General features: G+C 39.5%; 49 protein-coding genes and 2 riboswitches (1 of these 51 running past the window's edge). Of the genes, 5 read left to right on the top strand and 44 right to left on the bottom strand.

Annotated elements, in window-relative coordinates:
* From HT696_RS04170 to typA, 17 genes are all read right to left on the bottom strand, one after another.
* Window positions 1-417, bottom strand: the beginning of a protein-coding gene (locus HT696_RS04170; RefSeq protein ID WP_173217686.1) for an ABC transporter ATP-binding protein. It extends 969 nt beyond the left edge of the window; 417 of the gene's 1,386 nt are visible here — the first part of the coding sequence; it begins with the start codon at window positions 415-417; its stop codon lies off the left edge, out of view.
* Window positions 418-978: an ECF transporter S component gene (locus HT696_RS04165; RefSeq protein WP_173283072.1), complete on the bottom strand. Its 561-nt coding sequence runs from the start codon at window positions 976-978 to the stop codon at window positions 418-420.
* A gap of 157 nt (window positions 979-1,135) precedes the next feature.
* A riboswitch (TPP riboswitch) is annotated at window positions 1,136-1,224 on the bottom strand.
* Window positions 1,225-1,432: 208 nt separating this feature from the next.
* Entirely contained in the window at window positions 1,433-2,062 is a 630-nt protein-coding gene (thiE, locus tag HT696_RS04160; RefSeq protein ID WP_173217690.1) for a thiamine phosphate synthase, read from the bottom strand.
* A 1-nt stretch (window position 2,063) separates the two neighbouring features.
* Window positions 2,064-2,846 (bottom strand): hydroxyethylthiazole kinase, encoded by a 783-nt coding sequence (thiM, locus tag HT696_RS04155; protein ID WP_050262178.1) that lies wholly within the window; start codon window positions 2,844-2,846, stop codon window positions 2,064-2,066.
* 128 nt (window positions 2,847-2,974) lie between these two features.
* Window positions 2,975-3,643: a TenA family protein gene (locus tag HT696_RS04150; protein WP_173217691.1), complete on the bottom strand. Its 669-nt coding sequence runs from the start codon at window positions 3,641-3,643 to the stop codon at window positions 2,975-2,977.
* A 215-nt stretch (window positions 3,644-3,858) separates the two neighbouring features.
* Window positions 3,859-3,947: riboswitch (TPP riboswitch) on the bottom strand.
* A 148-nt stretch (window positions 3,948-4,095) separates the two neighbouring features.
* Window positions 4,096-5,232: an L-lactate oxidase gene (lctO, locus tag HT696_RS04145; RefSeq protein WP_088791092.1), complete on the bottom strand. Its 1,137-nt coding sequence runs from the start codon at window positions 5,230-5,232 to the stop codon at window positions 4,096-4,098.
* Between the two features lie 623 nt (window positions 5,233-5,855).
* Window positions 5,856-7,346, bottom strand: a complete 1,491-nt coding sequence (gene lysS, locus HT696_RS04140; RefSeq protein WP_173283361.1) for a lysine--tRNA ligase — start codon at window positions 7,344-7,346, stop codon at window positions 5,856-5,858.
* Between the two features lie 373 nt (window positions 7,347-7,719).
* On the bottom strand, window positions 7,720-8,352 hold the full coding sequence (gene pyrE, locus HT696_RS04135; protein ID WP_173217693.1) for an orotate phosphoribosyltransferase: 633 nt from the start codon (window positions 8,350-8,352) through the stop codon (window positions 7,720-7,722).
* Window positions 8,353-8,384: 32 nt separating this feature from the next.
* The gene (pyrF, locus tag HT696_RS04130; RefSeq protein ID WP_173217695.1) at window positions 8,385-9,086 is read right to left on the bottom strand and encodes an orotidine-5'-phosphate decarboxylase; all 702 of its coding nucleotides are present in this window, start codon (window positions 9,084-9,086) and stop codon (window positions 8,385-8,387) included.
* 232 nt (window positions 9,087-9,318) lie between these two features.
* Window positions 9,319-10,539 carry a cell division protein FtsQ/DivIB gene (locus tag HT696_RS04125; protein WP_173217697.1) on the bottom strand — a complete coding sequence of 407 codons (1,221 nt, stop codon included), beginning with the start codon at window positions 10,537-10,539 and terminating at the stop codon, window positions 9,319-9,321.
* A 9-nt stretch (window positions 10,540-10,548) separates the two neighbouring features.
* Window positions 10,549-11,607, bottom strand: coding sequence for a UDP-N-acetylglucosamine--N-acetylmuramyl-(pentapeptide) pyrophosphoryl-undecaprenol N-acetylglucosamine transferase (locus HT696_RS04120; protein ID WP_173217780.1), 1,059 nt, complete (start codon window positions 11,605-11,607; stop codon window positions 10,549-10,551).
* 1 nt (window position 11,608) lies between these two features.
* Complete coding sequence (gene murD / locus HT696_RS04115; protein WP_173283071.1) at window positions 11,609-12,961, bottom strand: UDP-N-acetylmuramoyl-L-alanine--D-glutamate ligase; 1,353 nt, start codon at window positions 12,959-12,961, stop codon at window positions 11,609-11,611.
* A gap of 25 nt (window positions 12,962-12,986) precedes the next feature.
* Complete coding sequence (locus HT696_RS10695; protein WP_049524124.1) at window positions 12,987-13,196, bottom strand: hypothetical protein; 210 nt, start codon at window positions 13,194-13,196, stop codon at window positions 12,987-12,989.
* A 20-nt stretch (window positions 13,197-13,216) separates the two neighbouring features.
* Window positions 13,217-13,858 carry an ABC transporter ATP-binding protein gene (locus HT696_RS04105; RefSeq protein WP_000571284.1) on the bottom strand — a complete coding sequence of 214 codons (642 nt, stop codon included), beginning with the start codon at window positions 13,856-13,858 and terminating at the stop codon, window positions 13,217-13,219.
* A gap of 1 nt (window position 13,859) precedes the next feature.
* Window positions 13,860-15,881, bottom strand: coding sequence for a bacteriocin-associated integral membrane family protein (locus tag HT696_RS04100; RefSeq protein WP_173217701.1), 2,022 nt, complete (start codon window positions 15,879-15,881; stop codon window positions 13,860-13,862).
* Window positions 15,882-16,320: 439 nt separating this feature from the next.
* The gene (locus HT696_RS04095; protein WP_050253188.1) at window positions 16,321-16,575 is read right to left on the bottom strand and encodes a DUF3165 family protein; all 255 of its coding nucleotides are present in this window, start codon (window positions 16,573-16,575) and stop codon (window positions 16,321-16,323) included.
* Between the two features lie 19 nt (window positions 16,576-16,594).
* Window positions 16,595-18,436 carry a translational GTPase TypA gene (gene typA / locus HT696_RS04090; protein ID WP_000164111.1) on the bottom strand — a complete coding sequence of 614 codons (1,842 nt, stop codon included), beginning with the start codon at window positions 18,434-18,436 and terminating at the stop codon, window positions 16,595-16,597.
* 161 nt (window positions 18,437-18,597) lie between these two features.
* Here typA and HT696_RS04085 point away from each other — a divergent pair, with 161 nt between their 5' ends.
* The gene (locus HT696_RS04085) at window positions 18,598-19,323 is read left to right on the top strand and encodes a pseudouridine synthase (RefSeq protein WP_101514390.1); all 726 of its coding nucleotides are present in this window, start codon (window positions 18,598-18,600) and stop codon (window positions 19,321-19,323) included.
* Window positions 19,324-19,364: 41 nt separating this feature from the next.
* Here HT696_RS04085 and HT696_RS04080 read toward each other — a convergent pair whose 3' ends face one another.
* The 3 genes from HT696_RS04080 to HT696_RS04070 all read right to left on the bottom strand — a co-directional run bounded on the left by HT696_RS04080 (window position 19,365) and on the right by HT696_RS04070 (window position 20,334).
* The gene (locus tag HT696_RS04080) at window positions 19,365-19,598 is read right to left on the bottom strand and encodes a hypothetical protein (protein ID WP_001088017.1); all 234 of its coding nucleotides are present in this window, start codon (window positions 19,596-19,598) and stop codon (window positions 19,365-19,367) included.
* An 86-nt stretch (window positions 19,599-19,684) separates the two neighbouring features.
* Window positions 19,685-20,065 (bottom strand): rhodanese-like domain-containing protein, encoded by a 381-nt coding sequence (locus HT696_RS04075; protein ID WP_000259256.1) that lies wholly within the window; start codon window positions 20,063-20,065, stop codon window positions 19,685-19,687.
* On the bottom strand, window positions 20,065-20,334 hold the full coding sequence (locus tag HT696_RS04070; RefSeq protein WP_033689072.1) for a YqgQ family protein: 270 nt from the start codon (window positions 20,332-20,334) through the stop codon (window positions 20,065-20,067). Before HT696_RS04070 ends, HT696_RS04075 begins: the two co-directional genes overlap by 1 nt.
* A 62-nt stretch (window positions 20,335-20,396) precedes the next feature.
* Here HT696_RS04070 and HT696_RS04065 point away from each other — a divergent pair, with 62 nt between their 5' ends.
* Window positions 20,397-21,305: a LysR family transcriptional regulator gene (locus HT696_RS04065; protein WP_001222592.1), complete on the top strand. Its 909-nt coding sequence runs from the start codon at window positions 20,397-20,399 to the stop codon at window positions 21,303-21,305.
* A 53-nt stretch (window positions 21,306-21,358) separates the two neighbouring features.
* Here HT696_RS04065 and HT696_RS04060 read toward each other — a convergent pair whose 3' ends face one another.
* From HT696_RS04060 to miaA, 5 genes are read right to left on the bottom strand one after another with little or no spacing between them, the layout of a single operon-like run.
* Entirely contained in the window at window positions 21,359-22,114 is a 756-nt protein-coding gene (locus HT696_RS04060; protein ID WP_173213807.1) for an SDR family oxidoreductase, read from the bottom strand.
* Between the two features lie 20 nt (window positions 22,115-22,134).
* Complete coding sequence (rnz, locus tag HT696_RS04055) at window positions 22,135-23,064, bottom strand: ribonuclease Z (protein WP_173213809.1); 930 nt, start codon at window positions 23,062-23,064, stop codon at window positions 22,135-22,137.
* Window positions 23,065-23,078: 14 nt separating this feature from the next.
* Entirely contained in the window at window positions 23,079-23,702 is a 624-nt protein-coding gene (locus tag HT696_RS04050) for a cystathionine beta-lyase (protein WP_173283360.1), read from the bottom strand.
* Window positions 23,695-24,933, bottom strand: a complete 1,239-nt coding sequence (hflX, locus tag HT696_RS04045; RefSeq protein ID WP_173213813.1) for a GTPase HflX — start codon at window positions 24,931-24,933, stop codon at window positions 23,695-23,697. Before hflX ends, HT696_RS04050 begins: the two co-directional genes overlap by 8 nt.
* Window positions 24,926-25,810, bottom strand: a complete 885-nt coding sequence (gene miaA / locus HT696_RS04040; protein ID WP_173213816.1) for a tRNA (adenosine(37)-N6)-dimethylallyltransferase MiaA — start codon at window positions 25,808-25,810, stop codon at window positions 24,926-24,928. The genes hflX and miaA overlap by 8 nt, the downstream gene beginning before the upstream one ends.
* Before the next feature lie 120 nt (window positions 25,811-25,930).
* On the opposite strand from miaA, the gene HT696_RS04035 reads away from it, so the two are divergent.
* Window positions 25,931-26,101 (top strand): DUF3042 family protein, encoded by a 171-nt coding sequence (locus HT696_RS04035; protein ID WP_173213818.1) that lies wholly within the window; start codon window positions 25,931-25,933, stop codon window positions 26,099-26,101.
* A gap of 59 nt (window positions 26,102-26,160) precedes the next feature.
* The gene (locus HT696_RS10690) at window positions 26,161-26,319 is read left to right on the top strand and encodes a chlorohydrolase (protein WP_240149583.1); all 159 of its coding nucleotides are present in this window, start codon (window positions 26,161-26,163) and stop codon (window positions 26,317-26,319) included.
* Here HT696_RS10690 and HT696_RS04030 read toward each other — a convergent pair.
* From HT696_RS04030 to HT696_RS03950, 17 genes are all read right to left on the bottom strand, one after another.
* Complete coding sequence (locus HT696_RS04030; protein WP_173229551.1) at window positions 26,316-27,155, bottom strand: thymidylate synthase; 840 nt, start codon at window positions 27,153-27,155, stop codon at window positions 26,316-26,318. The two genes, HT696_RS10690 and HT696_RS04030, sit on opposite strands and share 4 nt — an antisense overlap.
* 97 nt (window positions 27,156-27,252) lie before the next feature.
* On the bottom strand, window positions 27,253-28,212 hold the full coding sequence (locus tag HT696_RS04025; protein WP_033684051.1) for an ROK family glucokinase: 960 nt from the start codon (window positions 28,210-28,212) through the stop codon (window positions 27,253-27,255).
* Between the two features lie 110 nt (window positions 28,213-28,322).
* The gene (locus tag HT696_RS04020) at window positions 28,323-29,015 is read right to left on the bottom strand and encodes an excalibur calcium-binding domain-containing protein (RefSeq protein WP_173213822.1); all 693 of its coding nucleotides are present in this window, start codon (window positions 29,013-29,015) and stop codon (window positions 28,323-28,325) included.
* 49 nt (window positions 29,016-29,064) lie between these two features.
* Window positions 29,065-29,682 (bottom strand): alpha/beta hydrolase, encoded by a 618-nt coding sequence (locus tag HT696_RS04015; RefSeq protein ID WP_164226712.1) that lies wholly within the window; start codon window positions 29,680-29,682, stop codon window positions 29,065-29,067.
* Window positions 29,683-31,404: an aminodeoxychorismate synthase component I gene (gene pabB, locus HT696_RS04010; protein ID WP_173213824.1), complete on the bottom strand. Its 1,722-nt coding sequence runs from the start codon at window positions 31,402-31,404 to the stop codon at window positions 29,683-29,685.
* A gap of 69 nt (window positions 31,405-31,473) precedes the next feature.
* On the bottom strand, window positions 31,474-38,352 hold the full coding sequence (locus HT696_RS04005) for a ZmpA/ZmpB/ZmpC family metallo-endopeptidase (RefSeq protein ID WP_173282919.1): 6,879 nt from the start codon (window positions 38,350-38,352) through the stop codon (window positions 31,474-31,476).
* Window positions 38,353-38,373: 21 nt separating this feature from the next.
* Entirely contained in the window at window positions 38,374-38,937 is a 564-nt protein-coding gene (locus tag HT696_RS04000) for a TIGR01440 family protein (protein ID WP_050390108.1), read from the bottom strand.
* 115 nt (window positions 38,938-39,052) lie between these two features.
* The gene (locus HT696_RS03995; protein ID WP_173213828.1) at window positions 39,053-40,744 is read right to left on the bottom strand and encodes a sensor histidine kinase; all 1,692 of its coding nucleotides are present in this window, start codon (window positions 40,742-40,744) and stop codon (window positions 39,053-39,055) included.
* Window positions 40,741-41,478, bottom strand: coding sequence for a response regulator transcription factor (locus HT696_RS03990; RefSeq protein ID WP_173213831.1), 738 nt, complete (start codon window positions 41,476-41,478; stop codon window positions 40,741-40,743). Before HT696_RS03990 ends, HT696_RS03995 begins: the two co-directional genes overlap by 4 nt.
* 70 nt (window positions 41,479-41,548) lie before the next feature.
* Window positions 41,549-42,661 (bottom strand): peptide-methionine (R)-S-oxide reductase MsrB, encoded by a 1,113-nt coding sequence (msrB, locus tag HT696_RS03985; RefSeq protein WP_173283359.1) that lies wholly within the window; start codon window positions 42,659-42,661, stop codon window positions 41,549-41,551.
* A gap of 10 nt (window positions 42,662-42,671) precedes the next feature.
* Window positions 42,672-43,238 (bottom strand): TlpA disulfide reductase family protein, encoded by a 567-nt coding sequence (locus HT696_RS03980; protein ID WP_050390111.1) that lies wholly within the window; start codon window positions 43,236-43,238, stop codon window positions 42,672-42,674.
* Window positions 43,239-43,257: 19 nt separating this feature from the next.
* Window positions 43,258-43,968, bottom strand: coding sequence for a thiol-disulfide oxidoreductase-associated membrane protein CcdA2 (ccdA2, locus tag HT696_RS03975; protein ID WP_173283358.1), 711 nt, complete (start codon window positions 43,966-43,968; stop codon window positions 43,258-43,260).
* Between the two features lie 209 nt (window positions 43,969-44,177).
* A complete protein-coding gene (locus tag HT696_RS03970) occupies window positions 44,178-45,038 on the bottom strand; it encodes a YihY/virulence factor BrkB family protein (RefSeq protein ID WP_173283357.1) in 861 nt (286 codons plus the stop codon).
* A 172-nt stretch (window positions 45,039-45,210) separates the two neighbouring features.
* Window positions 45,211-47,265, bottom strand: a complete 2,055-nt coding sequence (locus HT696_RS03965; protein ID WP_173283356.1) for a cation:proton antiporter — start codon at window positions 47,263-47,265, stop codon at window positions 45,211-45,213.
* Window positions 47,266-47,276: 11 nt separating this feature from the next.
* Window positions 47,277-47,531, bottom strand: coding sequence for a hypothetical protein (locus HT696_RS03960; RefSeq protein ID WP_000361085.1), 255 nt, complete (start codon window positions 47,529-47,531; stop codon window positions 47,277-47,279).
* Window positions 47,524-48,081: a class I SAM-dependent methyltransferase gene (locus HT696_RS03955; RefSeq protein WP_173283355.1), complete on the bottom strand. Its 558-nt coding sequence runs from the start codon at window positions 48,079-48,081 to the stop codon at window positions 47,524-47,526. The genes HT696_RS03960 and HT696_RS03955 overlap by 8 nt, the downstream gene beginning before the upstream one ends.
* A complete protein-coding gene (locus tag HT696_RS03950) occupies window positions 48,065-49,021 on the bottom strand; it encodes a TIGR01212 family radical SAM protein (RefSeq protein ID WP_173283354.1) in 957 nt (318 codons plus the stop codon). The genes HT696_RS03955 and HT696_RS03950 overlap by 17 nt, the downstream gene beginning before the upstream one ends.
* A gap of 91 nt (window positions 49,022-49,112) precedes the next feature.
* On the opposite strand from HT696_RS03950, the gene HT696_RS03945 reads away from it, so the two are divergent.
* Window positions 49,113-49,472: a DUF3397 family protein gene (locus tag HT696_RS03945; RefSeq protein WP_004242853.1), complete on the top strand. Its 360-nt coding sequence runs from the start codon at window positions 49,113-49,115 to the stop codon at window positions 49,470-49,472.
* Window positions 49,473-49,688: 216 nt separating this feature from the next.
* Here the strand turns inward: HT696_RS03945 and HT696_RS03940 are convergent, their stop codons facing one another.
* Window positions 49,689-49,997, bottom strand: coding sequence for a hypothetical protein (locus tag HT696_RS03940; RefSeq protein ID WP_173283043.1), 309 nt, complete (start codon window positions 49,995-49,997; stop codon window positions 49,689-49,691).
* 492 nt (window positions 49,998-50,489) lie between these two features.
* Window positions 50,490-57,155 (bottom strand): S8 family serine peptidase, encoded by a 6,666-nt coding sequence (locus HT696_RS03935; protein WP_173283041.1) that lies wholly within the window; start codon window positions 57,153-57,155, stop codon window positions 50,490-50,492.
* Window positions 57,156-57,671 lie beyond the last annotated feature (516 nt).

Below are 57,671 nucleotides of genomic sequence, written 5' to 3'. Positions count from 1 at the left end.
TTGCTTTTCTCCACCTGATAAGTGATGGATGGGACGGTGCAAGATGTCCTTGCAACGACATTGCTGGACAACCTCTGCTATTTTAGAATCAATTTCCTGAACGGGATAGCCGATATTCTCCAAGGTAAAAATCAGCTCCTCAAACAAGTTCTCCATGGTAAATTGATGATTGGGATTTTGAAAGAGAATACCAACCGTTTGGACACGTTCGATGATAGAAAGCTGACTGACCTCGCTCTCATCTATCAGGACTTGACCGCTATAGGGAAGAGAACTAACTTGGGCAATAACTTGAAAGAGGCTCGATTTTCCAGACCCACTACTCCCAACTAACAAGGTAAAAGCTTGCTCATGAAAAGTAAAATCAAGCGGTTCCGAAAAAATTGGGGCCTGAATCTCCCGTAATTCCAGCCCCATCTATGCCTTTCCTCCAGTTGCAAACTGATGATAGAGTTTGACAATGGCACGAACCAAAATGGTACAGAAGAAATAAACAGAAATAAAACGCACCACAAGCAAGGAAAGGACAAAAGGAAGAGAGAAGGCGTAGTAACCTAACTTAATGTATTCATAGACAAAGCTAACAAGCGTAATCCCAATACTACTAACAGTTAGAGAGAGCCAACTTTCATAGCGATTCTTGGTTACGATAAAACCAAGTTCACTTCCCAAACCTTGAACCAAGCCAGACAAAAGGGCACCTAGACCGAATTGGCTACCATAAAGGACTTCAGCAAGCGCAGCTAGCACTTCTCCAATCGTTGCACTTCCGACTCTCGGAACAAAGATGGCAGCAATGGGCGCAGCCATACACCAGAGTCCAAAGAGGATTTCATTGGCAAAAGCCTGTAAACCAAGAGGTGTTAAGAGTAGGCTGAGAATATTATACACATATCCTGAACCAACGAAAACGCCACCAAAAAAGATAGACAAGAAAGCAAGCAAAATAACATCTTTTAACTGCCATTTTTTCAACATAAAAAACTCCTTTTTTTAAAGAAAATTGGGGCACTCAAGGTGAGCTACCAAAAGGATTTATATCACCTTCATCCAGTTTCGTAAAAGAAAAAACTCTAATTACAGATACGAATTAGAGTTCAGCTTACAAGATTAGACCGTTCTTTTCGACATACGAAAAAAACATTTCACATTTCCCTTCGCCAGTATTAACTGTATCAGGTTCAATGGGTATCATCTCAGCCTAAAGCACCCCAAATGTCTTTATTATTTAATTATGTGATTATTATAACACACATTTTATACTAGTTCAAGAAATTGAACTGGAAATACAGCCTTGCACTCATAAATACAGCAGATCTTTCTTTTGCAAAAAACAAATGACCTGTTTGATGAATTAGCCATTCAAGCTGAATCTGAACATAGCTTTTTAAAAAAGGAAAATCCTACTCAGAATCCAAGGATAGATTGATACCTATTGTTCACTCATTTCTCGAACAGTTTTTTCTATATTTTTTGCATACGATATTGCTGAAATGATTGAAACACCATCTATATTGGTCTGTATAATGTCTTTAATATGTTGCGTCTGTATCCCACCAATTGCAACTAAGGGCATTTGTGGCAATAGTTTTCTTATCAATTTAAGACCTTCATAACCTATAGCACCACCAGCATCATCCTTTGACTGGGTATCAAATACAGGACCAACACCGACATAATCTACATATTCAACTTTTGATTGTTGAAATTCTTCCTCATTTTTTATAGAAAGACCAATTATTTTATCTGGCATCAATTTTCTAATTTCATCAACTCCAAGGTCATCTTGTCCTACATGTACGCCATCAGCATCTATTTCCAATGCTAACTCAATATCATCATTAACGATAAATGGAACATTGTATTTTTTACAAAGATCCTGTAGTTTAATTGCTAATTCGACTTTTTCTTTACCTTCTAAGGCTCCCTCCCCTTTTTCACGAAATTGAAATAAGGTTATACCACCTTTTAAGGCTTCCTCAACGACTCTATATAGATCTTTTCCTTGGCAAGTAGTCGTTCCACAAATAAAATATAGTTTTAGTAATTCTTTATGAAACATTTTACTTCACTCTTTTGAATTCCTTTACATCTTCATCTGAAATCTCGTATAAGGCATTCATAAATTCAACTTTAAATGTTCCAGGAAGATGTCCATTTGGACGTTTTTCTGCCATTTCTCCAGCGATATTGTAAACCAACATTGCTGTTTCTAATGATTTCAATTCTTGACCTTTTTCTAGTCCGATAAAGCTTGCTACCACTGCCCCTAATAAACATCCTGTCCCAATGACTTTTGGCATCATGGCACTACCATTATGAATCGTTACCACTTCTCCATTAACAGCAATCGCATCAACTTCTCCAGTCACTACTATTGGAATATGAAACTTAGCGTTGGCTGCTAGAGCAATCTCATCAATATTATCCACACCAGCACTATCTACTCCTTTAGATGCCACATTTATACCTACTAAAGAAGCAATCTCTCCAGCATTCCCCCTAATCGCAGCTAGTTTGTAATTGTTGATTAAATCATCTGCTACTTTTTTTCTATATTCTCCTGCTCCACAGGCTACAGGATCTAAAACTGCTGGGACATTATATTTCTCTGCAATTTTCAGAGCAGCTTGGTATAATTTCCAATTATCATCCGTTAAAGTCCCAATGTTAATCAATAATCCTCCAGCATATTTTAATAAATCTTCTAAGTCTGCTGGGTACTCGCTCATAGCTGGTGAGGCACCCAGTGCTACTAATCCATTTGCTGTGAAATTTTTTACTACATCATTGGTTATGCAAATGACCAAAGGTGCTTTTTCTTTTAATAATTTTAAACTTGTCATATTGAATTCCTTTCTTTTCACTTTATACGATCTATTGATTTCGATTTATCTCTATCTTTAGTTGAGAATTTTTTTCAGTTACATTGAATGATTTACCTCGTCAAATTTGTCAGTATCCTGAACTTTCTCTAGGCATCATAACCAATATCAAAAAAGGCTAATTCTAAAGCGACCGCTTGATTCCAGCGTTGCTGAAGTTCTGTCAAATCTTCTCGACCTTTTCCGACACGATTGAGTTCGTCAACCAGAAATTGAACCCACTCTGCAAAGAAAGGACCTCTGTGGAGATTGATCCATTCCGAATGAATGTAGGCTTCAGGTAGAGCCAAATCTTTAGAACCCCAGTCTAAATAGAGTCCTTCTGCAATGACCAGCATGACCAAAAGATGGGCATAGTCTGATGAAGCCACTGCCGAATACATCAGATCCTGAAAGGCTTTTGTTACAGGGTGCAAGGTCACTTCCAGATAGTCATTCTCAGATACTTTTAAGTCTTTGAAAGCCTTTTGGAAATAACCATCTTCATCTGCTTCAAGAAAGCCTAGTTGCTTGGCAAAACGGAGCTTGGATTCAAGCTGGTCTGCGTGGGCTACGCAAGCACCTAGCATGGATAAGAAGGCATCAAAGAAGTGATAATCTTGAATCAAGTAATCCTTTAAGACCTTATTCTCAATTGTCCCCGTAAAAAGTTCCTTGACAAAACGATGATTGATTGCAGCCTGCCAATCCTTCTGACTATTTTTTAATAATTCTCCAACAATCAAACCTGGCTGAAATGCATAAACCTGTGTTTCCATATTTATTTTTCCTCCTTTTACTCGTTCGTAATCAACAAAACACCAAGAAAATCCTAGTTTTACTTGACCTTTTTAAAGAAAATCAAGGGCGTTCAAGAAGAGCTACCTAAATGCTTTGTATCACCTTCATCCAGCTTATATAAACAAAAAAACTCCAATTACAATCAAGAATTAGAGTTTAGCTTACAAGATTAGACCGTTCATTTCGACATACGAAAAAACGTTTCACATTTCCCTTCGACAGTCTTAACTGTATCAGGTTCAATGGGTATCATCTCAGCCTAAAGCACCCCAAATGTCTTTATTATTTAATTACTGCACCAGTATAGCAAAAAATGAAAGCCCTAGCAAGATATTTGATTAGAAAATATATTTATATTGTTTTTAATGGTGATTTATTCTTCCAATACACGAAGAAAAACCTCCACATTCAGTGGAGGCAATCTCTTTTATCAATACAATTTTAAGTCACGTGGGTCAACTGGGAAGGTTGGGTTGTATGGGTTGTGACGGAGTTTGAAATGTTTGACATCTTCAATGGTCTGAGTTCCAGACAACTGCATAACTGTCTTCAATTCCGCATTCAAGTGTTCAAAGACTTGACGCACACCAACACTACCGCCGAGAGCCAAGCCATAGATAACAGGGCGACCAATAGCTACCAAGTCTGCTCCTGAAGCCAAGGCTTTAAAGACATGTTGACCACGACGAACACCTGAGTCAAAGACAATTGGTACGCGTTTGTCGACTGCTTCTGCTACTTCTTGAAGTGAATCAAATGCAGCTGGTCCACCGTCGATTTGACGACCACCGTGGTTGGTTACCCAGATACCAGAAGCTCCTGCAGCAAGCGAACGTTCAACGTCCTCACGGCATTGTGGTCCCTTGACATACACAGGAAGTCCTGAGTATTCAGCGATAAATTCTACATCACGTGGAGACAAGCGTTGTTTAGCTGATTTGTAAACAAAGTCCATTGATTTACCAGCACCTTCTGGCAGGTATTCTTCAACAATCGGCATGCCAACTGGGAAGACAAAACCATTACGCTTATCCACTTCACGATTACCCCCTACAGTAGCATCTGCCGTCAAGACAATCGCTTTATAACCTTCAGCCTTCACACGGTCCATGATATGGCGGTTGATACCGTCATCCTTACTAAAGTAAAATTGGAACCAGTGAGGTGTCCCTTGAAGGGCTTCAGAAATCTCTGGAAGGTCAACAGTAGAGTATGAGCTAGTTGTATAAAGAGAACCAAACTCATGCACACCACGCGCAGTCGCCACTTCACCCTGTTCATTAGCTAATTTATGAGCCGCAACAGGCGCCATAATGATTGGTGAAGACAGTTTTTCACCTGCAAATTCAATCTCTGTACTTGGATTTTCTACATTGCAAAGCGTATGCGGAACGATGAGTTTGTGGTTAAAAGCACGGATGTTCTCCCGTAAAGTAAAAGTATCCTCTGCTCCACTGGCGATATAACCAAAGGCTGCTTTAGGGATCACTTTTTGCGCCATGGGCTCCAAATCATAGGTATTGATGAAATCTACATGACCTTCTGCATTGCTTGTTTTGTATGACATAAACTGTCCTCCTTGATTAAGTAAGCGTTTGCTTTTTACTATACAACTATAATAACTCTTTTTTCAATCATTTTCAAGAGTTTTGCTTAAAAACCATCTTATTTTTTCATACAATATACTATCCCTACTTTCCTTAAACTCTAAACTTTAGTCTATATTAAGTGAATCGTTGAGATTTTTTGCTGCCAGGCATTTGAACTACTTTTTTATTTGCTGATTCTATCTACTAATGCTATAAAAAACAAGTGAATAAGACACCAGAACATCCTCTAATAGAGCCTATGGACTTATATCAGTCCCATAATACTGTTTAAGCAAGATACTATCCTAGTTGACGCTAACTTCCTATCCCTCTTATTAATTTTTTATTTATAGTGAATCTGAACAAATCAATTGGGGAGTCCAAGTCAATTTCTAGTACTTTTTGAAAAGTTTCAGCGTACTATCGTAAAATGAAATAAAACATGCGCAAATTGATTAGGGAATTTAAACCAATTTCTAACAATGTCTTAGAAATCAAAGTGTACTATTTCAACTTCAATACACTATACTTCATTTTCTCCTTAAATTCAGTCTCTTTTTGCATCAAAAAAATCCCCTGGCAAGTACCAGAGGATAAGAGCTTATTTCATTGTTGGGAAGAGCAATATATCACGGATAGTAGTTGTATCAGTGAGGAGCATGCAGAGACGGTCGATACCGATTCCCAAACCACCTGTTGGTGGCATACCGTATTCAAGAGCCTCGATGTAGTCATAGTCGATTCCTGTCGCTTCATCATCACCAAGTTCTTTGGCTTTAGCTTGGGCTTCAAAACGGCTAAGTTGGTCGATTGGGTCGTTGAGCTCAGTAAAGGCATTACCGTACTCCTTAGTCATGATGAAGAGCTCGAAACGGTCAGTAAAGCGTTGGTCTTCAGGATTTTTCTTCGCGAGTGGAGATACAGCTACTGGATGTCCATAGACAAAGGTTGGTTGGATCAAGGTTTCTTCAACAAACTCTTCAAAGAAGGCATTGATGATGTGACCAACTTCAGTGTAGTGTTTCTCAACTGGAACTTTCTTCTCAGCAGCGATAGCTTTAGCTTCTTCCAAAGTCATGTCTTGCCAGAAATCGACACCAGTAATTTCTTTGATAGCATCCACCATGTGAACACGTTTAAATGGTTCGTTGATCTTGATTTCAGTACCTTGATAGTTGACTGGACCATCACCTTTAACAGCTTTAGCAGCATGTTGGATAATGCCTTCCGTCAAGTCCATGATGTCTTGGAAGTCTGCATAAGCTTGGTAAACTTCGATAGAAGTAAATTCAGGGTTGTGAGTAGCATCCATTCCTTCGTTACGGAAGATACGGCCAATTTCATAGACGCGTTCCATACCACCCACGATAAGGCGTTTCAAGTGAAGCTCAGTCGCGATACGAAGTACCATGTCAATGTTTTGGGCATTGTGGTGGGTGATAAATGGACGGGCAGAAGCACCACCGGCTTCGTTATGAAGAACAGGTGTTTCCACTTCAAGGAAACCTTTTTGGTCAAGGTAACGACGGATTTCAGAGATGATTTTTGAACGAGTGACAAAGCGTTCAAAGCTTTCACGGTTAGAAATCAAGTCAAGGTAACGTTTACGGTAAATTGTTTCAACGTCTGTCAAACCATGGAATTTCTCTGGTAGAGGACGAAGAGCCTTAGACAAGTGTGTGATGTGAGTAGCCTTGATAGAGAGTTCTCCCATATCCGTACGCATCACTTCACCTTCGACACCAAGGAAGTCACCAAGGTCTGCTTTTTTGAAGATTTCGTAGTTTTCTTCACCGACAGCATCCTTACGAACGTAGATCTGGATTTGACCTTCACGGTCTTGAAGGTGGGCAAAACCTACTTTACCTTTACCACGTTTGGTTACCAAGCGTCCTGCGATAGTAGCTGTTTCGTTTTTATCATGTAATTGTTCTTTATCGAGGTCAGCAAATTTATCTTTTAATTCTTGTGAATTTGCAGTACGTTCAAAGCGTTTTCCAAAGGGATCGATTCCTTGTTCACGGAGCGCAGCCATTTTTTCACGGCGAACGATCTGCTGGTCATTTAGTTCTTCCATATGTTCTGTAGACATGGGATCCTCCTAGTTTTACTCAAAATTGAATACGATGAGTCATTTTTTGCGATACTCCCATTTTATCATAAATAACCAAGAAATTCACGGATAATCTTTCAAAACTAAAAAGAACTTGGCGCTAAAATCACTGAAAAGACTGGGATAAGCAAGAAATTCCAAAATCTCAGAAAAGGAAATCTGACCATGTTTATGGATTATACTTTAATCCTTGTAACTTTCATGACGTGTGCTACTTTTTATATAAGAGCAAGCTAAGCAAATCTAAAACTGAAACAATTGACGTAAAAAACATTAACAACTTGAATCTTGTCATCCATATACCTGATATGACAGAATAGTATAATTTTTAACCTTTTAGTCTTTTGATTTTTTACACCTCTTGCCAAGTTTCTTGGTCTTCTTTAAAGCGTTTTAGAAGATCGAGTCCTTCTGGTGTGATATAGCCTTCTTCTTGGGCTAGATGGATGAGTTCACTGTAGTTAGAAAGCGTCACAAGTTTGACACCTGCATCTGAGAAGTTCTGATCTGCTTTTGGCAATTGGTAACTAAAAATCGCTACAACTCCAAGTACATCTGCTCCTTCTCGCTTGGCTGCTGCTACTGCTTCAAGAACAGAACCACCTGTTGAAATAAGGTCTTCAACTACTACCATTTTTTGACCTTGAGCTATGCGACCTTCGATTTGATTACCAGCACCGTGGTCTTTTGGTTTGCTACGGATGTAGGCAAATGGCAGATTCATCTTGTCAGCAATAATAGCTCCGTGTGGAATCCCTGCTGTTGCAGTTCCTGCAATGACTTCTACCTCTGGAAAGGCTTCTTTGATAGCTTCCACAAAGCCATTTTCAATTAGGGTACGAGTTTCTGGATAGGCAAGACTTACACGGTTATCTGTGTAAATCGGCGACTTGATACCAGATGCCCAAGTGAAAGGCTCCTCTGGTTTGAGGTAAACGGCTTGAATTTTCAAGAGGTGGCTAGCGATATCTTTAGCAAGTGTCATGGTATTCTCCTTTTATTTTTATAATCTATTCTTTAATTCCAGTCCTGTGTCCATTCATCCTTGATGGCATGATAAGCTGCAACAGGATCCTCAGCTTGGGTAATGGGACGTCCCACTACGATATAGTCACTACCGATTTGATAGGCATTAGCAGGTGTCATGACTCGTTTTTGATCTCCAACTGCAACACCAGCTGGACGAATCCCTGGTGTCAGACAGATAAAATCTGGATTGGTAGCCTGCTTGATGACTTCCACTTCCTGAGCCGAGCAAACGACACCATCTAATCCCGCTTCAGCTGTCTTCTTAGCATAATGAATGACAGACTCTTGCAGACTGGTTTGGATATTTTGAAACTCCTGCATCTGGGCTTCTGACGTTGATGTGAGCTGCGTTACAGCTATCAATTTTGCTTGACTTCCAAGACCTTCACGCGCAGCCTTCATCATCTCTACACCGCCAGCAGCATGAACATTGGTCATATCCACACCAAGCTGAGACAAGACCTTCATAGCTGACTTGACTGTATTGGGAATGTCATGAAGCTTGAGATCCAAAAAGACACTATGACCCAGACCTTTCAAGTAAGATACAATCTCAGGACCCGTTGCGTAATAAAGCTCCATCCCTACCTTGAGATAAAGGCTTTCTTCTGCTGGGAAAAGAGCTAAAAATTCCTTGACCGCCTCAAAACTAGGAAAATCAAGAGCAATGACTGGACGATGTTCTCGCATAGGTTTCTCCTTTTACCTTTGCTAGTGAGAGAGTCTGGCCACAAGAAGCCACGAAAAAAGGAACCTGCCAACAGCAAGGTTCCACGAAAAATGGGTAGTCTCCACCCTTTCACCGTCTAACCTTAGCTGCCTCTCTGGACTGCTTTAAAGGTTTTTTACTATTCTATTATTTCTACTAGCACTTGTCAAGTAAAAACATGGCAACTAAAGAGCTATGAAAGAAAAGGTAAACCTAGCGACGCGATGAGCGCTGGGTCGTTTGGTTTCGATTGCTCTCTTCCTCTTGTTTTTTCTGTTCTTCTTCTAAACGTTTACGTTCTTCTTCCTGTTTTTTCTCGGCTTCCTTAGCCTCTTGTTTGGCCTTTTCCTCAGCTTCCATAATTAATTTATCCGCTACAGTGTAGCTGTAAATTCCAGCTTCCATGTCAATCACACTCGGTTCTGACAATTGTGGCTTAATCTTGCTGTAATAAGGCAATTTCTTGCTCATTTCAGACAAGGGAACCAAGACTTCGTCCGAATCATTCATGGTCAATCGAATTAAATCGGAAGTCACCTTGCTGGGAGCTAGTTCCACCTTTTGGATAGCTGCCTTGAGTTCTGGGCTAATTTGAGCAAGTTCTGAGACAAAAGCCTTGATTTGTTCGCTATCATTAAAGAGAACTGATATATAAGTTTCTGGCAAACTGACCAAGCTCACAGAACTAGTCTCAAGCTGACCGCTGGAAAGAATAGGATAATGATTTTCACCAGAAACATAGTAGGCCACAATATCGTATTCTTTAACCTTGATAGTAAACTTGGTTGGAAATTGATAGACAAGTTGAGCTGATTCAACCCAATAATTAGACTTGATCCGCTCTTCATATTTTGCCTTGTCTAGCAGAAGGTTAATCGTATAATCCGAATCCTGAATGCCTGAAGCCTGTCGGATATCATCAGCCGTAGTGTGCATCGTTCCCTCAACACGGATATCCTTCATGGTCGCATAAGGACTTAGTAGGTAGGCAGAGACAATCAATAAAAGCAGACTTGGAAATAAAATCGTTAGAGCTCGCAAGATATGGAGGCCAGGAATCTTTGCTTTGGCTGCTTTTTCCTTTGGAGCCTTTTTAGCAAGATTTTTATCCTGTTCCTCCTTCTCTTTAGACCCTGATTCTTCTATCTCTTCTTCCTTTTTGTCACCCTCTGGGGCTTCTACTTTTTCTTCAGACTTTTCCTTAGCTGATTCTTCATCTTCTGGGTCCGCTTCACTCTCCGAGCCCTCCTTGTCCTCTGACTTCTCGGATTTTTCTCCCATTCGAGCTTGTCTTTCCTTTTCTTTCTCCTCAGCTAGAGCCGCCTCTTCTTCAGCCTTCTTTTTTAGATATTCTTGGTTTCGTTTCTGCCATTCTGATAACTCTTTAAATTCTTCGAGGATTTCTTTGCCCTCATTTTTCTTATCTTTTGACATTTACTTTCCTTATGATAAATCTTTTTTCAACAATTGATAAAAATCTGCTAGAGATTTCAATTCCTTAGAAGCCTTCATCTTAGCTTGGTAGTCTTCCTTGTGGCTTAGTAAGTGAGACAGCTTCTCTTCCAAACTATCCAAGGTCAAATCACTTTCTTGAAGCTCTTCTGCATAGCCTTTCTTAACAAAGTAAGCTGCGTTCTCAATCTGGTCTCCACGACTAGCTTCACGACCAAGCGGCACAATAACATGCAATTTTGCCATGGCCAAGAGCTCAAAAATCGTATTGGCACCACCTCGTGTCACAACAATATCAGCCAATTCCATCAAAGGTTGATAGAGATTGGTCACATAGTCAACACGAAAAAGATTTTGGCTCAACTCGTTCAGGCTAGAATCTCCAGTTAGATTGATAATATTGTAGCGCTCTGTCAGCTCTTTCTTATGGTCTGTCACCAATTGGTTAAAGACACGAGCGCCTGCAGAACCACCGACAAACAATACAGTTGGCAATTTTTGATTAAAGTGGGTTTGGATATCCACCAATTCATCTGGTTCTGGATTTTTTTGGTCTGAAACCTTGGTCACTGCTCCCACATGCTCAACCTTAGACAAACTTGAAGCTTGCTCAAAGGTTGAATACATCTTGGTCGCAAATTTATAAGCGATTTTATTGGCCAAGCCCATAGACAGGTCAGATTCGTGAATAAAGACAGGCACTCCTGACACACGCGCAGCGATAACAGGCGGTACTGAGACAAAGCCCCCCTTTGAAAAAAGAGCCTGTGGACGAATTCGTAACATGATAAAGAGCGATTGGACAATTCCCCACCCAACTTTAAAGATATCCAGCATATTTTGCCAAGAGAAATAACGACGCAATTTCCCAGTCGCAATGGAATGGAAGGTGACATCTAGACCCGACTTGAGGATTTCTTGGTGTTCGATGCCACGTTTATCTCCGATATAGTGGACTTCCCATCCATCTTCGATGAACTTGGGCATCAACAAAAGGTTGAGAGTAACGTGTCCCACCGTCCCCCCACCTGTAAAGACAATTTTTTTCATATTATTCATTTAACTCCGCTACTGTGTCGATAAAGAGGTCGCCACGTACTTCAAAGTTAGCATACATATCCCAGCTGGCATTGGCAGGACTGAGAAGAACCACATCTCCTTGAGTCGCAAGTTCATAGGATTTGCGGGTCGCATCTGCAATGTCAGTCGCATCCACATATGCCACACCAGCCTTGTCTGCTGCCCGTTTAACACGTTCTGCAGACTGACCGAGAATGACCATCTTCTTGAGTCCAGTAATGTCTGGAACCAATTCGTCAAACTCATTGCCACGGTCCAAACCACCTGCAATCAAGATGACCTTGCTGTTGTCAAATCCTGACAAGGCTTTTTGGGTAGCCAAGATATTGGTTGATTTACTATCATTATAGAATTTGACACCCTTGATTTCATCCACAAATTGGAGACGGTGTTTGACACCACCAAAGGCTGAAAGAGTTTCTTTGATGATCTGGTTATCTACACCACGAAGCTTAGCTACAGCAATAGTCGCAAGGGCATTTTCCACATTGTGACTACCTGGAACTCCGATTTCATTCGCTGCCATGACCACTTCCCCACGGAAGTAGAGTTGACCATCTTCCAAATAAGCTCCATCAACCTTTTCAAGTGTTGAGAATGGTACAACTGTAGCTTGTGTTTTTCTTGCCAATTCTTTTGCCAAGTCTTGGTTAAAGTTCAAAACAAGGAAATCAGCTGCTGTCATCTTGTTCTGGATATTCCACTTGGCTGCTACATATTCCTCAAAAGAACCGTGGTAGTCGATATGAGTTGGCATGAGGTTGGTAATAACCGCAATCTCAGGATGGAATTCTTGAACGCCCATGAGTTGGAAAGAAGAAAGTTCCATAACAAGAGTGTCCTTGTCTGTCGCTGTTTGAGCAACCTGACTGGCAGGATAGCCGATATTTCCTGATAAAAGACCATGTTGCCCAGCAGCAGTCAAAACGTCCCCAATCATAGTCGTTGTGGTCGTTTTTCCATTTGAACCTGTGATACCGATAATGGGCGCTTCTGAAATCAAGTAAGCCAATTCCACCTCAGTCAAAACAGGGATACCTTTGGCCAAAGCCTTTTCAATCATGGGATTGCTGTAGGGAATACCTGGATTTTTCACCATAAGGGCAAACTCTTCATCCAAAAGTTCCAAAGGATGGCCACCTGTGATAACCTTGATTCCTTCTTCCAACAAACTTTGGGCAGCTGGATTGTCCTCAAAAGGCTTCCCATCATTTACCGTCACAATGGCACCTAGCTTGTCCAACAAACGAGCTGCAGATTCACCAGACTTGGCCAAACCTAAAACAAGGACTTTCTTATTTTTAAATTGATCTATTACTTTCATGTCTCAAACTCCATTTCTACTCCTACTATTTTACCATTTTTATGGAAATAAAAAAGCCACAAAGTGTGTTTGTGACTCTTTCTTCTAACTGATACTCTTCGAAAATCTCTTCAAACCACGTCAGCTTCGCCTTGCCGTATATATGGTTACTGACTTCGTCAGTTTCATCTACAACCTCAAAGCAGTGCTTTGAGCAGCCTGCGGCTAGCTTCCTAGTTTGCTTTTTGATTTTCATTGAGTATGAATCTTACCATATCATCTATTTGATAAATCGGTAACTCGAATAACTTGATCCACTTGCTCCCAAATCAGAGGATTGTGGGTCGCAATAATAATGGTTCGATTCGGATTTTTTAAAGATTCTAGGATAGAAAGTAATTCCTCAGAGTTTTTGGGGTCTAGCGAAGCGGTTGGTTCATCTGCCAGGATCAAAGGTGGATCCTTTAAAATTATCTTCGCTAGTGCAACACGTTGTGCTTCTCCTCCTGATAATTCAAAGATAGGTTGCTTTAAATCCAAATAAGAGAGGTTTACACGGTTTAGAGCTTGTTTCATCAAAGAGATTTTCTCTTTCTCTTTCAACTTTTTACCAACTAAACCCAGATTGAGATTCTCTTTGACGGTTTGGCTTTCAATTAAGCCAAAATCTTGAAATAGGTATCCTAAGTAATCTCTAAAGAAAACAGAAGGCTTGATGTCTTTAAGAGAAGTGCCATCATAGATGATTTGTCCTTTGTCATATGGCTCTAATCGTCCAATCATATTCAAGAGTGTTGTCTTACCACAGCCACTTGTACCAATTAAGGCATAAATTTTCCCACCTTCAAAATGAAGATTCGTATCTGAAAATAGCTGACGGCTTCCAAATTTTTTAGATATATTCTTTAGTTCAATCATCCTATTTTCCTTTCATAATTGTCATAGAAACACGCGATTCTTTATGAGCTTGACGGTAAAGCGTCAAAACTGCACTAGCTAGAAAGACTAATAAAGTGAGCAAGCCAATCACCAAGTCTCGACTGCTTAAAATAAAGAAACTAGCACCAAATACAAAACTGGCAAATTGGCTAACCATATACTGAGCATGTGTTTCAAAAAATCGTAAACCTGAAATTCGTTTAATCAAGATATCTCGACGGAATTGCTCGAAATATAGAAGATTGACAGAATAAAAGAGTAACAAGGAACTAGCTATCCCCACAATAGCTCCTAGGATTAAAGTTGCTGTTTCAGTTTGCACTTCATTATAACGAGTTAGATAAACACTTCTTCCTTCTTTAAGATAGGATACTTGCTCATAAATTCCAGCTTTCTTCAAGAGTTCTAGCCCACTCTCATATCCTTTGATAAAGAGTTGTTTTCCAGCATTGATAGACCAAACATATTTTGAAATGAAACTATCACCTGTAGATGTTGGAGTAAATACAACTAAAATCGGATCGGTTAAGTACTGAATGGATACTGGGCTTTCACCGTTATTATAAACAAATCGCTTTTCTCCAGTTGGAAGATAGCTAACAATCGCTCTCATTTCATACTCTAAAGGAGCACTTGCCTCCTCACTTGATTTTCCGTAATAGTTCAAACGTTCTTCAAAAACTTTCTTAAGTTCTGCTTCCTGTGAACGAAGAGATTCTGGTAATAAGAGTCCAAATTCCCCTTTTTGAAGATGAGCTAGTTTCTGTCTAGTCTCATCATTTACAGCCACATTTTCCTTGTCTAAATAACTTGGACTGACATAGAGAACATTAGCATCTGGACTATAGGTATCCAGTGTCTCTCCGTTTTCATTTTTTCCTTGAGGATTTGCAAAATGAATGAGATTATCTTTTACAAATAGAGCCTGTTCTTCTTCGATTGCTTCCTTGGCAAAGGCATACCACTTATTCTGATTTTCTGTATCATTTACTCTGTCACCTAAGCCAAAAGAAATTTGATAATAGTCTACTCTGTCATGCCATGCTTGTTTTGAAATTTCAAGTTCTTTCAATCGTTGGTAAGACGTCAAACCTGTCTTAACAGCGTAGCCCACTGTAAAGACAGCAACCAACTGACACAATAGGGTTAAAATCATCAAGCGTTTGAGGGGTAATCTTCCCTTAATAACGGGAACTAATGCTTTGTAACTCAAACTCATTAGATAAAGAAGCATTAGTAAAATTGAAATACCCAATAAAAACAACAGATAGAAACTAATCCCAAAACCATAGGTGGCTAACAAGATAGGATAAAACAAACCTTGACTAAAAAGAACGACTCCCCCACCTAGGAAGGAAAGGAGGGCTGATAGAAGGAGCCACTTAATATCAGTAGATAAAGAATGCCCCATAATGGATAAGAGAGTCTGACCAGAAAAGAGTTTTATACCTGCTGCTCTCATTTCCTTAATCCGAGTGATAATCACTAAAGCAAAGAAAGATAAGCCAAATATTGCTAAACTAATTAAAATAAGGGGATTTAGTAACATTCGAAAAGCAAGAGAATAGGGAGGTGTCTTTCGGTCAGCAATTGCTTTATAACCCAAATCTCCTAATTTATCGGCAAGCTTTTCTTTCGTCAAGGAGCCTGACAAAAGGAGATAACTATTTAGCGGATCACTACGTTCACGACTTTCTTGACTAGCTTCTTGGAATTCTTTTGGTAAAGTTCCCTGACCATAAGTTGCATAAGTAAAGTGAGTCGTCCCATCCTTACTCGGCTCTACAATTCTTCTAGCTATTAAACTCTGTTCTGAGTTTACAAAATTCTCCAATTCCTGTTCAAATACCTCACGAGTCGGTTCCTGAGCCTCTTTTTTGACACGAAGTAAGGAAACGGAATCATAGCTTGCATATAAATATTGTGGCGCACGTAAGACAATAATCCAAGCAAGGAAGAAGCTGAGAAAAAAAGTTGATAATAATATGAATAGTTTCTTCATAGTAGACTCCTTGTATAAGAGAATAACCCTATAGAAAAAGATTTTATCTTTTATAAATTCTTAGAATTATTTTCCTAGTTTAATCCATCACACCCTGAGCACCAAGACAACAATACTCTTCAAAAATCTCTTCAAACCGCGTCAACGTCGCCTTGGATTATATATGNNTTTCATTGAGTATAAATTTAATCCTTTCTTATTTTGAAATCGGTTTCTTATAACTTAAGTATATCACTTTCTATCTAATCTATCAACATATTTTACTAAGATATTATCAGTAATGAAGTTTTACAACTTCCTAAAAAATAGATGTCATTAACGAATTTTATTCCAGTTTTTCCCATTCATATTATCCAAGCAAAAGAGATGATGTTATAGTAAAAAACAATTCAAACTATTGTAAAATTCCTACCAAAAAAAGAGAGCCGAAACTCTCTTTTTATCTTCTTTTACTTTTTTTGACTGGCATGAGTGTGATGTCTCTCACACTAAAGTAAGCTAGGATTAACATGGCTATTGCTAGGAACATTTCTGTTGGTAATTGAAAAATTTTCAGAAAAGATAGAGCCAACAAAATTAAGAGTGCCACTAAAATACATACCATAGCGACGATATTGACTGTCCCTTTAATGCTTTCTGGTGTCGCAAATACATAGAGTAGGAGCAGTAAAATCCCTAGGACTAAATAGACCATCTTTCTCTCTTTCTAGCTCTTATTCAGCTGATTTTTTCTTCTTGTTAGCTTTCTCACGCTCTGCTTTGTTAAGGATTTGTTTACGCAAACGGATAGACTCAGGCGTTACTTCCATGTACTCATCGTCGTTCAAGAACTCAAGAGACTCTTCAAGTGTCAAGATACGAGGTGTCTTGATAACAGCTGTTTGGTCCTTAGTAGCTGAACGAACGTTAGTCATTTGTTTTGCCTTAGTGATGTTAACTGTCAAGTCATTTTCACGAGAGTTTTCACCGATGATCATTCCTTCATAAACCTCAGTACCTGGGTTGACAAAGATCGTACCACGTTCTTCGATAGACATGATGGAGTATGTTGTAGCCTTACCAGCATCGATAGAAACAAGGGCACCACGGTGACGACCACCAATTTCACCTGGAATCAATGGCAAGTATTGGTCAAAGGTATGGTTCATGATACCGTAACCACGAGTCATTGACAAGAACTCAGTTGAGTATCCAATCAAACCACGCGCTGGAACAAGGAAGACCAAACGAGTTTGACCATTACCAGTTGAAATCATATCCAACATTTCACCCTTACGTTCAGAAAGGCTTTGGATAACAGACCCTTGGTATTCTTCTGGAGTGTCGATTTGTACACGCTCAAATGGCTCACATTTAACACCGTCGATTTCTTTTACGATAACTTCTGGACGAGATACTTGAAGTTCATATCCCTCACGACGCATTGTTTCGATAAGGATTGACAAGTGCAATTCTCCACGTCCTGAAACAGTCCATTTATCTGGTGAATCAGTTGGGTCAACACGAAGGGAAACGTCTGTTTGCAATTCTGCCTGCAGGCGTTCTTCTACCTTACGAGAAGTTACCCATTTACCTTCTTTACCAGCAAATGGTGAGTTGTTAACCAAGAAAGTCATTTGAAGAGTTGGCTCATCGATGTGTAGGATTGGAAGAGCTTCAACTGCATCTGTCGGAGTGATAGTTTCACCGACAAAGATATCTTCCATACCAGAAACGGCAATCAAATCACCTGCTTTTGCTTCTTGGATTTCACGACGTTCCAAACCAAAGAAACCGAAGAGTTTTGTAACACGGAAGTTTTTAGTTGTGCCGTCAAGTTTAGAAAGGGTAACTTGGTCCCCAACCTTAACAGTACCACGGAAGACACGACCGATACCGATACGACCAACGAAGTCATTGTAGTCCAAAAGTGATACTTGGAACTGCAAAGGCTCATCTGAGTTATCTACTGGAGCTGGGATATGGTCGATAATCGTGTCAAAGATTGGTGCCATAGTAGCTTCCTGGTCAGCTGGATCATCTGACAATGAAGAAGTCCCGTTGATAGCTGAAGCATACACCACTGGGAAGTCAAGCTGGTCGTCATCAGCACCAAGCTCGATGAACAGTTCCAAGACTTCGTCCACTACTTCTGCTGGACGAGCTGATGGTTTGTCGATTTTGTTAACAACCACGATTGGGACAAGGTCTTGTTCCAAAGCTTTTTTCAATACGAAACGAGTCTGTGGCATTGTTCCTTCGTAGGCATCTACGACCAAAACAACACCGTCAACCATTTTCATGATACGCTCAACTTCTCCACCAAAGTCCGCGTGTCCTGGTGTGTCCATGATGTTAATACGAGTTCCGTTGTAGGCAACGGCTGTATTTTTAGCAAGGATGGTAATTCCACGCTCTTTTTCGATATCGTTTGAGTCCATAGCACGCTCTGCCAATTCAGTACGTGCATCAAGCGTTTCTGACTGTTTCAATAATTCGTCAACGAGGGTTGTTTTACCGTGGTCAACGTGGGCGATAATCGCAATGTTACGGATATCTTCTCTTAATTTTGTCATGATTTCCTCTATAATATTCAAAATTTATTTTCTAACTGAACGATTATACCATAATTTCAAGTAAATAACATAACTCAAGCAAGTGTAAATGTTTTCACTATGCTTTTCTTTTCACGTCAAGCCTTTTCAAAGCAAGCGACTTATGATAAGATAGGCACAGTATGCGTTTAGATAATTTATTAGCTCAAGAAAAAATCAGCCGAAAGGCCATGAAACAAGCCTTACTAAAAGGGGAAATTCTAGTCGATGGTTGCCCAGCCCGATCCCTAGCTCAAAATATCGATACAGGACTACAAGAACTCCTTTTTCAGGATCGAATCATTCAAGGCTATGAACACACCTATCTTATGCTTCATAAACCTGCTGGTGTCGTTACAGCCAACAAAGACAAGGAACTTCCGACCGTCATGGATCTGCTTCCATCTGACATCCAGTCTGACAAGCTCTATGCCGTTGGCCGACTGGACCGAGATACAACGGGACTCCTCCTCTTGACCGATAACGGTCCCTTGGGCTTTCAGCTCCTCCATCCCCAATATCATGTCGATAAGACTTACCAAGTCCAGGTTAATGGACTTCTAACACCTGACCATATCCAAGCCTTTCAAAAGGGAATTGTCTTTTTAGATGGTACTGTCTGTAAACCCGCAAAACTAGAGATTCTATCTGCAAGTCCCTCCCTCAGTCAAGCCTCTATCACCATTTCAGAAGGAAAATTTCATCAAATCAAGAAAATGTTCCTCTCGGTTGGTGTTAAGGTGACTAGCCTCAAGAGAATCCAATTTGGGGACTTTACATTGAACCCAGATTTAGCAGAAGGTAACTACCTCCCTTTGAACCAAAAAGAGTTACAAATCATTAAAAACTATTTAGAGATGAGTCGATAAAATAAAAAAAGCTTTAAAACTAAAGCTTTTTTGTTTTTTGCTTATCTAAAAACTACTGCGATTGTTAGAATCCAGTTAAGAACAGAAACTACAAGTCCTACGATGTTGAGAATTTTTTCTGTTTTATAGTCCAGTCCAGATTCTTTTTGGTATGAAAAAGCCAAAACCAATCCTATGATCCCCAAAATCAGACTCACTATTGGAGAAAGCAAACCAAGGACGATAGATAAGATACCTAAAATAAGTGAAGGTTTTTTCTTTTCTTGTGAATTCATATTATAAAATCTCCTTAAAATTAATATAAATGATGATACCATAAAATGCTAGCTTTATCTATCATTCGACAGATTTTTACAGAATGTTAGCTAGTCTTCACTTTCCCTTTCCAAGAATCCAAACCATAAGAAAGGATATAAATCTCAGAAAAACCTTGTTTTTTCAAGTAAAGGGCCGCATTTGTGACACGTTGCGCACGTTGGTTTTCGTAGAGAAGGACAGGTTTGTCTTTACGCAGGGCTGCAAGACTAGTCTTCAACTGACTTGAAGGAATATTACGGGCACCAAGGATATGTTTTCTGTGGAATTCTGCTGGATCACGCAAATCAATCAATTGACCTGTACGAATCAAGGCTTCAAATTCCTCATTATCCACAATTTTAGCCGCACGGCGAATACGAAGATAGTTAAAGCCCATCCACGCCAACATTGCCAGTATAAGTGCCCACAAAATCCAAGTAACCATTAGTTCTTTTCTCCATTTTTCTCAATATAATCCAATTCTACCTTGTGCTCTCTGCGAAGAACCGCTTCCGCTTCCAGATAATCCAGTTTGTCCATCAGCCCTGCATCGTAAATCCGAGAGAGTTCCAACTTCATCAGTTCAATATCATATAAGCGTTTTCCCATATAAACAATAATACCAAATCGTTTGAGGAATTGCTGCACATCATAGAATGTTTTCATAAGACTCATTCTAGCAAATTTTTGTGTTTTTTTCAAGAAGAGACTCACACAATACCTTGATTTTCCTATCTTCCTTGGCGATTCTGACGCAAGTGTGGTACAATAAAAACATGAGAATTCAACAATTACATTATATTATCAAAATCGTCGAAACTGGCTCCATGAATGAGGCAGCCAAGCAACTCTTTATCACTCAGCCGAGTCTTTCCAATGCTGTGAGAGATTTGGAAAATGAAATGGGTATTGAAATCTTTATCCGCAATCCCAAGGGCATTACCCTGACCCGTGATGGAATGGAGTTTCTCTCTTATGCCCGTCAGGTTGTCGAGCAAACTCAGCTTCTGGAGGAACGCTATAAAAATCCTGTCGCCCACCGTGAACTCTTTAGCGTTTCGTCTCAACACTATGCCTTTGTGGTCAATGCCTTTGTATCGCTACTCAAGAAAAGCGATATGGAAAAATACGAACTCTTCCTTCGTGAAACTCGTACTTGGGAAATTATCGATGACGTCAAGAACTTCCGTAGTGAGGTCGGTGTCCTATTTTTGAACAGCTACAACCGTGATGTTTTAACCAAGATGCTGGATGACAATCATCTGCTGGCTCACCATCTCTTCACAGCACAACCGCATATCTTTGTCAGCAAGACCAATCCTCTGGCAAAGAAAGACAAGGTCAAACTATCTGATTTGGAAAACTTCCCTTATCTCAGCTATGACCAAGGGACGCACAACTCCTTCTACTTTTCAGAAGAGATTCTTTCCCAAGAACACCACAAGAAATCCATCGTAGTCAGCGACCGTGCTACCCTCTTTAATCTCTTGATTGGTTTGGATGGATATACCATTGCAACAGGGATTTTGAACAGCAACCTCAACGGAGACAATATCGTTTCTATCCCACTGGATATTGATGACCCAATTGAACTGGTCTATATCCAGCATGAGAAAACCAGCCTATCTAAGATGGGCGAACGCTTTATCGACTATCTACTAGAAGAAGTCCAGTTTGATAGTTGATAAATGATAAGAACCAATATGTAGGCTAGCAACAACCTGCATATTGGTTCTTTTTACTTATAATTAAAAGTCTCCCCTGCCAACTTATCAGCTAGCTTAGGAAAGAGGGTATAAAACTTATGGGCTAGGTTCAACAACATCGGTAGATTGAGTTCTCGTTTGTTTTTTCCTATAATCTTGACAATCTTTTTAGCCACTGCATCTGACTCTAGCAGGAAGCGTTCAACCGACTTAAGATAGGTACCATCTGGGTCGGCTTGGTCAAAAAATCCTGTTCGGATTGGTCCTGGATTAACCGTCGTTACATAAACACCATAGGACATGAGTTCGAGGCGCAGAGCATTTGAAAAACCAATGGCCGCAAACTTGGTCGCTGAGTAGAGACTAGACTTGCCAGTAGCGATCAAACCTGCCATGCTAACAATATTGATGATATGGCCTTTTCGACTTTCCTTCATTCGAGCCGCAAGGCGACGAGACAGATTCATTAGGGCAAAGGTATTGACCTCGAACATCTGATGAATATCTTGGTCGGAAATCTGGTCAAATTCCTCAAAAATCCCGTAACCAGCGTTGTTAATCAAGACATCAATCTTGCCATAGCGGAGATAGAGGTCAGTTACCAGAGTTTCTAAGGCTGAATCATCGGTAATATCGATTTCAATCAATTCTGCACAGGGATGATTTCTGTAGATTTGGACTAATTTTTCCTTATTTCGACCAAGCAAGATGAGTTGGTCATTGGGCAGGAGTTTGACCATTTCTTGGGCTAGACCACCGCTAGCTCCGGTAATGAGAATAGTAGACATACTTATCCTTTCTCAAGCTTTTAGATTTCCACTTCTTCCAAGTCTTTGACCACATGGACATTTTCAAAAACACTAGCAGCGTCTTTCTTGAGTTTGCTGATATCTTTTGAGAGAAAACGGGCACTGATATGGTTGAGCAAGAGGCGTTTGGCACCTGCTTCTACCGCTACTTGTGCAGCTTGCATGTTAGTAGAGTGGCCATGGTTACGAGCAATTTTTTCATCACCCTTGCCATAAGTGGATTCATGGACAAGGACATCGGCATTAACAGCCAGACGCACACTGGCACTAGTTTTTCGGGTGTCACCAAGAATAGTGATAATCTTACCTGGACGTGGCGCTGAGATATAGTCAGCTGCCTTGATTTCAGTCCCATCTTCGAGAACAACGTTCTGACCGTTTTTGATTTTTCCAAAAAGTGGGCCAAATGGGACGCCAGCAGCCTTGAGCTTTTCAGCATCCAAGGTACCTTCTAGGTCCTTTTGCATGACACGATAGCCAACACAGAAAATAGTATGATCCAGCTCCTCTGCATACACCGTGAATTTATCGGTTTCAAGGATTTTTCCTAAAGAATCTTGGTCAAACTCATGAAAATGAATACGGTAAGGCAGGCGCGAACCGGACACACGAAGACTGGTTAAGACAAAGGACTTAATCCCTTGCGGTCCATAGATTTCCAAATCTGTCTGCTCTTCATTGGCCTGAAAGGCACGGCTAGAAAGGAAACCTGGCAGACCAAAAATGTGGTCTCCATGCAAGTGAGTGATAAAGATTTTGCTGACCTTACGTGGTCTAATTGTGGTTTCCAGAATGCGATTTTGCGTACCTTCTCCACAGTCAAAGAGCCAGACTTCGTTAATCTCGTCCAAAAGTTTCAGGGCGAGACTTGAAACGTTGCGGGCTTTAGAGGGCTGGCCAGCCCCCGTTCCTAAAAATTGAATATCCATTCGATACTTCCTAATTAATCAATATATAACATGGCTGTGCGGTTTTCCGATCGGAAATAGCGCTTGCCAGAAAAAGCAGTAGCTTCTTGTAATAGCTCCTCTTGGCTGTATCCTTTAAGACGCTTGCGACCATCAGCCAAGCTTTCCAAATCAGTCAAAGCTGTTAGACTCTCCATGCTAACAACTTCCTCATCTCCAACAGCCTTCATGTAAATCTTGCCAGACTCCTCAAAGACCAGTTGATGGGGGAAAATTTGCGCAATTTCAAAAAGCAAGTCATCTGAGATTACCTTTTCATTTTCAGAGAAAATCCGACCCAGACCCTCACTCTCATAGCAAAAACCAAAGGATTTACCAGACAGGTTAAGGCGAATAAAAGGTTTGTTTTCAAGAGTGAAACTAGGTTCAGCATTGTAGAGATTCAGTTCCTGACTGACTTCTGCAAAATAATTCATCGCAGTCTCAGGACTCTTTTTCTGGTATAGCTCTGCAAAGTAGGCATTGACCACACTTGGCGGAGGTGTGATAAGTGTCAACTGCTCCTGCTCTGTCTTGCCAGCTAGAAGCTGATCCAGATAGACCTTGTCCAGATTTGTATAGCCCCCATATTTTAGAGCCAACGTTTTAATATCAGTCATAAAATTCCTCTAACCTCCATTTATTTTTCTCAGAAATGTAGCCTGTAATCACTTCTCCATCATCTTGGTAGTCACGATCTTCAAGAATCGCAACACTTTCTAAATCATGAATCTTGTAGGACTTTGAAAAAGGCACTCGCAGGGTAAAGGGTTCGAAAATATCCTTGATTTTCTCTAAAAACAAAGCCTGCAAATTCTCACGACTATCCTCAGACTTGGCAGAAATGAGGGCATAAGGCGTTTGGGTAGGCGTGAAATCTTCCACCAAATCCGCTTTATTATAGAGGGTCAGGCGAGGAATATCTTCCATATCTAAGTCTTTCATAATAGACAGAACCGTTTTTTCATGCTCCTCATGGTAAGGATTGCTGGCATCGATAACATGAACCAGAAGGTCCACATGCTTGCTTTCTTCCAAGGTCGACTTAAAACTGGACACCAACTCTGTCGGCAAATCTTGGATAAAGCCCACGGTATCTGTCAAAGTTACTTGAAGATTGCCCCCCAGATGGATACTCTTAGTCGTCGCGTCCAGAGTCGCAAAGAGCTCGTCAGCCTCATACTGGGTTTTACTGGTCAAGGTGTTCATAATAGTTGACTTCCCAGCATTGGTGTAACCAATCAAACCAATCTTAAAGGTGCTGGACTCCAGACGTTTTTCTCTGATTGTGGCCCGATTTTTCTCAACCACCTTGAGTTGGCGCTCGATATCCGTGATTTGATTGCGAACACTACGACGGTTCAACTCCAGCTGGCTTTCACCAGGACCACGGGAACCAATTCCCCCTGCCTGACGGCTGAGCATAATTCCCTGACCAACCAAGCGAGGCAAGAGGTATTTGAGCTGGGCTAGGTGAACTTGGAGCTTCCCTTCATGGCTTCGAGCTCGCATGGCAAAGATATCCAAAATCAACTGCATACGGTCAATGACCTTAACACCCAGAACTTCTTCTAGATTGACATTTTGCCTTGGGGTCAGACGGTTGTTGACGATGACAGTGGTGATTTCTTCTGCATCCACCATGAGGGCAATTTCTTCCAACTTACCAGAGCCGACGAAGGTCTTAGAATCATACTTTTCACGTTTTTGTCTGTAGCTATCTACAACGACTGCCCCAGCTGTCTTAGCTAGACTGGCCAATTCTTCCATAGAGAGATCAAAATTGTCCATGCCCTGCAATTCTACACCAATGAGCAGGACCCGTTCCTCTTTTTTCTCCGTTTCAATCATCTAAAAACTCCTCTATCTGGCTTAAAATTCGGTCTTGCACACCAGCTTCTCCAATCTGATAAAAGGTGACCTGCATGCGATTACGGAACCAGGTCAACTGACGCTTGGCAAAACGACGGGTCGCCTGTTTGAGGCTCTCACTAGCTTCCTCCAAACTCTGCTCTCCACGGAAATAAGGAAAGAGTTCCTTGTAACCAATTCCTTTAGCAGCCTGCACATCAGGGTAATGGTCAAAAAGCCACTTGGCCTCATCCAAAAGCCCAGCCTCAAACATCAAATCCACTCGATGATTGATTCGTTCATATAATTGACTGCGCTCATCATCCAAGCAGATAATCAGCGGTTCATATAGACTCTCTTGATTTTCCAAATCCTGACCAAAATGAGCAATTTCCAAGGCACGCATAGCACGACGACGATTAAACTGGGGAATCTCAAGACCTGCTTGCGCCACCAGATGAGCTAATTCCTCATCTGTATAAGGCTCCAAACTAGCCCGATAGGTCAAAATCTCTTCATGGGGAGTCTCCCCACCCAGGTGATAACCTTCTAGCAAACTCTGGATATAAAGTCCTGTTCCACCAGCGATAATAGCAAGCTTGCCACGGCTGTGAATATCCTCAATAGCCATCTTAGCTTCTGAAACAAAATCAAAAGCCGAGTAAGACTCGGTTACCTCTCTAACATCGATTAAATGATGAGGAACAGTTGCCTGCTCTTCTAGACTAGCCTTAGCCGTTCCAATATCCAGACCTCGATAGACTTGCTGGCTATCTCCACTAACCACTTCGCCATTAAAACGCTTGGCCACTTCAATGGCTAGAGCCGTCTTTCCAACTGCAGTCGGTCCAACAATCACAATTATTTTTGTTTTCATCTTTTTTCCTTGAAAAATTCCCATTTTTTCGTTACTATTATTATAACACAAAAAGGTCAGTCAGAAAAATGTGACCTCTTGAGGAGGCTGGCTGATTAAGAAGATAAAGGAGGAAGACTCATGACTAAAGGATTCGCTAAAGGTCTTGTAACAGGTGTCGCAGGAACTGTCGCTGCCGTTGCAGGTGCAGTATACGCATTTAAAAAGAAAGTAATCGAACCAGAAGAGCAAAAAGCAGCTTTCATCGAAGAAAACCGTAAAAAAGCAGCTCGACGTCGCGTATCACGTTAAGAAACAAAAGAAGTTGGGAGTTATTTTCTCAACTTCTTTTTTCTATTCTTTTATACTCAATGAAAATCAAAGAGCAAACTAGGAAACTGGCCGCAGGTTGCTCAAAACACCGTTTTGAGGTTGTAGATAAGACTGACGTAGTAAGCTCAAAACACTGTTTTGAGGTTGTTGATGAAGCGACGCTGACGTGGTTTGAAGAGATTTTCGAAGAGTATTAAATAGCTAGATCAAACTTCAACTGTGGCTTGACAGGGTCATAATCCACCAACTCAAAATCTTCTGCTTTGATATCAAAGAAATTGGTCCCATCTGGAACATTCAAGACCAAACGTGGTTGGCAGTTTGACGGCTCACGACGAAGCAATTCCTGAGCTTGTTCAAATTGATTGTCATAGATATGGAGGTTGTTGATAAAATAGAAGAACTTCCCAACCTTCCAGCCAAAATGCTTGGCAATCATCATTTGAAGAGCCACGTACTGCATAGCGTTGATGTGGTGGGCCACCAGCATGTCATTCGAACGCTGGGTCAAGGTCGCATCCAGATAGATTTCCCCATCAACACGACGGACATCAAACATGGTCTGAAAAGCGCATGGGAGCAGCCCATCTGTTTCTTCGAAAGCTTGGTAATCCCAGAGGGAGATGATATTGCGGCGGTTCCAAGGATTGGCTTCCAACTGTTTAAGAAGCTTATTGATAATGTCGTGTTTCTTAACAACGGCACCATAGCGCTCACCGATGGTTCCTGTATTTCCCACTTCCCAATCATTCCAGTAGTGAACATTGTATTTGCTATTCAGCACTTCTAGGCTATTGGACTGGTCTTGGTAGATCCAGAGAACTTCTTTGATGGCGGATTTGATGGCAATGGGACGCAAGGTTGTGATAGGAAATTCTCCTTTTGCCAAGTCATACTCAGCAAATGCACCCGTTACATATTTAGAGTTGGCAACAGTCCCATCCTTGTACTTGGGACGGGCCTGCTCAGAAAAGACACCGTCTTTGAGGATTCGTTCAATATTCTCTTTAAAAATCGTATCTGCTTTTGTCATTTACTCTCACCTCATTTATTGTCCTAACTAGTATAGCATAAAAAAAGAAAGGAGGAAAATCACTCGCTTTTAGAAAGCAATTTTCTCCTTCTTTATCTTATTGCAATACAAGTGATGCTGCTCCGATAACTCCAGCGTCATTTCCTAGAGTTGCAAGAGCTAATTTAGTAGATGTGCGTACTTGTGGGAAACTATTTTCATCGTAGACTTTTTGAACACCTTGTAGAAGGAATTCTCCCGCAGCTGATACACCACCACCGATAACGATTGTTGATGGGTTTAGGATTGAACCAATGTTAGCACAAGCGATTCCCAAGTAACGTGAGAAGTTACGGTAAACGATTAAAGCAAGGTCGTCTCCTTCTTTTGCAAGGTCAAAGACAGTCTTAGCAGTTACTTCTTCTCCGTTATCAATCAAGCGTTTCAAAGCTGCATCGCCTTCGTATTCATCCGCATAGCGACGAGTCAAGTTGACAATCCCTGTTGCTGAAGCAACTGTCTCAAGGCAACCTTTCTTACCGCAAGTACATGCAATTGGTTGGTCAAAGTCAACAGTGATGTGGCCAAGCTCACCTGCTGCACCAGCAACACCGTGAAGCAATTTGCCTTCTGCAACGATACCGCCACCAACACCAGTACCGAGTGTCATAAAGACAACATCTGGTTGGTTATCACCAGCACCCATCCAGCGCTCACCAAGAGCTGCCACGTTGGCATCATTATCGATGAAAAATGGAATGCCCAAGGCTTTTTCAATCTTTTCTTTGATTGGTTGAAGGGTTTTCCAGTTGAGGTTGTAGGCACCGATAACAGTCCCTTTTTCACGGTCAACCACACCTGGTGATCCCATTCCGATACCTTGGAAGTCTGCTGCTGCCAATCCAAGCAAATCCAAACGATGTTGAATAGACTCAATCATATCATCAACGATATGACTTCCCTCATCCAAAATGTTAGTCTTGATAGACCATTTTTCTTGGATTTCTCCTGCTGTTGTTAAGATTGCAAATTTGATAGAAGTTCCACCAAGGTCAATCCCAATAATCTTTTGACTCATCATATTCTCCTTTTTCATTATGAATTAATTGAAAATGCTTACAGTACTAGTATAACAAAATTCACTCATTTATGCAAAGGTTTGCATTAACTTTCTAAATTTTATCTAATTTATGGTTTCCAGAGACCTGAGGCATCTACATAGTAGCGGCCTCCATCAACTCGCTCATTCTTAGCCATTTTGCCATCTGATTTCAAATAGTAGTTTCCTTGCCATGCATTGCGAGCGTATGAACCATCTGATTTCAAGTAATACCAGGCTTGATAAGAAGAGTCATAAACCCACTCACCTTGTGCCATTTTACCGTTTGACTTCAGGTAGTAAGCTCCTTGCCATGCATTGCGAGCATATGAACCATCTGATTTCAAATAATACCAAGCTTGATAAGAAGAGTCATAAATCCATTCACTCTGTGCCATTTTACCATCTGATTTCAGGTAATAGCTTCCCTGCCATGCATTTTTCACTGGATTGCCATTTCCATCAAAGTAGTACCAAGCACCATCCTGCTTAACCCAGCCACTTGTTGTTGCTGAACTTGTATCAGTTTGGGTTGTAGTCTCTTGTTTTGCTTTAAAGGCACCCTTAGGGGCATTTTTCAATTCACAAGCCACACCATCATGATCGCGGTCTAACCTGGCAGAATACCCAGGTTCTCCCTTGTGAATATCTGCGTATCCATTCGCCCAAGCTTCTTTACAACTAGAAAAATGAATATTTTCCTCTGCTAAAACTGGTTGTGAAAATAAGGCTAAAACTGACAACGTCGCCAAACTCATTTTAAAAAATAGACGTTTGTTCATTACTTTCTCCTATAGGAATGTTATCGATTTCAATATTATTTTATCAAACTTATTTCAGCAATTCAAGGAAACTTCTGGTATTTTCTACAAACTCCTTTGGTTTTTCCTTATTCAAGACATGAGAGCCGTCTGGGATAATCTGAAATTGGGATTCTGATATTAGTTTATGAAGACTTCTCATAGAACTAAGATTCGGTTTATCTTTGCTGCCACAAATTAGTAAGGTTGGATAGGGGCAAATCCCTGCTATATCCGTTAAATCAAGTGTCTTCAATTCTTTGGAAATACCTATTATAAAAGTCTTGTCTGCCCCCTGTTTTTCAAATAGTCTTTTGGGAAGTAGTTTAAAAATCAGCAACTGAAGATAAAATAGGATATTCCCTGCTAATTTAAGCGGGCATCCTGATAAAACCAAAGCTCGAAGATTTGGTAAATCGTAACTGGAAAGTTCTAGTGCCAGGGCAGCACCTAAGGACAATCCAATCAAAACAAAAGGTTCTATCTCTTGAGCTAGTTGCTGATAAACTCGCTCCTTGGCTTTTTGATAGCTGCCAACTCCAGAAGGAAATAACTCGATAGCCTCAGAAGAATAATCTGTCAGTAGATTCCGAACTTCTTTCCAACTCTCTCCGGACTGCCCTAACCCATGCAAAAATATCAGTTTCATCTAATTCTCCTCAAGTCTTAGTTCATACAAGCCTCTCACTGCATTACAGCCATATATAGCCTCAACTTGGGCTAAGTCTGTCAAGGTCAAGACTTTCTCTTCTACTTGTCCTGTTTCTAGTAAATACTGACGGTAAATTCCTGGCAAGATACCAAGTCTGATAGGCGGTGTGTAGAGTTTTCCAGCGATTTTCAGAACCAAATTTCCAATAGAGGTTTCAAGTAGCTCTCCTGACTTATTGTGGTATATCTTCTCTTGTTCCCCTAGGCTCAAATGCGGTCGGTGGCTTGTTTTAAAATAGGTAAATGCTTGTTGCAAATTGGCTTCCTGCAGGCAGAGTTGGGCATGGCAGAAGGTTGGACTGAGAGGTTCCAATACTTGACGATCGACTTCTATCTCTCCAGACTTGCTAAGGCTAATTCGCAAGCGGTAGTCTTGATCAATGTCACAATCCTGACACTCTTCCTCTATCTTTTGTTTCAAGTTTTCTGAATCAAATGGAAAGGCAAAATACCGACTAGCTTTTCTCAGTCTTTCCAGATGTTGTTCTTCAAACAGCAGTTGTTTTTGGCTGATTTTTCCAGTTGTAATTATTTGGAAAAGAGCTTGTTTCCGATAAAGCACAGCAGCCTTTTGATGAACCTCACGATATTCAGATTCCCAAGTGCTATCCCATGTAATACCTCCGCCAACTCCATAGATGGCTTGACCTTTGTGAAGTTGAATAGTACGGATAGCAACATTAAAAATCCGTCGTCCATTTGGAAGCAAGAGACCAATCGTTCCACAGTAGACTCCGCGCGGTTGTGGCTCCAAGTCCTTGATAATCTCCATAGTCGCAATTTTCGGTGCGCCCGTTATGGATCCACAAGGAAAGAGAGAGCGAAAAATTTCAACAAGGTCCACATCCTCTCGCAATTGACTCTTGATGGTCGAAGTCATCTGCCAAACCGTTGAATACTGTTCTACTTGGCAAAGACGCTCCACGTGCTCACTCCCCACCTCAGAAATACGATTCATATCGTTGCGCAAGAGGTCCACAATCATCATGTTTTCAGAGCGATTTTTGGGATCCTGCTCCAGCCAACTAGCCTGTTCAAGATCTTCTTGGTCAGTTACCCCACGCTGAGTCGTTCCCTTCATTGGGCGCGTTGTCAACTCGCGGTCATTCTGCTCAAAAAAGAGCTCTGGACTCATGGAAATCACTGCCATCTCGTCATGTTCCACATAGGCATTGTAGCCCGCCTCCTGCTCTACCACCATACGATTGTAGATAGCAAAAGGATTGGCAGACAACTCCTGCTTGAGTTGGACAGTGTAGTTGACCTGATAGGTGTCTCCCTGCCGCAAATGATAGTGAATCTGGGCAATCGCCTTTTCATAGTCTGTTGCAGACGTTACTTCCTGCCAATTTGAAGGCAAATCAACCTCATCATAAATCAGAGGAATAGGGGATGTTTCTACCCTATCATGAACGGTAAAATATAGCAGATACTCTGCCAGTAAAGGAGCTTTATGAACTGCTAATTTCTCCTCAAAAGCAGGTGCAGCCTCATAGCTGACATAACCCACCACATAGTAGCCCTGCTCTTGGTAGCTTTCCACTTGTGCCAGCAAGGCTGTTACTTCCGCTAAATCTCTCGTTTTTAACTCTTTGATAGGCTGGGTAAAGATGTATCTCTCCCCCAAAGCCCTAAAATCAATCACTGTTTTTCTATGCATAGCTTAAGTATAGCATAAAAAGGCAGATACAGACAAAGCTGATCTACCTTTTTACGATTTTATTCATCCCTATGCTTGTGGTGCAGTAAATAGATCACCAGAGAAACCGTCTGTGTTTTTAAGTAATGCTTTGTACACTTTAGCTTTAAGATTTACAGTATTTGTATATTTGTCTTTAATTTTAGGGTCATTTAACTCCTGTAAATCTTTAGTCACAGCTGCATTGAATAATGCTTGTAGTCTACTATATGAAGAGATGTTTTCACCGTCAATATTAATTTCTGTGAATCCTCTTTGAGCTTTTGTAAGAACTTCCTCATACCAAGTTTTTTTCCAGTCTTCAAGAGTTTTAAATTTACCACCAGAAACTTTATCAATAATAAATTTATCACTTAGAGTTTGACTTGCTTTATTGGCTTCGGATTTATATTTATTAGAAACATATCCGATGAATCCATTTTCGTATCCGAAATATCCCCACATACGAAATGCATTATGTTTAAATGATGCAGCCCCAGGAGCACCATCACTGGTATTACCACCATAGATACCAGTCATCATATTTATATTCACATAAGCAGTTCTAAAATCAGATGGATCGTATGTGTTATTTCCAGGAGCACCATGTTTGGTAATGAAATTATTATCAATTAAATCATTAATGTTATTTAATTGAAGTGCTTTCTCAGTGTCATTTAAATCGCGAATTTTGTCAAACTGGTGAGGTTGTCCGTCCTTACGCATTTGTTTATCCATTTTCTTGAACCAGCTATCATTGTTACCTTGTAATTTTGGTAAGACAGCTTCAGCTTCAAGAGAATCTAACATCATCAGAGCTTCATTATAGTTCTTCATATATTTATCAATAGCTTCTCGTGATTGAAGCTTATTAGGGTTATAGTTGTACCATTGATTACCATCATTTGAACGTTCAAATGCCATATTTAATCCAAGTGCGCCGTATTCACCTTGGTGTCCATGTTCTGCTGGGGACTGTAACATGCCTTGAGCAAAGGCTTCTAAGAATGTTCCTTCACGATGCGTGTATCCTCCATAGTAAGCTACGCGGTCATTTATATGAGTAGTCTCATGCGTAAATGCAGACGCACCATATTCACTAATCATATCAGACATAACAAATACAACTTTAGCTCGAGTATCATTCTTGTCATCATAATATGTAGCATATGCCCCAGCAACAGCTCCATTAGGACCGTAATGCTCACCGACAGGACCATAAAGCTCACGAGTAGGTGGATAAATGCCTGTTCCATCTTCGAACTTACCATATTTATCCATCCATTGCCCCCATTTATGACCCCAAACTTGGTAACCTTCCCATACTGGAGTTACAATATCTTTGACAAGCTTATTTTTTACCGCATCTGTTGCTAAACGATACCAGAAATCAAGATAGTTAATTTGTCTGTCTGCAGCCAAATTAATATTATCCTTCCACTTATCCAGTGTGGTATTGTATTTATTAGCAGTCCCAAATGATATAGTATTGTAGGTCGATATCAAGAATGCTTGGGTTTGTTTAAGGTTAAGGAGAGGTAAAATCATCTTTTGATGGTATCCGCGAGATAAATTGTCAAAAGCACGATACTTAGCAGTTTTAATAGCCTCTTCACGTGACTGACGTTCTGCTACATAAACCTTACCTTCAGTGGAGTGAATAAACCAATCATTCAAATTTGTGTCGGCTGTCAATAACTTCATATTATATCGTAAGAAGTCAATAAGATTTCCAGACACCGTGTTCTTAGCCAATACCTCTCTAAATGCATCATGTGTACGATGACCTTTTAAAGTATTTTCTTTTGAACCAATTTCAATCAGTCTATCTAAGACATCTACATTTTTACCATAAAAATCTGGTTTAAACATCATTAAGTCTTTAATGGTTTTACCATCAAAATTGATACCATAATATCGATTTAGGTAAGCAAGACCTAACATAATTTTTGCGCTATTGTCTTGAACTTTCTTAACAAGAGCTCTTTGAGTTGCGTCTGATATGTTTAATTGATGATCTTCTGATTCCACAAGATGTTTGACAATCGTATCCATATTAGACTTCAATTCTTGGAAATGTTCCTCAAAATAGAAGTCACGAATATATCCATTTTGGCGTTGCTCTGTGTTTGCACTCTTATCTTTACTGTCATTACGTCTATCCAAGATCGAACGGACACCCGCAGACTGAAGTTCTACTGAAGTCAAGGCTTCCTTAACCTTAGTCATCAGATCACTACGATCTTTAACAACCATGTTTGGTGTGTAAACAATATTTTGACCGACTATATTATATTCTTTCACTTGAGCTACTCCAGAATCAGAATTGACTGCCACGGACATTTCTTCCTTTATACCATCAGCGTAGTGAATCATAATCTTATCAATATCAGATAAATCTGTAACAAATTGACCATTCTTCATACCTGTAACAGATAATACTTCTTTCTTCACAAGATTTGAATCCTGCTCTAACTTATTACCCTGATTTACAATCCAGTCTTTGTTATAAAATGGTTGAAGTTTAGCAATATTTCTATAAGCTTGGTCATATTCTGATTTGTAGTTTTGAATCAGTTTATATTCTTTATCTTTAGTTTCAATATTGTTTAATCTATTTGTTTGAAGTTCTTCACTCTCAAACAAATTTGCAGTAATGCCATAACCAGCTACACGTTTATCAGCATCTTCTTTGGAAATTTCTTTCAAATTATGGGATAAAGTATATGACTTACTACCGACACTAACTCCTAAAACACTATAGTTGTTTTTAATATATGGAAATGCAAAATCACTGTCATTAATATCTGGAGAACCATATAATATTTCACCTTTTACTACCTTAGCGTAACTCACATTGTCATCAGCATTTCCCCAAGGCCAGTTTTTACTGATTAAACCTCCAGCTTCAACAGGGTTTGATAAATTAATCACACCTTTCATAACTGACTTACGTAATTTTGTAAATCTATCACGTCCAGCACCATTTATTCTATGTTCCATGACGGCAACAATTCCACCAACACGTACACGATTACCTGTAAGATTAGCATCGACATAAGCTCTATCAATAATACCTTCGTACATACGGCCTGCAATACCTCCCATATAGGAGTTAGCACCATTACCAGTTGTATGGATATTACCTATAAAAGCTATATTTTCAAGTCTTGAAGCATGCTCTATCCAGTTCACAAATCCAGCCACATGATTACGACCTGTAATATTACCCGTTACTTTAACATCTTTAATAAGAGACTGGTCACCTTGCATTTTATGACTGATGACAGAAACATGATCTTCTGACGGAAGATTGATATTCACATTTTCAAAATTAATATTTTGCACTTTACCATTATCAATTAAATGAAATAAAGGCTTTTTCAAATTATAAATAGCATAGTGCTTATCGCCATCACTAGAGAGCGTACCCTTAAAATTACCTGTTACATATGATTTACTACTAACATCTAGATACTGTGCATCTAAACTTTTTCCTAATTTAAACTCACCGTTAGGATTTTTCTGCATAGCATCTACTAAATCTTTGAAGTTATAGTAAACGTTATTTTGCGATGCTTTGGGTTTCTCTATGTAATAAGTGTACGTTTGACTCAAGCTATTATTTGAATCACGTTGGATTAAATCAGGAGCTGAAGCAGTAACTTTAAATAGGGATGTCTCCTCCTCAGTTACTTCCTCTATATTAGTAATGGCAAGCCTTGTTACTTTATTATGATTAGTGGTAATTTTTAGATAATATGACGTTAGATTTTCTGGAACAGTTTCTAGAAGGCTACTATCTGTTTCATTTCCATTCTCATCCACTTTCATCAATCTTGTTTCTTTAATATCTTTAATCTCAACTTTTTTAAGGTCTAGTTGGATTGGTTGATTATCTAAGATTTCTGTTACATCACCGTTACCTCTATCGTAAACCATAGTTGTAGATAGAGTGTATTCTTTGTAATACTCTAGGTTTTTAAATGCTGCGTCTATAGTTTCATTATTTACATCATCGCCTGTAAGCTCTACAGTGCTAACAACTGTTTCTCCTTTTTTCAGAGTAGCTGTAATTGATTTAATTTTTGTTTTATTTTGGTTTTCTAGAGAATACTTAGCAATTGCTTCACGTTCTAATACTTTCTTATCAGTGTTTACAAATTTTAATACTGGTTTTTCAGTCAATGGAACTAAGTTTTTGATAGCTTCTTGTAATCTTCTAGTAGCATCATCTACTTTACTTTGAGTGGCAGCTTCATCTGAATTTACAGGGTTTGCTGCTACAAGGGCATCTTCTAAAGCTTTCCATGTTTGAGTAGTGTATTCTTCTTTATGTTTGCTGTTAGCTGTGTTAATAGCATTTTGCAATGCAGTCTTATCGACGGCAAGAGCATTTATAGCGGCTTGAAGAGCTTTAGTAGCCGCATCTATTTCACTTTGTTTAGGAAGTGGAGTAGTTTGATCGTTGATTTCTTTGGCTTTGATTTCGGCTTGTTTGAAGTTGTTCCAAGTTTTTGGACTGTAGTCAGTTTCTTGTTTTTGATTAGCAACTGTTATTTGCTCTTGTAATTTTGTTTTATCAACATTAAGTGCATCAATAGCGGCTTTCAAGTTCTTAGCGGCTTCATCGATTTGAGTTTGAGTAGCAGTAGCGTTATCTTCTACGGCTTGAGCAGTTTTTTTCGCTTCTTCTAATGCAGACCAAGTCGCAGGACTATGATCAGCTTCTGTCTTAGAGTTAGCATCAGCAAGTTGTTTTTCCAGTTCAGTCTTATCAGTTTTTAATGCATCAATAGCAGCTTTAAGTTTTTTAGCAGTTTCATCGATTTGAACTTGAGTAGCTTTGTCGTTGTATTTTACAGTTTGAGCGTCAGTTTTCGCTTCTTCCAAAGCGTTCCAAGATGTAGCACTGTAGTCAGTTTGAGTTTTTTCGTTTGCAAGGTGAAGTTGTTTTTCAAGTTCGGTCTTATCTGTGGTTAAACCAGCGACAGCAGCTTTAAGTTTTTCATAAACATGATCAACTTCGCTTTGCTTAGTAGCTGGGGTGTTTGTAACTTTTTCAGCTTCAGCTAATACATCTTGAAGGTTTGCCCAAGATGCATCACTGTAGTGCTCTTTAGTTTTTGATTTTGCGTCAGCGATAGTTTTGTTTAACTCAGTTTTATCGACACTTAGAGCATCGATAGCCGTTTTAAGTTTATCTGTCTCGCTATTTACCTCAGGCTGTTTTACAGACTCTGAAGCATAGACACCTTTTGCAGTTTCTAAAACAGGAGTCAATGCACCATAACTTGCTGTAGAATAATCAGTAGGAGAAACTGAACTAGCTTTATCAATTTGATTCTTTAACTCACTTTTATCAACTGGTTCTTTAGTACCAATACCTTTTATTTCATCTACTGGCTTGGTTGTTATTGTATCCTCTAATACTTTACTAGACTGTTTTCCATCAATAGTAGTGACTTCAGTTAAAATAGTGCGTTCACCTGCCACACCTTCTCGAATAACTTTTGTTTCTCCCTTAGTGAGATTCTCATCGTCTTGCTCAATTGTCTTAAAAGGCACAGACTCTTTAGTTACTATAACTTCAGGCTTAATCTCTATTACATTTAGCACACCTTCTTCAGGAGTTGTTTTATGTTCTACTTTTGGTGTTTCGTCCTGATGTTCTACAGTTTCTTCAGCCTTGGTATCTGGAGTTGACTCTTCTTGTTTCGGTGTTTCTTCCGCAGTCTTCTCTTCTTTAGAAGCTTCTGGTTGCTTTTCTGGCTCGACTGGTGCTATTGGTGCCGTTTCGTCTTCTCTTGGTACAACTGGTTCACCTACTTGTTCAACTTTTGATTCCTCAGCTGGTTCCGTTTGTTTTTCTACAGCAGGCGTTTCAACTTTTGGTTCTTCAACAGGTTGATTAGCAGCCTCATCTTTTGTTTTTACTACTTCTGGCTGTTTATCTTCTTGTTTCGGTGTCTCTTCCGATACCTTATCCTCTTTAGGATCTTCTTGTTGTGATGAATCTTTTGGTATCCTTGGTTGCTCCGGTTGTGTAGGTTGCACGGGTTGTTCTGGGACTTTTGCTTGTTCTACTGGTGGTTCAACTTTTGGCTCCTCAGCTTGTTTATCTGATGGTTGACTTTCTGGCTTGACTGGTGCTTGTTCATCTATTTTTGAATCAACTGCTCCACTTACTTCTTCAACTGGAGCTGATTCTGCTGAAGCTTCTTTCCCCTCTTCTGCTTTAGGAAGGGTGTCGTCAGTAGGTTTTACCTCCGATTTTGGTTCTTCCTTTGGACTTTCTTCTGTTTTAGGTGCTTCTTCTTTTGGAGCTTCCTCTGTCTCTACTGCTTGGTTTTTTGGCTTAGCTTGCTCCTGATTTGTTGTTACTTGGGGATTCTCAACTTCGACCACAGTCCCCTCTCCAGGTTTAGCTGAGGCTTCTTCTAAAACAGTGTCCAAGCCAAGCGTTTTGAGGATGTCGCCTGATAGATAACCAACATAGCGATAGCCCTCCATTTCAACAACACCCTCTCGACTAGCCGGTGCTAGGGTCGCAACTGGGTCTACAGCCCCTGCACTAGGAAGAACTACCAATCCCATAGCTCCAACTAAAAAGACGCTGGCAATTTTCTTTCTCTTGTAGATTAAAAGCAAGCTCCCAACAGTCAGCAAACCAAAAGCTGTCAAAACAGATGCTTCTGTCCCTGTTTGTGGCAGCTGGTCTTTTTGATACACCAAACCATATACAACTTCATTTCCATCAGGTTTTCCTGTCTTGATTAAATCTTTAGCTTCTTGTGAAATAACTTCTTTATCTACATAGTGATAGGTAGCTGCATCCACTACAGAAGGAGCCATCAAAAGGCTTCCAAGAAATACAGAACCTACAACTCCCTTAATCTTACGAATTGAAAAACGGTCTTTTTTAAACACTTTCATCTCCTTTATTCATTCTCACGACTTTCTAATAGAATCTTGCGGATAGTGCGCACGCGCACCTCCGATTAATTTTGGACGACTAGCCAGCGCCGTTACATGTGCATGACCAATCTCTCTCAAAAGAGGGCGAATCGGAACCTGAACATGCTTGACATGCATGCCAATTGCAGTGTCTCCGATATCCAATCCAGCATGAGCCTTGATAAATTCAACCTCAACTGGATCTTGCATAAACTTAAAGGCTGCCAACTGACCCGAACCTCCTGCATGGAGAGTCGGAAGGACACTGACGATTTCCAGACCAAACTGCTCTGCCACCTGACGTTCAACGACGAGAGCTCGATTAACATGTTCACAACCTTGAACGGCTAAATGGATACCTCTACTACCTAGAATACCCAAGATAGTCTCCACTATCAGCTCACCAATCTCTTGACTGGATTCTTTCCCAATCTGACCACCTATCACCTCACTAGAAGATAGACCTAAAACAAAAAGGGCCCCCTGCTTCAAATTGGCCTTTTCTAAAACATCTTCTACTATCTGACGTGTTTCTCTTTGAATCTGTGTCTCGTTCATCTCTGTCACCTCTTTTGTCACTCTTCTATCATACCGTTTTTTCTTATTTTTAGCAAGATAGACAACCTAGAAAGCTTGCCCAATTACGCATAAAACTCCCAGAATTGACTGGGAGTTAGCTAGTTTCTATTCTATTTATGTATATTTCCACTTTCGTCCCTTTTTGGGGCCTAGAATCAATCTTCATCTGGTAATTGTCTCCAAAATGAAGTTTGAGTCGCTGATCAACATTTTGCAGACCAACTCCCCCACGTTTGAGTTGACTTTGACTACTATCACCAGCATCTTGGAAGCCAACGCCATCATCCTCAATGCGGATGACCAAGCCCGAATCCTGTTTCTGGACAGAAACTCTAATATGTCCCTGACCTTCCTTCTCCTTGATGCCATGGTACAGAGCATTTTCCACCAAAGGTTGTAACACCAGTTTAGGCAAGACTAGATTATCAAAGGCAGGATTTTCAGCAATCTCATATTCCAGCTTATCTCCGTAACGTTGTTTCTGGATAAAGAGATATTGGCGGACATGATTGATTTCATCAGACAGGCAAATCAAATCTTTACCCTGATTGAGTGCCAAGCGGAAATAGGTTGCCAAAGACTTAGTCACCTGAACCACTCTCTGACTATCCTGAAATTCAGCCATCCAGATGATGGTGTCCAAGGTGTTGTAGAGAAAATGCGGATTAATCTGGCTGGACAGGGCTTGAAGTTGGTACTGACGGGTTGTTTCTTCTTGGCTACGAACATCTGCCATCAGCTGATCAACCTGATCCAACATAGCATTGAACTGGCGAGACACTTCTCTCAGTTCATGGGCACCAGTTTCCTTGGCACGCAGATTCTGATTACCAGAAGCAATCTCCAGCATGGTTTCTCTCAAGTCATTCAGAGGAGCAATCCAGCGTTTGAGACTAAGCCACACCAAGCAGAGACAGGCAAGAAGAGATGTGAAACTGGCTCCAAGCAAGGTCCACATGAGTTGACTCCTAACCTTGTCTAACTTCTCCAACGAGGACACACCAAGCACCGTCCAATCAGTTCCTGCAATCTTTTCCTGACTGACGTAGGATTTGTGGCCAGGAGTATAGCCCTGACCCGTCTCGATGTAGGGTTTCATAGCCTCCATTTCGCTAGACGAACTATAAACTGTGTGTTGAGGATGATAAACAAATTCATGGTTTTCATTGATGATAAAGGCAAAACCCTGCTGACCCAACTGGAGCTGCTTGAGATAGGCTTCCAGAGTTTCATAAGAAATATCCAAACGAAGTACACCCAGATTGGCTCCCTTTGCATCAACAAGTTCCTGAGTGATAGAAATAACCCACTGACTATCCGACTTACGAGCTGGTGTCAAAACAGGCTTAGCTCCCTGATGAATGGCCTTTTGGTACCAATCCTCAGCCATCATATCAGAGGAAGTTTTCATCTGCACACTGTCATCTGTAGAAATGACCTGACCGGATTTGGTTACCAGCACAACAGTTTTCAAGTCCTGATCTGCCTTTAAGATGGTCAAAAACAGATTTCGAATTCCCTTGACCTTGTCTTGACTGGGATTCTCAGCATAGGCTAGGACATCCGCCTGCTGGGTCAAACTGGTCGAGGTGGTTTCTAATTTTTTGATATAAGACTGGATAAAGTGGCTAGTCTGACTGATAGTCGTTTGGCTATTACCTTCAATGGTAGCCTCAATGGCTGAAGAACTAGATTGATAGTAGAACGTACCAACCAGAACTAGGAGAATGAGAAAGACCAAAAAGATGGAAATAACCATTCTAACTAGGAGAGAAGAACGCTTCATCGACCTTCTCCCTTCTTAAACTGACGAGGTGTCACACCCGCAATCTGTTTAAAACGTTGGGTAAAGTAATTCATATCTTCAAAACCAACTTTTTCAGCTATCTCATAAATCTTTAAATCCGTTGTTAAGAGCAAGAGCTTAGCTTGTTTGACACGTTCTCGCACCAGGTAATCCTGAAAAGGTAGACCCAACTCTTTCTTAATCAAAGAGCTCAGATAAGTCGGGCTAAAGCCCAAGTCACTGGCCAAAGCCTTTAAACTAAACTGGCTGTCATCTAGATGAGACTGAATTTTCTGGGCCAAGTTTCCTTCAAACTTATCAGTCAATAAATCTTGTAACTGCTCTTCTTTCTCTTCCTTATCCAACTTTTGCTTGATTTTCCCCAACATTTCCTCAATATCCTGACGAGAAAAGGGCTTGAGCAAGTAGTCATCTACACCTAGTTTGACAGCAGACAAGGCATAATCAAAATCATCGTAACCTGTCAAAAAAACTAGGTGAACCTGAGGATAGGTTTCTCGGACCAGACTGGCCAACTGAATGCCATTTAGTTGAGGCATGTTGATATCGGTCAAAATGATATCCGGCACCTGCTTTTGAATCAATTCCCAAGCCTGTCTTCCATTTTCAGCCTGACCGATGATTTCCATATCGTAGGCTGCTACATCGACCAGCTTGGTCAAGCCTTGTCTTACCAGATACTCATCTTCTACGATTAAGATTGTGTAGGTCATGCTTCTCTCCTTTGTCACTTACTAGTATCAGTATAGCAAAATTCTCCTCTAACTGCTTAGGAAAGACTTCTTAATCAACATAATCTAATAAATAAGCGTAGCCTTTTTCTTCCATTTGATCTTTAGGAATAAAGCGGATAGAGAGACTATTGATACAGTAGCGCAAGCCCCCCTTGTCCTGTCGTCCATCCGTAAAGACATGGCCAAGGTGAGAATCTCCAACTCGGCTCCGCACTTCCATGCGCGTCATATTGTAAGACTTATCTTCCTTATAGGTAGCAACATCTGGACTGATGGGCTGGGTGAAACTAGGCCATCCACAACCAGACTCGAACTTGTCCTTTGATGAAAAGAGGGGTTCGCCAGTTGCCACATCCACATAGATACCGGATTCAAATTTATCCCAGTAGCGGTTTGAAAAAGCCCGCTCTGTTTGATTTTTCTGGGTAACTGCATACTCCTCAGGTGACAAGGTCTTTTTCAATTCTTCATCACTTGGTTTGGGATATTTGCTGGCATCAATGACGGGATAGGCCGCCTGATTAACATTGATATGGCAGTAGCCATTTGGATTTTTCTTGAGATAGTCTTGGTGGTAATCCTCGGCCACCACGAAATTCTTCAAAGCCTCCTTTTCAACTGCTAGAGGTTGATCGTATTTCTTAGCCACCTCATCAAAGACTTGGTTGATTACCTCCAAATCCTTGTCATCTGTGTAATAAACACCGGTACGGTACTGGGTCCCCACGTCATTTCCTTGTTTATTTTTGCTGGTTGGATTGATAATGCGGAAATAATGAAGCAGAATTTCCTTGAGGGAAATTTGCTTGGCATCATAGGTAACATGGACTGTTTCTGCATGTCCTGTTTGGTTGATCAATTCGTACTTGGTTGTTTCCCCTCTACCGTTTGCATAGCCTGATACGGCATCTGTCACTCCTGGAACGCGGGAGAAGTATTCCTCCACTCCCCAGAAACAACCTCCAGCTAGATAAATTTCGTGCAAATCTGCGTCTTTACTAATTTCTGTTTTTTTCACTGTTTTTCCTCCTTGGCTGACTGCCGCTTTCTCAATTTGCGAGGCATCTGTCTGCCCTGCATTTCGCATCAATAGAAAATAGAAACCGGTTATAGCTAGGAAAAATACTCCTAGCAACAAGATGATTTTTAGCTTATCATTCATAGGACACCTCCTAGGCTAATTCCTTCAAAGTTTGCAAAATCGCATCTTTTTCCATAAAACCTGGTTGCGTTTTGACCAATTTTCCTTCACCATCTATAAAGGCTTGAGTTGGGTAAGAGCGAACGCCATAAGTTTCCAAAAGTTTACCTGATGGGTCAACTAGGACTGGGAAATTTTTATAATCCAATCCCTTATACCAGTTCTTAAAGTCTTCTTCAGATTGCTCTCCCTTATGTCCTGGTGACACTACTGTCAAGACCACATAGTCGTCGCCAGCTTCTTTAGCAATTTCATCCGTATCTGGAAGACTAGCCAGACAGATGGAGCACCAAGAAGCCCAGAATTTGAGATAGACTTTCTTGCCCTTGTAATCAGATAAACGGTAGGTCTTGCCATCTACTCCAGTTAGCTCAAAATCAGCCACTTCTTTCCCTTTAGCTGCGCTTGTTTTACTAGCTGTCTGCTCCATCTTCATCTCATCTTTCATTTGGTGTTCACTGGTCATGGACTTGCCTGAACAAGCCGTCAAACAAAGGAGCGAACCTGCTCCAAGAACACATGTTTGCCATTTTTTCATACTGATATTCCTTTCCATTTTATTCAAATAGTTGACTTAAAATTGAAGCATTTCCAAACAGAACCAAGATTCCCATCAGGATAATGAGGAAACCACCCACTTTTTTGAGGGTTCCGAGGTAAGGATGGAGTTTTCGAAAATGTTTCAAAACATAACTAGAGGCCAGAGCTAGAAGTAAGAATGGTAGCGCCAAGCCCAGCGTATACACCAACATGAGACCAGCTCCCTGCCAAGCACCTGAACCACCTGAAGCCGCCAAGGCCAAAACAGATCCCAGAACCGGACCCACACAAGGCGTCCAAGCAAAACTAAAAGTCAACCCCAGTAAAAATGCCTGACTATAGCCGTTACCATGTTGCCCCTGTCCTTGCAGTTGTAACCTCTTTTCCTTATAAAGCCCCTTAAAGTGTAGAATCTCCATCTGGTGCAAGCCTAAGAGAATGATAACCGCACCCGTCACATATTGGAACCAAGAAGCATAAAGCAAATCGCCTAAAAAACCAGCTCCATAACCTAGTAAGATAAAAATAAAGGAAATCCCCGCTATAAAGGCCAGAGTTCGCAATAAACTAGTAACTGAGATTGAAAATTTGCCACTAGAAGTCTGAGCACCATCCTTATCATCCAACAAGACCCCTGCATAGACCGGTAACAAGGGTAAGATACAAGGAGAAAAGAAGGAAAGAATTCCAGCAAGAAAAACACTTAGAAAAAAGAAAATATGACCCATAAAGTTCCTCCTATCATTTTATTGATAGATTTATTATACTCCTTCCATTTTCGAAAAAACAGGGACAATGATAGGGAAAAATAGGAATTTAATCAGATAATTTAGAAATCTTAGACAAAAACTATACAAAAACTGCCAAAGCACAAAAGCGCATAGTATCAAGGTTCTATAAAGCCTCGATACTGTGCGTTTTTGTAATAGATAAATAGTTAGTCTTTTCTAAAGCTCGGATCTTTCAAACTCTGTATACTGGCATTGATCACCGCGCCTAGGATAACAATTTTAGCAATCAAGATAAACCAAAACATCATAACAACAAGAAGAACGGAACCTAAAATTCGGACGTCCACTAAATGATGGACATAGTAATTGAGATAACTAGAGAACAGAGTTAGTAAACCTAGAATCACTAAGAGAACAAAGGCACTTCCTGGTAGGGTATAGCTAATTTTCCTGTTAGATAGATTGGGAAGAAAATAATAAAGCATAACCAAGATAGCAAAGAGGAGGGCGTAAGTCAGAGGACCTGCCAACCCTTGTAAAGCCTGATAGATAATGCCATCTTTTGTCCAATAATGAGCAAGTAAATCCAAAATCATCTGCCCAAATAAGCTCAAAAACAAGGCAAACGCAAAGAGGAGCTGCAATCCAAAACTGACTAGGAGACTCACCATCTGATGGGAAATAAGTCCACGACTCTTTTCGACGCCATAAGCCTTGTTAAAAGCTTTTTGCAAGAAATTCATAGATTTTGAAAAACTCCATAGAGCCGATAAGACAGAAAAACTCAATAAACCTGTTGAAGGTTGCGTCAAGACTTCTCTGGCTATTTTTTCCACACCTTCATAGAGGCTTGGGGGCAGGACGTCTTTCATAAAGCCCAGAAATTCTCCCACAGGAATCTGAAAATAAGGCAGGATATTGACCACCACCAAAAGCAGGGGAAAAATCGAAATCAACCAATAGTAGGCTACCGCGACACTGGTCAACTCACTATCTGATGCTTGATAATAATGCAAAAAAGCTTTTACTAAAGGCTTGTCTGTCAGCTCTTTCCAGCATTTTTTCATGTCACACTCCTTCACTTATAATCTTATACTCAATGAAAATCAAAGAGCAAACTAGGAAGCTAGTCGCAGGTTGCTCAAAGCCCTGCTTTGAGGTTGTAGATGAAACTGACGAAGTCATACCTACGGTAAGGCGACGCTGACGTGGTTTGAAGAGACTTTCGAAGAGTATTAACTAATTTCTTCTTACTAATTCCACCATATCATAAGGCAGGGTATTGGCAGCTTCCTTCAGAGAATAGTTCTCTAAGTTATTGACATTTTGTCGTAACTTCTTGGCATACTTGGTCGTAATCAATCGTTTTTCTTCGTATTCGAAAATCAACTTGCGCTCCAGATAATATCCTCTCAGCATTTCATCGATATTGTTGGGCTTGACGCGATTGATAACCCGTTCGACAAAGGCACCACTGCTGATAATAGCTGTTTCACGAAGACGAGACTCCTGCATAAAACTAATCAAAGAGCGTCTATAGACTCCCTTCAGGTTTTCCAAACTTTCAATAATCATCTCTGTATTAGCAAGATAGAGCTCTGCTATTTGGTCATAATCAAGAGCACGGAGACGGCTTTGCTCCTTGTCCTTCCAGCTACGGAAGGTCTTTCCGAGAGTAAAAACTTCATGCAGGAGAAAACGTAAAATCCTCAAGGAAACAAGAAAATAATAGGTCAGTCTTGACGCAAACTTACGATTGATTCCTCGTTCTATGTTTTTCAGATAACGTTGGTAAACTCGGTAAGCACGATTGCTAATGTTCCCCTCTTCATAGGCCTGTTCCAATCCATCACTTTCAATACTAAGAATCAAGAGTTTCAAAGCAGCCCAGTCTTCTTGAGCCCCCTTATTTTCTTGACTCAGGATGAGATTTTCAATACGTCCATGGTAATTGTCAATGGCTGCATAGAGGGGAAGTTTATTTCTAGTGCCTTCCAACTCTTTTTCCAACTCTATCGTTACTTCATTCAAAATAGCGATATGCATGAGATAGTCCTTGCTTTCTTCCTCTTCATCAGAAAGATGAGGCAAGACCAAGAGACCTGTTAAAAAGCTGACAAGCGTCACCCCTGCGACAAGGAAAAGTAAGAGGGGATATTCCTGCTCTAAATCACTCGGTATCAGAAGAATCGTAGCAATTGACACCGTTCCCTTAACACCTGAAAAAGTCAAGAGAAGCATATCCTTCATATACTTATTTAGCTTTTTCTTGAGACGTCTAGTCCTATAGGCATAATAGCCATAGATCATGACAAAACGAATGGCAAAGAGGACAAAGGTAAGGGCTATAAGAGATAGCAGCAAGAGTAGAGGATTATAGATTGGATTGGTCAAGATAGGCTCTGCTATCATTTCCAACTCCATCCCTAAAATCACAAAGACAGAACCGTTGAGCATAAAGTTCACTGTGTGCCAGACCGTCTCGGTCACCGTATCCACTTGGGCTTCGAGGAGCGTGATTTTCTTGAAGCGACTTGCCTTTAAAATCCCAGCAACTACAACGGCAATAATCCCAGAAACGTGTACTTCTTCTGCCAGGAAGAAGGTTACCAGGGGCAAACTCAATTCCAGAAGGAGCTCACTAGCAATATCCGTTGCTCTCACACTTAGCAAGAAACTATGGAGGAAACGGTTGGTCATGGCTGTTAAAAAGCCAATCAAAAAACCACCTAGGATTGAAAAGATGAGCGAACTACTAGCTTGCCCAAGGGAAAAGGCTCCTGTTGTCCAAGCTGTCAAAGCTACCTGAAAGGCCACCAAACCAGATGCATCATTCAAGAGTCCTTCACCCTTAAGGATATTAGACACGCGCTTTGGAAAGCTAAAGCGCTCCGAAAGAGAGGCAAAGGCCACCAAATCCGTAGGGCCAAGTGCCGCCCCAACAGCCAAGCAAGCCGCCAAGGGAAGACTGAACCAAAGAAGATGGGCCAAGCCACCCAAACTCAGGGTCGAGATAAAAATCACTGGAAATATGAGATAGATAATGATTCGCCAGTGTTTTAAAATAGCCGTAATATCCGCTTCTTCCGACTCTCGGAAAAGCAAGGGCCCAATAACCAGTGCCAAAAACAACTCTGTATTGAGGTGAAAGTCGGTATTGGGTAAAAAGAGACCAATCACAATTCCCAAAAGAATTTGCACCAAAGGGAGAGGCAAAAAGGGCAGGAGCTTATTGGTTGTACTTGAGACAATCAAGACCAGTAAAAATAGGATGAGGTAAATCAGTAATTCCACGCACGTCCTCCTTAATCTTTTTTACAACAAGATTCAAAAATCTCCTTCTGCTCTTTGATTTTTTGGTCAATCTTGGAACAGTCTTTGTGCTCAATTTTTCTCTGGCACCGTTCCATTTCAAGAGCAACTAATTTTTTCTTGATTTTAAGCATTTTTTTGCTCATATGCGCTTGGTCTAACACACCCACCGCTCGTTCGTGGTGGGTTGATTCAACAAAATTCTGGCGCATGGCATCCAGCTTTTCACGTAGGTATTGTTTATCCATGTCTATATCTCTCTAATTTTTCAATCATTACTAAAAATGGTGGATTGTTGACTTGGTTTAAAGTTCGGTAAATAGTAGCTGTATACTCTTGTTGGTTCAACTGGCTAACAAAATCCAAGACAGCATCTTTCTCGAGGTCGCCTCCTTCATGACCATAGTAGATCATAATAGCAATCCGTCCCCCTTTGACAAGTAAGCTACACAGCTTTTCTAATGCTTCAATCGTTGTCTGAGGTTGGGTAATGACAGACTTATCAGCTGACGGCAAATAGCCCAGATTAAAAATCCCTGCCTTGGCTTCTGTCACAAACTGATCCAATGTCTCATGACCTTGCAAGATTAACTGGGCATTTGTGTAACCAGCCTGCTCCAAACGCTCTAGGGTCTTTTCCAAGGCTTGCTCCTGAATATCAAAAGCATAGACTTGCTTAGCTAGCTTGGCTAGAAAAAGCGTGTCATGACCATTTCCCATGGTCGCATCCACTACGATATCCTCTTTTGTCACTACCTCAGACAAAAAATCATGTGCCATCTCAAGTGGTCTTTTCATTTTCAAACTCCTGTTTTACAGCCTTGCATCCTTGAACGCTTCCACGACGTCGCATCTCCATCTCAATGCTGTTGAGGACTTCCCATTTATTGAGGCTCCACATAGGGCCAATCAGCATATCTCTAGGTGCATCTCCTGTGATTCGATGGATGACAATATGTTTGGGAATGATTTCCAATTGGTCGCAGATGACCTTGACATATTCGTCCTGACTCATCAACTGTAAGCGTCCTTCGTGGTAATCTCGTTGCATACGAGTATTTGTCATAAGATGGAGCAAATGAAGTTTAATCCCTTGAATATCGTTATCGGTGACACAACGGCGGACATTTTCAATCATCATCTCATGGGTTTCACCAGGCAATCCATTGATCAAATGAGAAACAATCTCAATCTTAGGATACTTTCTCAAACGCTTGACCGTTTCCACGTACAACTCATAGGAGTGGGCACGGTTAATCAGGTCAGAGGTTGTTTCATAAGTGGTCTGCAAGCCCAATTCTACCGTCACATGCATGCGCTCCGATAACTCAGCCAAATATTCGATGGTTTCATCGGGTAAACAGTCTGGCCGTGTTCCGATATTGATTCCTACTACACCTGGCTCATTGATAGCCTGCTCATAGCGCTCTCGGATGACTTCCACCTTTTCATGGGTGTTGGTAAAATTTTGAAAATAAACCAGATACTTCTGCACATCCGGCCACTTATGATGCATAAAGTCAATTTCCTTATAAAATTGCTCACGGATAGGCGCATCCGGTGCTACAATAGCATCTCCAGAACCTGAAACCGTACAAAAAGTACAGCCTCCATGAGCCACAGTTCCATCACGATTGGGACAGTCAAACCCCGCATCAATAGGGACTTTAAAAGTCTTTTCTCCAAAGAGTTTTCGATAATAATCATTCAAGGTATTATAAGATTTCATAACCTTCATTATAACAAAAAACACCCACAATCTCAAAAGCCTGACTTTCCTATAAATTCCTCTGTTTCTCGTTTCCATTAGCGATTTTTTATGATACAATATGGGTATGATTTTAATGAAATTAGCATCTATTTTATTATTGATACTGACCTTAGTCGTCTGCATTATCATAACCAAACTTTTTAGATTAAAAAAACTAGGACGAAACTTTGCGGATTTGGCTTTTCCAGTTTTGGTATTTGAGTATTACTTGATTACAGCTAAAACCTTTACCCATAATTTTCTCCCTAGACTGGGACTAGCCCTCTCACTTCTAGCCATTATTCTCGTTTTTTTCTTCCTTTTGAAAAAACGTAGCTTTTACTATCCTAAATTCATCAAATTCTTCTGGCGTGCAGGATTCTTATTAACCCTTGTCATGTATATCGAGATGATTGTTGAATTGATGGCTCAGAAATAAAAAACTAAATCGAAAACACCTCAATCAAACTAAAATACAATGATTGAAGTGTTTTTTCTTTATATCTTTTTTAATAATTCTTATACTCAATGAAAATCAAAGAGCAAACTAGGAAGCTAGCCGCAGGCTGCTCAAAGCACTGCTTTGNNACGAAGTCAGTAACCATATATACGGCAAGGCGAAGCTGACGTGGTTTGAAGAGATTTTCGAAGAGTATTATTTTCCTTCTTTATCAGGAAGGAGGTAACCAATACCTACACAGGCCAGCACACCTGCTCCAATCACCAAGCCACTTGAAATTGGCAACAGGTCCAAAATTGCATTTGCGATGATAAAGGCAATAATCAAACACATCAGACTAGCCTTGTAGTCTTTTTTCAAAAGATTCTCTAGAGTGAAAAATAGGAACAAGCCTACCGGAATCAATGACCAAAGGTTAATGTCCAAACTTGGCCAGCCAACAGAACCAAAATACACTACTGTCGCTGCTGCTACTAAAAATACAATCCCCAATAATTTTTTCATTTCTTTATCTCCGATTTCTTTTTTAGGAACTTGAGTTATCTGATAGTGACGCCTCCTGTTCCTTACAAAAATCATTATAACAGAGGTCAGTTTCAAGAACAAGGTCTTTTGCCTATCTGGTCTCTATACCGGTATAAGTGGTTAAATAATGGCGATAAAATAAGGAAGCAGGTGAAAAACTTCCTTCCAAATAAAAAGGAATTAAGCAACCAAACGCTACTTAATTCCTTGAAATTATCTCATCACCTCTATTAGCCTTTAAATTTTGATAGACTCTATTTTCTAATCAATGTGACCAATATTGTCAATACTAACCCTTTCAATCAATTCATTAGTTGTCGAAACTAAGTCTATTAATAAATCCAAAAAGAGTATCAATAGTAAAGTAAACTAAATAATTGAGTTATAAATGGCTATTTTCACAAAACTGTTTCATCATCACACTATCTCAGTACATAAACCATTTTTTCATCTATAGCTTTTGTCTTCATCTTAATCTTTTTTCTTTAATCCAAGAAATGTGCCTACGGTAAACAGTATTCCAGCAACGAATAATGTAAAGACTCCGCTAACTGTTCCGGTTTTTGGTGACTTATTAAGATTGTTAGTAGTTAATTTGCTATCGATATTGGTGTCTTTATTGGCTATGTTCTCTGGTTCATTAGGATAAACTTCAGTCTTATTTTCAAAGTTTTTATCATTTCTACCAGGAACTGTAGCTTTGACATCCTTAGTTAAATCAGATCTTTGACTTTCATCTAATTGACTATAATTTACTTGTACAGGAACTGTAGCTGTGACACCCTCAGTTGAATCAGATTTGTGTGAATGATTTTCTCTTTGGAAATCCTCTTTTCTGTGACTTTCATCTAATTGATTATGATTTACTTGTACAGGAACTGTAGCTTTGACACCTTCAGTTGAATCAGATTTATGGGAATGATTTTCCCTTTGTAAATCCTCTTTTCTGTGACTTTCATCTAATTGATTATGATTTACTTGCACCTTATTTTTCTTTTTGGATACATCAAAAGTAGGTTTATTTTCTTCCTCCTTTTTCTCCTCTATTTTCTTGAATACAGGTTTTATAAAGGTATCTTTTGATAAATTAAGAACATAGCCAGCATCTTTTTTCCCTTCGAAACCAGCAATTTCCCAACCATCAAATTGATAGCCTTTTTCTAATTCACCCTCATAGACAGGTAAAATGAAATCTTCTTCCGACACTATCGTTGAACTCATTTCTTTTCCATTTTGAATGGTCACAGTTACCCTATGAGGTTTTAGTTCTCTTACCTCTCCCGTATCTTTGTTTAAAATGAATTCTTTTACGGTTGTATTTCTTGCGAAATCTTTTACAAGAATCTTAATATTTAGTGTCTTATCTGTTAGTTGTTTAATATCATCAAATGATTTATATTCTTTTCCATTTACATAAATATGTTTGTCTTGAATCTCACCATTGAATCCATTATCTCTTTTATCATTGATGTTAAAGACTACAGATTTTCCATCAGCATATTCGATACTTGTATTTCCCTTGGGATCAATGTTTACTTCTGGTTTAACATTATCATATAAAAATTGATAGTGTACTCCAACCGCTTTCGCATTCAAATTGCTATAGCCAGTTTGAAGATAAACATTTCCATCCATATCTGTTACCTTATCTGGAAATCCGTTTGCTTTATAATCTTTCATCCCCCAGTCCATGATGTCACCGTCTTTAACATTAAGCTTAACGTTAAAATCTCTAGTGTTATCAATGTGTAAATCTCCGTAGATTAAATAATTATCTACAACCGATTCATTAACTCTCAATTCCCAGTTAAAACCACCCTTATCAGAAATCTTACCTCTTAAATAAAATTCTGGATTTCGTACATAAATTTTATTAGATTTAGATGGATTAAAGTAGTTCTTATCCATTGAAAGGTTTACTGGTTTGGTATCAATAAATAACATGGAGCCATCTTCTTTTATAGCTTCTACATTAGAATATTCCTCCCCATGATACTCTTTATTATCTTTACCAAATAATACAAGTTTAGAGGAATCTGTCACAAGATTTCCATCTTTATCGATTGCCTCCCCTTTATCATTCATGTTAAAGGTAAACACTTGATATCTTACAATGTTAAAGCCATCCAAAGCCGACATTAATACTGATTGAGTGCTTCTTCCATCTTTAACATTTCTACTATCAGCATAAATTATTTTTTCTGAAAGGACTCTTAGATTAGGATTGGCCTTTTGTATTTTTGCTATATCTTCATTGCTATAGACTCCATTTCCTTCTAACATATCCGTTTTTCCAGGATTATAGGTAGTCACTTTTAGTGCATAGCCTTTTCTCAGAATGATATTATCCTTTAATAGATATTGTTGTTTTTCTGAATCAGAATAGATTTTACCAGATTCCATTTCAGTTAAATTGTTTGGTTTGTTTTTTGAAAGATCACCTTCTCCTAATTCTATTACATTCCCATAACTTGATGCATAGGGATATTCTGTTTTAGTTTCCCTATTTTTTTCAGGCATTCTAATTTTAGTTTTAGCTTTTGTTTTACCCTTATCTTTTACAAGGATATTCATATCACCCGTAAAGGATAGACCATCGACTACATCATTTGTATTTGCAAATAAGTCAAAGGTTAGAGTTTTAGTTTGTGGGTCGTATTTACTTGCCTTAATTTCTATTAATTTGAAGCCATTGCCATAGTAAGCCTTAGCATTTTTGGATACATTACTTACTTTTCCAAGAATTTCAAAATGTCCATCCTTTGATGGGCTTAATACACCACCAAGCTTTGATTTAACATCATCAAGTTTCTCAGTCTCATATTCTAGAGCACTTCCATCCACATAGGCAGTTATATTTCCCTTAGTATCATATTGATAATCAAGCTCTACTTTTCTTTTTCCGCCATTTACAAAGTCTTCTTCTTCCTTATATTTCTTTTTAATTAGTTTCTTTAGGTCTTTATTTTCAAAGTTTCTTACAGTAGAGATTTCTTTGTCTAACTCTAGAGTTGAAGGTCCCTCTATAGGTTTTTCTTCAACAGTCTCTTTCTTTTCTTCTACGTTATTTGAGGCTTCTGGACTTTGGGCATTTTTAAGTTTATCTTCAGAAATTTCCCCTAGTTTTTTGTAAGAAGAAGCATCTTTGTCAGGATCTACTAGGTAATAAGAAATCATTCCATTTTTGTCAGCCTTATCAGCAAATTTAATTCTATGGATTTTGGTAAAGTTGCTTGCGCCATCTAGGGCGATTACTTCGATGATTTTTCCTCTTAAATTTCCTGCTCCGCTAATTTCGTAGATGGTATTTCCGTCTTTGTCAAGTTTTCTATTTCTTCCTTCACCCTCTCCGGCGTAAGTTACATCAAGATTTTTCTCAACATCTCCATACTTATCGACAAGAGCTGCACCTGCATACCATACTTCGTTGGCTACTTCTTCAAATTTCTCAGGATGTTCTTTTTGGTCTCTAGCAAACAAGGTTTCGTGTTTGTACTCATCCTTTACCTTGTGGTAGGTATCTTTTGCAATCAATTTAATTTTATCTGGATTAGAAAAATCAATTGAAATAATTCTTGGAGCTGTATTATCAATTTTTACTGGTATATAAGAAACCTGCCATGGATAATCCTTGGTTAATCTATATTTGAATTTATAGAAATATTGACCTTCCGCAATCGGTTCAAATTGACCTCTTATCCTAGTAGCAGGATCTTGATTATCCTTACTTTCTGGTGCATTTTCTTCTCTACCTCTAGGATTATAGATGAGCCCATCCCACTTCAAGTCACCCCAAACTTTTAGTTTAGATGATTTGATTCCCTTTGCATCATTGCTTTTAGAATTTAAAATTCCTCTAATAAAGTGTTCTCTCGAAATGACTTTTAAGTCTCTTTGATTTTCTCCCTCTTTATTTATATTTACTATTGAAATCAATCCTTCTTCTGCACTTCTTAATACAAGTGGAGAAGGTGTTAATCCTCTTTCTAGTGAAACACTTTGTGGTTCTCCCTTTGAGTCAAGTGGATATACCCTAGCAACATTAGATCCACTAGTGGATTCTGCATGAATACCTTGGTTGTTAAAGGCAAATAAGTCTGGGTCTTGGTCTAGTGATGTAATATTTTTATCTTTTCTGTTTTGAATAATAGCTGCTGGATTAAATTTATCTATACCATGTTCTCCACCAATACCCTTGTTCAAGGTTCCAGGAATTTTCGGTTTACCATCATCATCATAACCTTCCATTGTTTTTGATTTTGATCCTTCTTCCCAAGCCCATTTATCAAGGATTGGTTCGTGGTTCCAATTCCCAGCAAATCCCATTAGAGGCATCGACAAAGAAGGTTGGAAGTTTATTTTCTTCCCGTTAGAGTTTAGAGCTTCCATTTCTTCCACTGACTCAAAATGAATAAATGATTCTACAAATTTATTTTTGTCTTTAGCCTCTCCAACATTTATAACCGCATTCAAATCAAAGCTAGAATTTGCGCCTATAGTGAAAGTATCATGCTCAAATGTGATATTTGCTCCTTTGATTTTTTCTGGATGGATTTCTGGAACAATTTGCTTCCCATCTGGAGATTTTTCATCTTTATATGTTTCATCCAGTTTTAATCTGTCAGTTAGAGAATCTGTAGTTATCGCTGATGCTGAAACTTTAAAGGTTAAAGGTCTGTCTGATGTATTGTGAAGCTTAACTGTAAAATATTTTTCTTCTCCTTTTATTTCTTTAAGAGAAATAGAACCATAAGAGTTTACCAAACCTTTAGAATCCTTGTTTTTGAAAGTCGCTACAACTTCATTTCTCAAAGCATTGGCAACATTAATTAGCCCCGCTCCCTGTTGTCTAGGTGATGCAAAGTATTGGCTTTTTTCTTTCCAAGACGTTGCGTCCATCATAGGTCGCGCAGTATTTTGTAAAGCAATTTTTGTAAGACTTGTAAGGTCTATTTTGTCATCTCCCTCAAGATTTTTCAATACAGGTCTTTCAAGCATTTCCTTTAACTTCGGTCTAATCAAAACAGTAGAAGCTGCTACGATTGGAGTTGCCATACTAGTTCCTGACATATAGCCATAAGTTGATTTCCCATTAATGACATTGAGAGTAGATTTAATGTTTTTACCAGGTGCTGAAACATCGGGTTTTAAAAGTAAATCTACTCTTGGCCCCCAAGATGTGGATCCTGCTGGAACGATGATATCTTCTTTATAGAGTTCTTTGTCTGTGTCAGGTGCAAACTTAAAGTCAATCTCTTTTTCGTCACCTACATTCGGTTTGTTGGAATTAAAACTTTCCATATCAATTGGATAGTATTGCTCCAACTTATCTTTAAAATCTTCTTTATTATTTCTTTTGACTTCAGTTTTTTTATCAGGATTAATCATGTTCCATAGCTTTACACCATCATCTCCTGAAATTGAAAACACTTGACTTTTAGTAGCTTCATCCGCTTCATATCCCATAGCTGGAAGCTCTGTCCAATTATCTCTATTGTAGTAATTGACAGTATTTACAACCATAATGGCGCGTGCACCCTTATTCGTTGCTCTTTTAAAAGCATCTTTTAAATCCTTTGTATAAATTCTATCCATTACTGCAATTTTGCCCTTAAGATTCAAACCTATCAACTCTTGGTCTTGGCCCTTGCCTATATATACAAATTTCAATTTATCAGGAGCTTTTGAACCATCTTCATTTGTTGTGATTTTATTCTTATCGAAAAAGGCTCCTATATTTCTGTATTTAAAACTTTTTCCTCCAATCTTAACTTTATCAAATTCAACTGTTTGATTTTTAGCAGATGCAACCGCTATCGCATCTTCATGTGCTGCTGTTCGCGTTACATTTCCAGTGTCGGTCATTTTCAGATGATTATTTGCCACTAAATCCCAAGAAGAACTTGAAGCAGAAGTCGCATAGTTACCCGTAGCGACAACCATTGGAATGCCTGCTTTTCTTAATGCTCTAATAGCTTGCCAATATTTCTCACCTACAAGACCTGTTCCTGTAAAACCAGATGATACAGAAACAACATCAACGTTGTGTTTGATGGAATCTTCAATAGCATGAAACATTGTTTCATCCCCTGCGAACCCAGATCCTGCGTCAGAGTACATTTTATAAGAGAAGATCTGTGCATTAGGAGCAATTCCATCTATTCCATTAAAGTTCTTGATGTCTTTTTCAGTATCATTTCCCGCAAGAATCCCTGCAATATGCATTCCATGTGGATCAAAATAATCACTTCCATCATCAGCTTTTTCTACAGTTATTTTACCACCATTATAATAATTGAAAGCATGAGGAATCTTATCACTCAACCAGAAATTTTTATCAGTACCTTTTAAGTCTTCTTTTTTAAATCTCATTGAGTCTTTGGCATCATCATCAATCCTCATGGCCTTATGCCTATAATCTGTCCCGGTATCGATATTTGAAATGACCATACCTCTACCATCAAAGTTTTTCCCAAATTGAGCATTAATGGCCTTTAGGTAATCGATAGCCTCCTCAACTCCAATTTCCTTTCGGGCATGATTCATCATGGGTTGGAGTTTTTGTGACCGTTCAACCGATGAAATACCTTCTATTAGTTTAATTTTATCCAGATTATCTGGAGTTGTTTCTATTGAAACACCATTAAAAATCGTATTATAGGTATATAAAACGTTTGTATCCTTAAGATTGGATAATTCCTTGATTGCTTTTTCTCCAGATTCTTTATCTTTAAATTCAGCAATATAGACAAGTTTATCCTCTTTTTTGGGACTTTCTGGGTCTTTACTTGCAGACGAGTCCGCTTTATCTTCTTTGGATTGATTGGAATCTTCTTTGATTTTTTCTTCTTCATTGCTAGTTTTGTTATCTATCACAGATTCTTTACTAACAACTTCTTTTTCCTCAATAATTGTTGTTTTCTTTTCTTCAGTATCCTTTGAAGTTTCTATAGCATTATGAATATCTTCATGTTTCTCTTTATTTTCTGTTTCCTTATCTACTACTACTTCTTCTTTATCAGATATATTTAAAGCATCTTCAGAGTTAGATGTGTCTGCTAAGACTACCTCATTAGGGGCATAGGCTGCTAAAATAACTGCAGCTGTGGTTAATGACAATACTGTACTTTTTTTCATTTTAATTCCTTACATATTTATTTAACTTCCAATAGATAGAAAACTTTAACTTTGCTAGCCTTTGTTATAAAAAGTTTTACTAAGTATTATCTAGGAAATAGAGTAGTACATTTATATATAATTGTTAGCTCTCCATAAAAATAGTATATCATTTAAAAAATTTAAGTCAAGAAAAATTAACATGCGTTAATTTATTTTTTAACACGCATTAAAAATATAGAGTCCAAAACTTTCGTAGTTATCTGGGGTATATTATCAGAACATTCACACCATCAAAAATAGTAGCAATCAACTTAAAGCACTAGCAGCATCACAAAGTCAAACATCATTGATGAAATATCAGCGCTATTAAACAATATAAATAACCGCTAAGAACGAGGCTTAACGGTTATTCCTACATATCTATTTTTTCAAATCCTCAGTCCTATCTTCACCTGTGACCTAGGCTTTACGAGTGTCTTGCTCTAGCAACTAATACTCAATGAAAATTAAAAAGCAGGTAAATTCCCAAACTAA

It is taken from the genome of Streptococcus sp. 9903 (assembly GCF_013276625.1).
Taxonomy (GTDB): Bacteria; Bacillota; Bacilli; order Lactobacillales; family Streptococcaceae; genus Streptococcus.
This window is presented reverse-complemented; position numbering and strand designations above follow the sequence as displayed.

Excerpts from the sequence above, each read along its gene's own strand:
- HT696_RS04165 (WP_173283072.1), bottom strand. The coding sequence starts at position 978 with ATGTTGAAAAAATGGCAGTTAAAAGATGTTATTTTGCTTGCTTTCTTG.
- thiE (WP_173217690.1), bottom strand. The coding sequence starts at position 2,062 with ATGTTTCATAAAGAATTACTAAAACTATATTTTATTTGTGGAACGACT.
- thiM (WP_050262178.1), bottom strand. The coding sequence starts at position 2,846 with ATGACAAGTTTAAAATTATTAAAAGAAAAAGCACCTTTGGTCATTTGC.
- HT696_RS04150 (WP_173217691.1), bottom strand. The coding sequence starts at position 3,643 with ATGGAAACACAGGTTTATGCATTTCAGCCAGGTTTGATTGTTGGAGAA.
- lctO (WP_088791092.1), bottom strand. The coding sequence starts at position 5,232 with ATGTCATACAAAACAAGCAATGCAGAAGGTCATGTAGATTTCATCAAT.
- lysS (WP_173283361.1), bottom strand. The coding sequence starts at position 7,346 with ATGTCTACAGAACATATGGAAGAACTAAATGACCAGCAGATCGTTCGC.
- pyrE (WP_173217693.1), bottom strand. The coding sequence starts at position 8,352 with ATGACACTTGCTAAAGATATCGCTAGCCACCTCTTGAAAATTCAAGCC.
- pyrF (WP_173217695.1), bottom strand. The coding sequence starts at position 9,086 with ATGCGAGAACATCGTCCAGTCATTGCTCTTGATTTTCCTAGTTTTGAG.
- HT696_RS04125 (WP_173217697.1), bottom strand. The coding sequence starts at position 10,539 with ATGTCAAAAGATAAGAAAAATGAGGGCAAAGAAATCCTCGAAGAATTT.
- HT696_RS04120 (WP_173217780.1), bottom strand. The coding sequence starts at position 11,607 with ATGAAAAAAATTGTCTTTACAGGTGGGGGGACGGTGGGACACGTTACT.
- murD (WP_173283071.1), bottom strand. The coding sequence starts at position 12,961 with ATGAAAGTAATAGATCAATTTAAAAATAAGAAAGTCCTTGTTTTAGGT.
- HT696_RS10695 (WP_049524124.1), bottom strand. The coding sequence starts at position 13,196 with ATGAAAATCAAAAAGCAAACTAGGAAGCTAGCCGCAGGCTGCTCAAAG.
- HT696_RS04105 (WP_000571284.1), bottom strand. The coding sequence starts at position 13,858 with ATGATTGAACTAAAGAATATATCTAAAAAATTTGGAAGCCGTCAGCTA.
- HT696_RS04100 (WP_173217701.1), bottom strand. The coding sequence starts at position 15,881 with ATGAAGAAACTATTCATATTATTATCAACTTTTTTTCTCAGCTTCTTC.
- HT696_RS04095 (WP_050253188.1), bottom strand. The coding sequence starts at position 16,575 with ATGGTCTATTTAGTCCTAGGGATTTTACTGCTCCTACTCTATGTATTT.
- typA (WP_000164111.1), bottom strand. The coding sequence starts at position 18,436 with ATGACAAAATTAAGAGAAGATATCCGTAACATTGCGATTATCGCCCAC.
- HT696_RS04085 (WP_101514390.1), top strand. The coding sequence starts at position 18,598 with ATGCGTTTAGATAATTTATTAGCTCAAGAAAAAATCAGCCGAAAGGCC.
- HT696_RS04080 (WP_001088017.1), bottom strand. The coding sequence starts at position 19,598 with ATGAATTCACAAGAAAAGAAAAAACCTTCACTTATTTTAGGTATCTTA.
- HT696_RS04075 (WP_000259256.1), bottom strand. The coding sequence starts at position 20,065 with ATGGTTACTTGGATTTTGTGGGCACTTATACTGGCAATGTTGGCGTGG.
- HT696_RS04065 (WP_001222592.1), top strand. The coding sequence starts at position 20,397 with ATGAGAATTCAACAATTACATTATATTATCAAAATCGTCGAAACTGGC.
- HT696_RS04060 (WP_173213807.1), bottom strand. The coding sequence starts at position 22,114 with ATGTCTACTATTCTCATTACCGGAGCTAGCGGTGGTCTAGCCCAAGAA.
- rnz (WP_173213809.1), bottom strand. The coding sequence starts at position 23,064 with ATGGATATTCAATTTTTAGGAACGGGGGCTGGCCAGCCCTCTAAAGCC.
- HT696_RS04050 (WP_173283360.1), bottom strand. The coding sequence starts at position 23,702 with ATGACTGATATTAAAACGTTGGCTCTAAAATATGGGGGCTATACAAAT.
- hflX (WP_173213813.1), bottom strand. The coding sequence starts at position 24,933 with ATGATTGAAACGGAGAAAAAAGAGGAACGGGTCCTGCTCATTGGTGTA.
- miaA (WP_173213816.1), bottom strand. The coding sequence starts at position 25,810 with ATGAAAACAAAAATAATTGTGATTGTTGGACCGACTGCAGTTGGAAAG.
- HT696_RS04035 (WP_173213818.1), top strand. The coding sequence starts at position 25,931 with ATGACTAAAGGATTCGCTAAAGGTCTTGTAACAGGTGTCGCAGGAACT.
- HT696_RS10690 (WP_240149583.1), top strand. The coding sequence starts at position 26,161 with ATGAAAATCAAAGAGCAAACTAGGAAACTGGCCGCAGGTTGCTCAAAA.
- HT696_RS04030 (WP_173229551.1), bottom strand. The coding sequence starts at position 27,155 with ATGACAAAAGCAGATACGATTTTTAAAGAGAATATTGAACGAATCCTC.
- HT696_RS04025 (WP_033684051.1), bottom strand. The coding sequence starts at position 28,212 with ATGAGTCAAAAGATTATTGGGATTGACCTTGGTGGAACTTCTATCAAA.
- HT696_RS04020 (WP_173213822.1), bottom strand. The coding sequence starts at position 29,015 with ATGAACAAACGTCTATTTTTTAAAATGAGTTTGGCGACGTTGTCAGTT.
- HT696_RS04015 (WP_164226712.1), bottom strand. The coding sequence starts at position 29,682 with ATGAAACTGATATTTTTGCATGGGTTAGGGCAGTCCGGAGAGAGTTGG.
- pabB (WP_173213824.1), bottom strand. The coding sequence starts at position 31,404 with ATGCATAGAAAAACAGTGATTGATTTTAGGGCTTTGGGGGAGAGATAC.
- HT696_RS04000 (WP_050390108.1), bottom strand. The coding sequence starts at position 38,937 with ATGAACGAGACACAGATTCAAAGAGAAACACGTCAGATAGTAGAAGAT.
- HT696_RS03995 (WP_173213828.1), bottom strand. The coding sequence starts at position 40,744 with ATGAAGCGTTCTTCTCTCCTAGTTAGAATGGTTATTTCCATCTTTTTG.
- HT696_RS03990 (WP_173213831.1), bottom strand. The coding sequence starts at position 41,478 with ATGACCTACACAATCTTAATCGTAGAAGATGAGTATCTGGTAAGACAA.
- msrB (WP_173283359.1), bottom strand. The coding sequence starts at position 42,661 with ATGAATGATAAGCTAAAAATCATCTTGTTGCTAGGAGTATTTTTCCTA.
- HT696_RS03980 (WP_050390111.1), bottom strand. The coding sequence starts at position 43,238 with ATGAAAAAATGGCAAACATGTGTTCTTGGAGCAGGTTCGCTCCTTTGT.
- ccdA2 (WP_173283358.1), bottom strand. The coding sequence starts at position 43,968 with ATGGGTCATATTTTCTTTTTTCTAAGTGTTTTTCTTGCTGGAATTCTT.
- HT696_RS03970 (WP_173283357.1), bottom strand. The coding sequence starts at position 45,038 with ATGAAAAAATGCTGGAAAGAGCTGACAGACAAGCCTTTAGTAAAAGCT.
- HT696_RS03960 (WP_000361085.1), bottom strand. The coding sequence starts at position 47,531 with ATGGATAAACAATACCTACGTGAAAAGCTGGATGCCATGCGCCAGAAT.
- HT696_RS03955 (WP_173283355.1), bottom strand. The coding sequence starts at position 48,081 with ATGAAAAGACCACTTGAGATGGCACATGATTTTTTGTCTGAGGTAGTG.
- HT696_RS03950 (WP_173283354.1), bottom strand. The coding sequence starts at position 49,021 with ATGAAGGTTATGAAATCTTATAATACCTTGAATGATTATTATCGAAAA.
- HT696_RS03945 (WP_004242853.1), top strand. The coding sequence starts at position 49,113 with ATGGGTATGATTTTAATGAAATTAGCATCTATTTTATTATTGATACTG.
- HT696_RS03940 (WP_173283043.1), bottom strand. The coding sequence starts at position 49,997 with ATGAAAAAATTATTGGGGATTGTATTTTTAGTAGCAGCAGCGACAGTA.
- HT696_RS03935 (WP_173283041.1), bottom strand. The coding sequence starts at position 57,155 with ATGAAAAAAAGTACAGTATTGTCATTAACCACAGCTGCAGTTATTTTA.